Source organism: Staphylococcus sp. GW821-FHT11H10, from assembly GCF_058807855.1.
This window is the reverse complement of record NZ_JBXARC010000019.1, coordinates 1-42,621: the sequence shown is the minus strand read 5'-3', so window position 1 is coordinate 42,621 and position 42,621 is coordinate 1. Positions and strand designations below refer to the sequence as shown.

Sequence of the window (42,621 nt, the reverse complement as noted above, 5' to 3'; positions counted from 1 at the left end):
AGAAATTAAAAAAAGACGAAAAAAATAGTACCCCTTTAGGGGTGCTGGGAAAGTAGTGCAGTTGGCTGACCTGTCAGCGCCCTTTTAGGGCTGGCCAGTAAGGAAGGCTTATAGCCGTAGAACAAACCACCCGTTCACACGGGTGGTTTTGATTACAAAATAAAAAAACCTAACAACTAAATAGTTCCTTTTTAGTGTTAGGTTATTAGTGTGATGACTTTATGATTTAATGTGACACTTAGTGTTGATTTTATACAAATCAACTTGATACATTGGTTCACCATCTAAGAGTATAAAAGGTGTAGCAAATGCATCGTAATCAATCATCTCTGAACGATACTCATTATTCGAGATATTTTTTTCAATGTAATCTACCTTGTGTTCTGTAAGATAATTTTTTACAAATGTACAAGGCGGACAATCATTTTGAGTATAAATAACTAATTCCGTCAATTTAGTTCACTCCCAATATGGTTATTATCATGAAAATTACTATATAAAATTTTTGATTCAATTGCAAACTGTGAAAATTATGTGAATTACATATTAAAAATCTTTCTTAAATTTAAGCAAAAGGATTTAGTTAGAAATTAGAACATAATATAATTTAAATTAATTGCTTTTTAAAAATTAGATATAGAAAAGGTGATAAAATTATGGATTCCGTTGAAATTAGTCGTTTCCTAACAGGTATGACTCTAGCAGTACATATCATCTTTGCGACTGTCGGTGTTGGTATGCCTTTAATGTTCGCAATCGCAGAATTTTTAGGAATTAAAAACAAGGATCCTAAATATATAGCACTAGCTAAGCGTTGGTCGAAAGGTTATACCATTACTGTGGCTGTTGGTGTTGTAACTGGTACGATTATCGGTTTACAATTATCATTAATTTGGCCAACATTTATGAAAATGGGTGGGCATGTGATTGCTTTACCTTTATTTATGGAGACTTTTGCATTCTTCTTTGAAGCCATTTTCCTAAGTATTTATTTATACACATGGGATCGCTTTAAAAATAAATGGACACACTTCATTATTAGTATACCAGTCATCATTGGTGGTTCATTCTCCGCGTTCTTTATTACCTCTGTAAACTCATTTATGAATACACCAGCAGGTTTTGAAATGAAAGATGGCAAAATGGTTAATGTACAACCACTTGAAGCAATGTTCAATTCATCATTCCTAGTTAGGGCGTTTCATGTAGTAGCTACAGCAGGTATGACAATGGCGTTTATTCTTGCATCTATTGCAGCTTTTAAATTATTGAAAAATAAATACAACAAAGATGCAGAATATCATAAAAAGGCCTTAAAGATGACTATGATTGTTGGTTTCATATCAACATTATTGTCAATGTTAGCTGGAGACTTATCTGCTAAATTCTTACATCAAGTTCAACCAGAAAAACTTGCAGCTTACGAATGGCATTTTGATACACAATCTAAGGCTGATTTAGTATTTTTCGGAGTTCTAAATGAAAAGACTCAAGAAGTTGAAGGTGCAATCAAGATTCCAGGTATGCTTAGTTTCTTGGCGGATAACAATGTAAATACTAAAGTAGAGGGTCTTAATGACTTCCCTAAAAATGAATTACCTCCATTAATCGTTCATTATTTCTTTGACTTAATGGTAACGATGGGTGTGTTATGTTTTGTTATTTCAGGAGCCTTTATTTTAACTTTAATGATTAAAAAACTGCGTAAATACGTTACGCATAAAGGTATGTTATATGCTGTTCTTCTCACAGGACCAGCTGCAATGTTAGCAATTGAATTTGGATGGTTTTTAACTGAAGTAGGCCGTCAACCTTGGATTGTTAGAGGATATATGCGAGTAAGTGAAGCTGCTACACAGGCAGGAGGAATAACACTTGTAACAATTCTATTCGGGCTACTTTATCTAGTATTACTTTTTACATCTGCATATGTTTTAATTCGCATGTTCAAAGACAAGCCTGCTCAAGATGATGTAGATAAAGTCATTGAAAAAGGAGGTCATGCTTAATGGATTACACAACTATAGGTATTACCGTACTTTGGACTTTCTTATTCTTATATATCATTGTTGCTTCAATTGACTTTGGTGCAGGTTTCTTTACCTTACACACAAAATTAACTGGGGAAGAGAAAAAGATAAATCACTTAGTAGAGCGTTACTTAAATCCTGTTTGGGAAGTTACTAATGTTTTCTTTGTTTTTTTCTTTGTCGGATTCGTAGGATTTTTCCCTGATTCAGCGTTATACTTTGGTACTGTGCTATTAGTTCCTGGTTCAATTGCGTTGATTTTAATTTCTATTAGAGGAAGCTTTTACGCGTTTGAACATTATGGTCAGGATACTAAATTACCATGGATTATCATGTATGGACTTACAGGTTTGTTAATACCAGCTTCATTGGCAACGGTATTAACTATATCTGAAGGTGGCTATATTACTGAACGTGGTTCTCATTTTGATTTAGATTGGTTTCAATTATTACTAAGTCCATTTGCATGGTCAGTCGTCTTTCTAGCAATCATAAGTGTATTATATATTTCTTCTGGATTTTTAACATATTATGCTTCGAAAGCTAAAGACGAAGTAGCTTATAAATATATGCGACAATGGTTTATTTTCTGGGGACCTCCAATGATTATTATTTCTCTATTTGTGTTCTTATCTCTAAGAATTCAAAATGCAGATCATTTTAATAATGCAGTTCAAAATTATTGGTGGATGTTTGCATTAAGCTTCATTTGTTTTGTAGTAGCCGGAATTTTAAACTTCATCAAGAAATATCATGGTCTAGCATTTATCATGGTTATATTACAAATGGCATTCGCTTTTTATGGATACGGAATTAGCAAATTACCTTACTTGTTATATCCATATATCAAAGTGAGTGATTCAGGTGTTAATGCTTCAATGGGCTTAGCACTAGTGATTGTATTTATTTTAGGTTTACTTTTATTAGTTCCATCGTTAATATTATTATTAAGATTATTTGTATTCGATAAAGAATATGTTGAAGGAAAAAAATAATTATAATAATAAAAGGGGGCTGAAATAATTAACATCTATGTACATTAACTTGGTTAATAGTAATCTACATGATGTCGATTGTTTCAGCTTTTTCCTTATTTTTTATAGATAGGGGTAGCCATTAAATGGAGAAAGAATATGTTGTTATTGGGTTAGGCCGATTTGGTGGAAGTATTGTAAGAGAATTAAATGCATTAGATATGGATGTTATGGCAATTGATAGGGATGAGGCACGCGTCAATGAATATAGTGATATTGCAACCCATGCTGTAGTAGCTGATACTACTGATGAAGCAGTGATGAAAAGTTTAGGTATACGTAACTTTGATCATGTTATAGTAGCGATTGGTGAAAATATTCAATCTAGTACATTAACTACGCTAATTCTCAAAGAGTTAGGTGTTAAGAAAGTTACAGCTAAAGCTCAAAACGATTATCATGCTAAAATTTTAAATAAAATTGGTGCCGATACAGTTGTCCATCCTGAAAGAGATATGGGACGACGAATCGCTCATAATGTCGCAAGTGCTAGTGTTTTAGATTACCTTGAATTAGCAGATGAGCATTCACTAGTTGAATTAAAAGCAAGCGAAAAAATGACAGGACAATCGATTATTGATTTGGATATTCGTGCGCAATTTGGAATCAATATTATAGCAATTAAACGAGGCAAGGAGATTGTTGTATCACCAGACCCGTCTATGAATATAGAATTTGGAGATATATTGATTATGATCGGACACGATAATGATTTAAATCGTTTTGAAAAGAAAATTGTAAGATAAATGTTGCATCACAACTATTAAATGACTACTAAATAAAAAAGCTATTGATTTAATATTTAGTAACATTGATATTTGTGATGTTTTTATGAACAGTTAGAAGAATTTAAAAATCAGCAACAATTTTTTGAGAATAAGATGATGGAGTGATGATTCTACTACATGAGATATGTATTAATAGCATTAGGAATAGTATTTACTGTAATCGCATTTACAGGGGCAGTATTACCATTACTACCTACGACACCTTTTCTAATTTTAGCAGCGATTTGTTTTACTAATAGTTCCCGGAAATTCAAAATATGGCTTGAAAGCACTCAAATTTATAAAAATTATGTTGAAAATTTAAAAAAATACAAAGGGTATACTATGAAAGAAAAAATAAGAATACTTATAAGTTTATATATTGTAGTTGGTTTTTCTATTTTTATGATTTCAAACTTATATATTCGAATTGGATTAATGATAATGGTCGTGATTCAAACAATTGTATTATTTACATTTGTTAAAACGTTGCCAGCAAATTTTAATCAAGAAAAAGATTCATAGGTGAAATTCTAAAAAAATAAGACCTGAGAATACAGATTGTGTGTAGGCATATAGAATCACTTTTAACATCATTTTAGGATAGTACGAAGTTGCACCACGGTGATGTCTGGATACATCGAATTCATTGTCAGGAATTGTTTCAACAATATCATTTGTGGGGATAAGAACTGAAGTTTCCATTGGTAGAGTAATTTGAGCCATGCTATAATTTTTATAAAGGACCTCGTTAATTTAGTTTAGTGATGTTTATTAAATTATACGAAAGTCTTTATTTTTTAAAAGTATTACAATGTAAAATTACATATAAATACAAAGTATTTTGGCGAGACTCTTGAGGGAACAGGACAAGCTGAAGACTACAGGCTGAAGCTGTCCCCTAAGAAAGCGAGCCAACAATACGGAGTATTGTAAATAAAGAAGCCAGTAAATGAATTTGTTAAAACTCATTTACTGGCTATTTCTCTAGGAATTATGTCCCAGACTCTTTCTCTATGTGATTACATCATTATATTTAATCTTCGTTTACTTTCATAATTACAGGTAAAATCATTGGGCGACGAGCAGTTTTATCGTATAGATAAGGTTGTAATGTCTCAATGATTGAAGATTTAATTTGATGCCATTGAATATTTGGATTAGCATTTAATTTAGAAATTACGTCGGTTTTAATTTTGCGTTGAGCGTCATAAATTAATTGACCTGATTCACGCATGTACACAAAACCACGAGAAATGATATCTGGACCTGAAAGTAATTTATTAGTGTTGAAATCAATACTAACCACTACAATGACTAATCCTTCTTCAGATAATAATTTACGATCACGAATAACAACGTTACCTATATCACCAATTCCACTACCATCTACTAACACATTACCAGAAGGTATGCGACCGGCTTTACGAGCAGAGTCATGTGTCAATGCGAGTACATCACCGATATCAAAGATAAAGACGTTCTCTTCTTTAACACCACAGTCCACACCCGTTTGTCCATGCGCTTTAAGCATACGATATTCACCGTGAATTGGTAAGAAATATTTCGGTTGAATCAAGCGAAGCATAAGTTGTTGATCGCCTTGAGAACCGTGACCTGATGTATGGATATTTGAAATTTTACTATGGATAACATCAGCACCAGCTTTGTATAATGCATTAATCGTGCGATTGATACTTTTAGTGTTCCCTGGGATAGGTGATGAACTAAATACAACAGTATCATCAGGTATAATTTTAATTTGCTTATGAGTTCCATTTGCAATTCGTGATAAAGCCGCCATCGGTTCACCTTGAGATCCTGTACATAAAATTAGTAATTCATGTTTTGGAATGTTGTTAATCTTATTTGGTTCAACAAAAGTTTCTGGCGGTGCTTTAATATAGCCTAATTCCATACCGATTTTAATATTATTTTCCATGGAACGACCAAATGTTACTATTTTACGATTATATTTAATAGCAGCCTCAACCGCTTGTTGTACACGGTAAATGTTAGAAGCAAATGTAGCAAATATGATACGTCCTTTACAGTTACGGAAAATTTTATCTACGTTTTGACCTACTTCACGTTCACTTAATGTGAAATCAGGTACTAATGCATTTGTTGAGTCAGATAATAGACATAATACGCCTTCTTTACCCAATTCTGCCATTTTAGCAATATTCGCAGGTTCGCCTACAGGAGTGAAATCAAATTTAAAGTCACCTGTATGAACAATTTTACCTTCAGGTGTATCAATTATTACACCATAAGCTTCAGGAATACTATGTGTAGTTAAGTAAAATGATATTTCAAAGTGTTTAGACTTAATAACACTATCTTCTGTAATCTCATTTAGTGAAGCGTTACGTAATAAATTGTGTTCGTCTAACTTGTTGCGAATTAATCCTAATGCTAATGGACCGCCATAGATAGGTACATTAATTTGTTTTAATAGGTAGGGCACACCACCTATATGGTCTTCATGTCCATGTGTAATGAATAGACCGACAATTTTGTCTTGATTTTGTTCGAGGTAAGTGTAATCAGGAATAACATAATCAATCCCTAATAAATTATCATCAGGGAATTTTATTCCGGCATCAATGATAACAATTTCATTTTTATATTCGATAGCATAAGTGTTTTTACCGACTTCACCTAAGCCACCTAAAGCATATACACCTACTTCGTTAGCATGTAATTGCTTCATTATTGAGCATTCTCCACGTTAAAATGATCAGAATGTTCTTTTTCATATTCTAAATGTGCGCCCTCTAATTTAGTAATGAATTCGATATTGTAATTGCGGTCTTTTAAATAACGTCTTACTTGTTCTTCTGTTTCACCTTCAACATAAATCGTATTTGTGTTTTCACGAACGATTACTTCATCTTTATTATGTTGGAAAAATACTTTAAATACTGCCATATTGGATAGTTCCTCCTAAATTTAAACATCTAAATTGATTATATTAATCTGAACCCTAATATATTAACTTGATACATCAAATCTTGTTGATTACGACAATAGAAATTGCTTCATAAATCATAAATAAGAAGATAAATTAATCTGTATAAATGATGATTTTAAAATCATTTGATGATTATCGACCTAATTGATATTCATTCATACAAATATCTAGTAAATTTGACTCTCAAGTTTTCACTAAGGTAATTGTTAATGTCGTTCATTATTTGAAAATTAGCGTTACACTAAGATTTCAGTTACTACTCATTTTACATTATGTATATAAATAAATAAAGCAGTTTATATCTCTTCATTACTTCATTAACGATATATATTTTTTAAAATAATTAAAAGGAATAAATTCAATTTAACAACCATAATACAAATAAAAAAAACTCAAACTAGTTTCATCGTTGAAAGTAGTTTGAGCAAAATAAAATTGTTAAAAAGTTATACTTCAACAGAATCAGGTAATGGAGTTAATGGATTATCTTGATCTATATAATCATAGAACATAACACCATTTAAATGATCAATCTCATGTTGGAATATAATTGCTGGGTAACCTTTTAATCTCAATTTAACTTCGTTACCATCAATGTCTAACGCTTTAATAGTTACTCTGAAATGTCTATGAACTAAACCAGGGATATTTTCATCCACACTTAAGCAACCTTCTCCAGTAGGTAAATAAGCACGTTGAACACTGTGACTCATAATTTTAGGATTAACTAGCATATAGTCATAAGCTTTTCCATTTCCATCATCAGGTAAATAGACAGCAATCATTCGTTTTGAAACATTAATTTGTGGGGCGGCTAGACCTACACCAGAACGTAAACCATATTTTTTTGCAATGTCATCATCTTGACTATTAATTAAAAATTGACGCATTTCTTTTAATGTATTTTTATCTTCATCAGAAAGAGGCAAACTTACGTCTTCAGCTTTAGCACGTAACGTTGGATGACCATCTCTTATAATATCTTTCATTGTTAACATGTCATACACCTTCCTTACAATAAAATATAACAGAAAAATGAATAATAAGTACATTATCTTATTTCATTTGATTTATAAAGTATAATTCTATATTATTACAGTCGAATGACTACTAGGAGGTTTACACTCAATGAAACTACGTAAAACAGTTGCGATAGTAGCAGCATCAACTATTTTATTAGCAGGCTGTACAACAGATAAAAAAGAAGTTAAAGCTTATAATGAAAATATTCAAAAAGCTTTTGATAAAGAGCAATCAATTAATAGCATTAGCAAAAAATTAAACTCACTTGAGGAAAAGAAGCAAGGTTTATATAAAAAAGCTAATAGTGATAATGAGGATACTCGTAAGAAAGCTGCTGATGATATTCTTGAGAATATCAAACAGAGACAAGAAACATTCGATAAAGAAGTATCAACTCTAAATGATTCTGAAAAACAGTTTAAAAAAGGCAAGTCACATATTGATGAAATTAAAAGTGATGATAAGAAAAAAGAAGTTAAACAATTAGACGATGCTGTAAAAAATAAATATAAAGTACATGATGAATATGCAAGTGCGTATAAAAATGTATTGGAAAAAGAAAAAGACTTGTTCGAACTTATTAAACAAGATGGTGTAACTCAATCACAAGTTGATGAAAAAAATGATGCATTGAATAAAGCTCAGAAGAATTTCCAAAATAAATTTAAAGATTATTCAAAAGCTATGAATACAGTGAATAAAGAAAAACAAGATGTTGATAATCTTTAGCAATATAAGCATTAGTACAGATTAGTTGATTGGAATGATACAGTTGTAAAAAACTGTATCTTTTTTAGTAATACAGAACTTTACTAAAATATTTAACAGTATAAATAAATTGTGGTACACTATGAGAGGATAAAATGAATTTCTATTATATGGGAAAGGTATGGTGAATTGAATGGCTCCTAAGTTACAAGCCCAATTCGATGCAGTAAAAGTATTAAATGATACTCAGTCGAAATTTGAAATGGTTCAAATTTTGGATGTAGATGGTAATGTCGTAAATGAAGACTTAGTACCTGATTTAACTGATGAACAACTAGTAGAATTAATGGAAAGAATGGTATGGACACGTATTCTTGACCAACGTTCTATTTCATTAAACAGACAAGGACGTTTAGGTTTCTATGCGCCTACAGCTGGACAAGAAGCTTCTCAATTAGCTTCACAATATGCTTTAGAAAAAGAGGACTTCATCTTACCTGGTTACCGTGATGTGCCACAAATCATTTGGCATGGTTTACCATTAACTGAAGCTTTCTTATTCTCAAGAGGACACTTCAAAGGAAATCAATTCCCTGAAGGTGTTAATGCATTCAGTCCACAAATCATTATCGGTGCTCAATACATTCAAACTGCTGGTGTAGCATTCGGTATTAAAAAACGTGGTAAAAAAGCAGTTGCTATCACATACACTGGTGACGGCGGTTCTTCACAAGGTGACTTCTATGAAGGTATCAACTTTGCTTCTGCTTATAAAGCGCCAGCAATTTTTGTTATCCAAAACAATAACTATGCTATTTCTACACCACGTAGTAAACAAACAGCAGCAACTTCATTAGCTCAAAAAGCTATTGCAGTAGGTATCCCAGGTATCCAAGTTGATGGTATGGATGCATTAGCTGTATATCAAGCTACTAAAGAAGCTCGCGATCGTGCTATTAATGGTGAAGGTCCAACATTAATTGAAACTATGACTTACCGTTATGGTCCACATACAATGGCTGGAGATGACCCAACTCGTTATAGAACTTCAGATGAAGATGCAGATTGGGAGAAAAAAGACCCATTAGTTCGTTTCAGAAAATTCCTTGAAAACAAAGGATTATGGAACGAAGAAAAAGAAAATGAAGTTATTGAACGTGCTAAAGACGACATCAAGAAAGCTATCAAAGAGGCTGATAATACTCCAAAACAAACAGTTATTGACTTAATGGATATCATGTACGAAGATATGCCTCAAAACTTAGCTGAACAATATGAAATTTACAAAGAGAAGGAGTCGAAATAAGCCATGGCACAAATGACAATGGTTCAAGCGATTAATAATGCGCTTAAAACTGAATTGCAAAATGACGAAAACGTATTAGTTTTCGGTGAAGACGTTGGTGTTAACGGCGGTGTATTCCGTGTAACTGAAGGTTTACAAAAAGAATTCGGTGAAGACCGTGTATTCGATACACCATTAGCTGAATCAGGTATCGGTGGTTTAGCTCTTGGTTTAACTGTTGAAGGTTTCCGTCCTGTAATGGAAATCCAATTCCTTGGTTTCGTATTTGAAGTATTTGACGAAGTTGCTGGTCAAATTGCTCGTACACGTTTCCGTTCAGGTGGTTCAAAAGTAGCACCTGTTACAATCCGTGCGCCATTCGGTGGTGGTGTTCATACTCCTGAACTTCACGCTGATAACTTAGAAGGTATTTTAGCTCAATCACCTGGTATTAAAGTAGTTATTCCTTCAGGTCCATATGATGCTAAAGGTTTATTACTTTCATCAATCAGATCTAATGACCCAGTTGTATATTTAGAACATATGAAATTATATCGTTCATTCCGTGAAGAAGTTCCTGAAGAAGAATATACAATTGACATCGGTAAAGCTAATGTGAAAAAAGAAGGTAACGACATCACATTAATCGCTTACGGTGCAATGGTTCAAGAATCTGAAAAAGCTGCTGAAGAATTAGAAAAAGAAGGTTACTCAGTTGAAGTTATTGACTTACGTACTGTACAACCTATCGATATCGATACTTTAGTTGCATCAGTTGAAAAAACTGGCCGTGCTGTAGTAGTTCAAGAAGCTCAACGTCAAGCTGGTGTTGGTGCTACTGTAGCTGCTGAATTAGCTGAACGTGCTATTCTTTCATTAGAAGCACCAATCGCTCGTGTGGCTGCTGCTGATACAGTATATCCATTTACACAAGCTGAAAATGTTTGGTTACCAAACAAAAACGACATCATTGAAAAAGCTAAAGCAACTTTAGAATTTTAATATTTTAGCTTATCAATTAGCTAGCAATCAGACTTATAGGAAGTAAGTAACATGTTTACTTTTTACTCTATGTGTGAATAAGTAAGTGTAAACTAGAGGCGTAGGGCAAAGTAATTTGATGTATTGGTTCAAATTATTCTGTCCTTGCTCTATGTTATAAATTTATTAAATGATGAATAAGAAATCTAGGAGGACAAGAACGTGGCATTTGAATTTAGATTACCCGACATTGGTGAAGGTATCCACGAAGGTGAAATTGTAAAATGGTTTGTTAAAGCCGGAGATACAATTGAAGAAGATGATGTATTAGCAGAGGTTCAAAATGACAAATCTGTAGTTGAAATCCCATCTCCTGTTAGCGGTACTGTTGAAGAAGTTGTAGTTGACGAAGGTACTGTAGCAGTAGTAGGTGATGTTATTGTTAAAATCGACGCACCTGATGCAGAAGATATGCAATTTAAAGGTGGTCATGATGACGATGCTTCAACAGAAGAAGCACCAGCTCAAGAAGAAGCTAAAACAGAAGAAGCACCAGCAGCATCAGCTTCACAAGATGAAGAAGTAGATGAAAATAGACAAATCAAAGCTATGCCATCTGTTCGTAAATATGCTCGTGAAAAAGGCGTTAACATCAAAGCAGTAGCTGGTTCAGGTAAAAATGGTCGTATTACTAAAGAAGATATCGACAACCACTTAAATGGTGGCGGTGCGCAAGCAGCAACAGCTTCAAACGAAAGTGCAGCTGCTTCAACATCAGAAGATACTTCTGCAGTTCAAACACAATCTGTACCTGAAGGTGACTTCCCTGAAACTACAGAAAAAATCCCAGCAATGCGTAGAGCAATTGCGAAAGCAATGGTTAACTCTAAACACACTGCTCCTCACGTAACATTAATGGATGAAATTGATGTTCAAGATTTATGGGATCACCGTAAAAAATTCAAAGAAGTTGCAGCTGAACAAGGTATTAAATTAACTTTCTTACCATATGTTGTTAAAGCATTAGTTTCTGCACTTAAAAAATACCCAGCACTTAACACTTCATTCAACGAAGAAGCTGGCGAAATCGTACACAAACACTATTGGAACATTGGTATTGCTGCTGACACTGAAAGAGGTTTATTAGTACCTGTAGTTAAAAATGCAGACCGTAAATCAATCTTCCAAATTTCAGATGAAATCAACGAATTAGCTGTTAAAGCACGTGATGGTAAATTAACATCTGACGAAATGAAAGGTGCTACATGCACAATCAGTAATATCGGTTCAGCTGGTGGACAATGGTTCACTCCAGTTATCAACCACCCAGAAGTAGCTATCTTAGGTATTGGCCGTATTGCTCAAAAACCTATCGTTAAAGACGGTGAAATCGTAGCAGCTCCAGTATTAGCTTTATCATTAAGCTTTGACCACAGACAAATTGATGGTGCAACTGGACAAAACGCTATGAATCACATTAAACGCTTATTAAATAATCCAGAATTATTATTAATGGAGGGGTAAAACATGGTAGTTGGAGATTTCCCAATTGAAACAGATACTATTGTAATCGGAGCAGGTCCTGGTGGATACGTTGCAGCAATTCGTGCAGCACAATTAGGACAAAAAGTTACTATCGTTGAGAAAGGTAACTTAGGTGGTGTATGCTTAAACGTTGGTTGTATTCCTTCTAAAGCATTATTACACGCTTCACACCGCTTTGTAGAAGCACAACACTCTGAAAACTTAGGTGTTATCGCTGAAAGCGTATCACTTAAATTTGACAAAGTTCAAGAATTCAAAAAATCAGTTGTTAACAAATTAACTGGTGGTGTTGAAGGCTTATTAAAAGGTAATAAAGTTGAAATCGTTAAAGGTGAAGCATATTTCGTTGATAATAATAGCTTACGTGTTATGGACGAAAAAAGTGCTCAAACTTATAACTTCAAACACGCTATTATCGCAACAGGTTCTAGACCAATCGAAATTCCTAACTTTGAATTCGGTAAACGTGTTATCGATTCAACAGGTGCTTTAAACTTACAAGAAGTTCCAGGTAAATTAGTCGTTGTCGGCGGTGGTTACATTGGTTCAGAACTTGGTACTGCATTTGCTAACTTCGGTTCAGACGTTACTATTTTAGAAGGCGCTAAAGAAATTCTTGGCGGATTCGAAAAACAAATGGTTCAACCAGTTAAAAAAGGCATGAAAGCTAAAGGCGTTGAAATCATTACTGAAGCAATGGCTAAAAATGCTGAAGAAACTGAAAATGGCGTTAAAGTTACTTATGAAGCTAAAGGTGAAGAAAAAACTATCGAAGCTGATTATGTATTAGTAACTGTTGGTCGTCGTCCAAACACAGACGAATTAGGTTTAGAAGAATTAGGCCTTAAATTCGCTGATCGTGGATTATTAGAAGTAGACAAACAAAGCCGTACTTCTATCGACAATATTTATGCAATTGGTGATATCGTTCCTGGTTTACCACTTGCTCATAAAGCAAGTTATGAAGCTAAAGTAGCTGCTGAAGCTATTTCTGGCCAAGCATCAGAAGTAGACTACATCGGTATGCCAGCTGTATGTTTCACTGAGCCAGAATTAGCTCAAGTTGGTTACACTGAAGCACAAGCTAAAGAAGAAGGTTTAGACTATAAAGCTTCTAAATTCCCTTATGCTGGTAATGGCCGTGCATTATCATTAGATGATACTACTGGTTTCGTTAAACTTATCACATTAAAAGAAGACGGTACTGTTATCGGTGCACAAATTGCTGGTAACGGCGCTTCAGACATTATCTCTGAATTAGGTTTAGCTATTGAAGCTGGTATGAATGCTGAAGATATCGCATTAACTGTACACGCTCACCCAACATTAGGTGAAATGTCTATGGAAGCTGCTGAAAAAGCAATTGGATTACCAATCCACACTATGTAATAATTAATGATTAGTCGAATAGACTAATTTCATAAATTGAATAACTGTTTTATAGTTATTTAACAGTCAACAGGGGTGCAACTCAAGTTCATATTTGAACTTGGTTTCACCCCTTTTTTAATATTATCTAGCTGTAATGGGTATAAGATGAATAACGGCTAAAATAATAAAAAGGAGGGTTTAGATGGAGTATCAATATCCGCTAGATTTAGATTGGACTAACGAAGAAATGGTCGATGTGATTGCCTTTTTCAATAAAATTGAAAGCTATTATGAAAAATCGGTCAATGGTCAAGACTTAATGCAGCATTATAAACGTTTTAAAGAAATCGTTCCTGGTAAAGCAGAGGAAAAGCAATTATTTAAAGAATTTGAAGAAAAGAGTAGTTATAACAGCTACAAAGTCATACAAGAAGTGAAAAATAATCCTGATCAAACGTCGTTTAGCGCTAATTAACTTAGCATTGTTCTATGTGAACTATCAAAACTTATAAAGTCTATTAGATTAATTTATATTTAATTTCAAAAAACTATTGAAGTCAAAGCTATATTTTGATACTTTTATTAAGCATTAAACAAAATGTTTAATATTAGTAAACAAGGTATAGCTTTTTTTTTAAGGTGATTAACAATGCAAATTGGCAATAAATTACGTAATTTAAGACGTATAAAGAATTTAACACAAGAAGAGTTAGCAGAACGTACAGATTTGTCCAAAGGATACATCTCTCAAATTGAAAGTCAGCATGCTTCTCCTAGCATGGAAACCTTTTTAAATATTCTAGAGGTGTTAGGTACATCTCCAAGTGATTTTTTTAAAGAAAAATCAAAAGAAAAAGTGCTTTATACGAGAGATGAGCGCACAGTTTATGATGAATATGATAGAGGATATGTTCTTAATTGGTTGGTAATGAAATCAAATGAATTTGAAATGGAACCGCTCATATTATCATTGAAACCAGGTGCATCCTATAAACATTTCGATCCATCTGAATCAGACACATTTATATATTGTTTAAAAGGATGTGTAACGCTGACTTTAGGAAAGTCACGATACCAGGCTAATGAAGAGGATGTTTTATACTTTAGGGCTGATGAAATTCATCAATTACATAATGAAACATCAGAAGAAATAGAAATTTTGATTGTTGCGACAGCATCATATTTATAAGGGAGGAGAATAGTAATGGAGCCATTGTTATCATTTAAAGGTGTGACAAAAGGTTTTGACGATGTAACAATATTGAACAAAATGGATTTAGAGATAGAATCAGGTCATTTCTACACATTACTAGGTCCTTCAGGTTGCGGGAAAACAACGATATTGAAGCTCATAGCTGGATTTGAACAACCAGATGATGGAGATATTATCTATTTAAATAAATCAATAGGTGATTTGCCTGCGAATAAGAGAAAGGTAAATACCGTTTTCCAAGATTATGCTTTATTTCCACATTTAAATGTTTACGATAATATAGCTTTTGGATTAAAGTTAAAAAAACATTCTAAAAAAGATATCGATAAAAAAGTAAAAGATGCATTAAGACTTGTGAAGTTATCAGGATATGAACAACGTAACATCAATGAAATGAGTGGCGGTCAGAAACAGCGTGTGGCAATTGCAAGAGCCATTGTCAACGAACCTGAAATATTATTGTTGGATGAATCATTATCCGCTTTAGATTTAAAATTAAGAACAGAGATGCAATATGAATTACGTGAACTACAAAAACGCCTAGGAATAACATTCATATTTGTAACGCACGATCAAGAAGAGGCGTTGGCTTTAAGTGATTATATCTTTGTTATGAAAGATGGTAAAATCCAACAATTTGGTACACCAACAGATATTTATGATGAGCCGGTCAACCGTTTTGTTGCTGATTTTATAGGTGAATCTAATATCGTTGAAGGTAAAATGGTAGAGGATTTTGTAGTGAATATCTATGGTCAAGATTTTGAATGTGTAGACGCAGGCATACCCTCTGGGAAGAAAGTAGAAGTTGTCATCAGACCTGAGGATATTTCATTAATAGCATCGGACAAAGGGTTATTCAAAGCCACTGTAGACTCAATGTTATTCAGAGGCGTACATTATGAAATTTGCTGTATTGATCGAAAAGGGTATGAGTGGGTAATACAAACAACTAAAAAAGCTGAAGTCGGCAGCGAAGTTGGACTTTATTTTGACCCGGAAGCAATTCATATCATGGTTCCTGGTGAAACAGAAGAAGAGTTTGATAAACGTATTGAAAGTTACGAGGCGTTAGACAATGCGTAATATTAATAAAGTGCTCATCATTCCATATTTATTATGGATGCTATTATTCATTATCATACCAGTTATTTTACTCGTATATTTCTCATTTACCGATCTAAATGGTCATTTTAGTTTTACCAATTATGAACAAATATTATCATTGAAATATTTAAAGATGATGTGGGATTCAATTTTTTATGCAGCGCTTATTACAATAATTACTTTGTTAATTAGTTATCCGGCTGCTTACTTTATTCGTGCATCAAAAAATCAAAATATGTGGTTACTCATTTTAATTATTCCTACGTGGATAAACCTTTTACTAAAAACATATGCGTTTATTGGCATATTAAGTCATGAAGGTTTGATTAATAAATTTCTTAATTTTATTCATTTACCGGCAGCTAATCTTTTATTTACGCCAGGCGCATTTTTATTAGTAGCAAGTTATATTTATATACCATTTATGATTCTACCGATATTTAATAGTATGAAAGCAATTCCTAATAATTTGTTACAAGCTTCAAGTGATTTGGGAGCTAGTCCTTTTACAACTTTTAGAAAAGTAATCGTACCTTTGACTAAAGAAGGTGTCATGACAGGCATTCAAGTAACCTTTATTCCAGCATTATCATTATTCATGATTACACGATTGATTGCGGGTAATAAAGTAATTAATATTGGTACATCAATTGAAGAACAATTTCTAGTGATTCAAAATTATGGTATGGGTTCTACAATTGCTATTTTCTTAATTGTATTTATGGCGTTTATTTTAATTATTACTAAATCAAAATCAACGGACGAAAGAAGGTGAATTAAATGAAGTGGTATGGAAAATTATATATTGGCATTCTATTAGTTATATTATATGTTCCGATATTTTTCCTTATGTTTTATTCATTTAATTCAGCGGGAAATATGATTCATTTTGAACATTTCACTTTAGAGCATTATCAAAGTCTGTTTCAAAATGACCGTTTAATGTCTGTTATTTTTAATACAATAGCGGTTGCACTATTAGCGGCAGCAATTTCTACTATTATAGGAACATTTGGTGCTATTTCGTTATATTACTTAAGAAATAAAAAATTCAAAGTAACTTTGTTAACACTTAATAATGTACTAATGGTTTCCTCAGATGTAGTGATAGGCGCTTCATTTTTAATTATGTTTACAGCAGTTGGACATATAACTGGCTTAGGTTTAGGCTTTGGAACAGTACTTGCATCTCATATTGCATTCTGTATTCCAATTGTTGTTATCGTAGTGTTACCACAGCTTTATGAAATGAATAACAATATATTGAATGCTGCACGCGATTTAGGCGCATCAGAATCACAAATACTTGGACGTGTATTGATTCCAAACTTAATGCCTTCCATTATTGGTGGTTTTTTTATGGCTTTAACGTATTCATTAGATGATTTTACAGTAAGTTTCTTCGTGACTGGTAACGGATTTAGTGTACTGTCTGTCGAAGTCTATGCTATGGCACGTAAAGGAATTAGTATGGAAATTAATGCCATTTCAACAATTTTATTCGCTGCTATTGTATTAGGAATTGTTGGTTATTATGCAATACAACGTTCAGTGAAAAAACGACATTTAGCTAAGCGAGGTGTACAACAGTGAAGCAATTTTTACAACTTATATTGGGTGCCATTGTTGTCGGTTTAATTTGCTTAGGTATTAGTCACTGGTTTAAATCGCAGGATAATACGAGTACTGGTGAAAAGATTTATGTATATAATTGGGGCGAATATATTGACCCAGATTTAATTAAACAATTTGAGAAAGAAACGGGCATTCAAGTTGTATATGAAACGTTTGATTCGAACGAAGCGATGGAAGCTAAAATTCGAAATGGTGGAACGCATTATGATGTGGCTTTTCCAAGTGAATATACCTTTCAAAAATTGAAACGTGAAAATTTACTAGAACCACTTGACCATAGTAAGGTTCCCAATATTAAAAATTTAGATCCTAATTATATGAATATGCCATATGATAGAAATAATAAATATTCACTACCTTATTTCTTTGGAACAGTGGGTATTTTATATAATAAACAAGCCTATCCAAATGAAGACTTTAGTAGCTGGCGTACTTTATACCAACCCAAATATAAAAATGATGTCCTATTAGTGGATGGTGCACGTGAAATTATGGGATTAGCTTTAAATAAATTAGGCTATAGTTTAAATGATACTAATCCCAATCATTTAAAAGAAGCTGAGAAGGACTTACATCATCTGGCACCTCAAGTTCGTGGTGTTGTTGGAGACGAGGTTACAATGATGCTTGAACAAAATGAAGGGAATATCGCAGTCGTTTGGAGTGGTGTTGCAGCCCCACTAGTGCAAAATAGTGACAAATATAATTATGTGATTCCGAAAGAGGGGTCTAATCTATGGTTTGATAACATGGTTATTCCTAAGACAGCGCAAAACAAAGAAGGTGCTTATAAATTTATGAATTTCCTTCTTGACGCTAAAAATAACAAACAGAACACAGAGTGGGTAGGATACGCTACACCAAATAAAGCTGCACGTCAGTTATTACCTAAAGAAGTAAGAGATGATCATCGTTTCTATCCAACGCAAAAAGAGCAATCGCGATTAGAAGTTTATAAAGATTTAGGTCCTAAAACATTAGGAGAATATAACGAAAGTTTCTTAAACTTTAAAATGTCTTTAAAATAGACTATAAATAGTAGTTATTTTATAATGAATTAGATATAATTATTTGATAAGTTATATAAGGAGTTGTAATACATGTCAGGAGAACGTTACACGCAAATCAAACGGCCTGTGAGTCGTCTGACTGAAAAACTTTTAGGTTGGTTTAGTTGGATTTTCTTACTTATATTGACGGTTATTACAATGTTTATTGCACTCGTGTCATTTAGTAATGATACATCAATTCAAAATCTTGAAAACTCAATGAATAATAATGAACTAATTCAGCAGATTTTAACAAACAATAGTTTAAATACCACACAATTTGTGATTTGGTTACAAAATGGTGTATGGGCAATTATTGTTTATTTCATAGTATGTTTGCTTATTTCATTTTTAGCATTAATATCTATGAATATGAGAATACTTTCTGGATTCTTATTCTTAATTGCCTCAATTATTACATTGCCATTGGTATTATTATTCGTGACATTAATTATTCCTATTTTCTTCTTTATCATTGCAATCATGATGTTTGCACGGAAGAGTAAGGTTGAAACAGTACCTATGTACGGTCCATCACAAGGCTATGAACCGCATTACTATCCTAGAGATGAATATAATGATTATGATGATCGTTATTATGGATCAAATAGAAATATTAATGACGACTATGGTTACGATAATCATAACCAGTATGACGATTATGAACAAGACGATGTGGAACCACCACATAAAACTAAAAAATCAGACCGTCGTACACGTCGTAAAAAACCATATTACAATGATGATATCGATAATAATTATCGAGATAACAACTTTGATGACACAACACATCGTAATGATGCTGAGCAAGATTTAGCAACTGACACTGAGGAAGATAAATATAATCAATATCCAAAACGTGCAATCACTGATGAGTACCACACAGATGCTAATGAGAATGAAGCAACTGGCGTACTTTCTAGACAGGCTAAATACAATCAGAAATCGAATAAACAATCTCAGTACGATAACAACATTGATGAAGATTCAAATGATTTTGCTGAAAATGTGGTTGATTCAGAGCCGAAAATTGATAAAAAAGAAGAAAAAGCACAACGTAAAAGAGAAAAGGCTGAACTTAAAGCCAAGAAAAAAGAAAAACGTAAAGCTTATAATCAACGTATGAAAGAGCGTCGCAAAAATCAACCAAGTGCAGTTAGTCAACGACGTATGAATTATGAAGAGCGTAAACAAATATTGAATAAAGATGATATTGAATCAGATAAAGAATTAAATAACAGCGAAGATAATAAAGATTGATATCTCCTTAAAGCGGTTAAGTCATTTATGGCTTAACCGCTTTGTATAAATTATTAAGTTAGTCGCAAATAAATTATAATTTTAGTATGATTTAACTAAATACTTCAATATTGGAGGTGTAGTGTGTGAATAGAAAGGTAGAATTAATTCTTGGCTGGATTGCTTGTGGTTTAAGTATGATGTATTTGATTATGTCATTAATATCATATTTTACGGTAAGACAAAATAGTAATACGGAACAATACCAGCAAATGTTAAAACAAGTTGGTAATCAGGATGTGAAGGTTACGCCTGAAATGATAAACTTTGCAATGACTTTTTCTATGGGAACACTTATTTTCTCAACTCTTTTAGGCATTATTGGAATGTCTATCATTAAAGGACGACCTATATTAGCTGGTTCGCTACTTATTGTTGCAGCGTTAGTAGGTATATTCAATATGAGTTTAATTGCAGGCGTGCTATGGATTGTTGTAGCAATAATGCTATTTGTTAAAAAGGATCCAAATCAACCTAACAAAAAGCCAAAATCAGTCAAGCCATCAATGGATGACTGGCAATCTGAAAGGGCTTATAATGATCGTAAAAAAGATGATCCCTATATTTATTAAAATATAGAGTGAAAATAGATGTGCATAGGAAATATGCCTAGTTAAATAGAGGCTGGGACAAAAATAATATAATGAAGCTATTTAGCAAATTCGCAGTAGCTGACTGAACTGAGAAGGCGCTTAATTCAAGCTTCTCTCAGTTCTAGTCATCCTTGCGGGGGTGGGACAACGAATTTAAAAAGAATTCTGTCCCACTCCCTTATTCATTTTGCCGTTTAATTTTATAATTCTTTAAATGTTTCTATAATCAGATAAATATTAAGGAAGCTTAGTATAATGATTAAACTCCAAGCACATATATTTACCCATTTTTTATTTTGAAATGGTCCCATTAATGTTTTATTACTAGTGGCTAATTGTAACGGTATTAATGAGAAGGGTAATGCAATACTTAAGAAGACTTGAGAAAATACGAGCAATTGTTCCATTTTAGATTCGTTACCCCGAAAAATAATAAGACATACTAAAACAGGGATGACGGCTAAACTTCTTGTGATTAGTCGTCTCATCCAATTTGGAATGGATAATTTTAAGAAACCTTCCATCACTATTTGACCTGCAAGTGTACCAGTGATAGTTGAATTTTGACCAGAAGCTAACAATGCTACTGCGAATAAAGTGCTCATAATACTCCCCATCACAACACCTAAGACAGGTTGCGTTCTTAATGCGTGATATAAATCATAAAAGCCACCTAAATTATTCGAATTGACACCATAAAATAGGGCGGCGCCAAGAACGAGTAATAAACAGTTTACAATAAATGCGATACTTAATTGTATATTAGAATCAATCGTCGCGTATTTAATCGCTTGGGCTTTATCAGTAAGGCTGTGACGATTATATTTTCGTGATTGCACGATTGATGAATGCAAATATAAATTATGAGGCATAATCGTAGCGCCAATAATACCTAATGCAATATACAGAATATTATGATCAGTAATAATTTGATGATGAGGAATAAAGCCATTAAGTATTTCAATTGTATTCGGTGATGAGATGAAGACTTCAAATACAAAAATCATAAGTACAGTAAAAATTAATGTACCGACGATTGCTTCAATCTTACGAAAACCGAACTTCATTATAAAAAGTAACAAAAATACATCCAAAACTGTAATCAATGCGCCGATGATTAAAGGTATATCAAAAAGTAAATCTAAAGCGATAGCACTTCCAATTACTTCGGCAATATCAGTCGCAATGATTGCAAGCTCAGCGATAATCCAAAATATAATTGCAGTCGGTTTATTTAAATAATGACGTGTCATTTGTGCTAAATCTTTATCAGTTGCGATACCTAAGCGAACAGTCATACTTTGCAATAACATTGCTGACAAACTTGAAATCAAAATGATAAATAGTAAGGTATAACCAAATTGTGCGCCACCTTGCATTGATGTAATCCAATTTCCTGGATCCATATAGCCTACTGCTACAAGTAAGCCTGGACCTAGAAATGCTAAAAATTTTTGACTCGTACGTTGTGTACCATTAAATTCGATTGTGCTATTAATTTCATCTAAACTACGTTGTTCATTGTTGTCTTTTATACCCATGATAAAACTCCTCCAAACTATATGTTTTATAATAATACAACTTTATTTTTAGGTCAACCTAATAAATTTAAAGTAAAAAATTAAGGGAGTGGGTTAGAACGCTTATCACATTCGTCTTCCCACTCCCTAGTTACTTCGATTATTAAATTGCTTCATATAATGTTTTTTAGTTTCCGCCAGTACGGATGATGTATGTTGAGAAGAGCAATTATTTAAGCATCTTCTCAATTCAGTCAGCTACTGCGCCTGTACTACCTAGTTCACTTATTACATACGCTGATATCATAATGACAACAATTAAAATAGCGTTAAACTTTGAGTTTATTCATAGAATTTTAAAAATTCATCAAACGTTTCTTTTACGAAAGCTAAAAATGCCTTATCCGATTTTAATTCAGCATCATTAGGAGAGAGTGTACGTGCAACAAAAAATTCTCCCTTTTTAACATGTTTCACACGATCAATCGCTTGGTGTAATTCATCATCACTTAAATCTTTAATGTATGATTTTTCAGGTTTCATATGATCTAAACTTACTTGATAATCTTCAGGTAAATGTTTAAGCGTATCAAAGTGTTTATCAAATACTTTCACACGTTCAGCTTTATCTTTACCTTCATGCATAACGCCAAACATTAAAAATAAATGGTCTTTAAATAAACCAATTTGGAAATGAGGTAGCATTTTATATCCACGTTTATTAGGAGCAAAAGCAACCCACGTATCTACAGGTGGGTTTACACTTCTACGTGCATGTTTTGCAACATGAGCATAAAAAGTTTCTCCAGTTTGAGAGGTGAAATATTCACTAAAATAATCTCCTAATTGATGAAGTTGTGGGCGTACGTACTCATTTAATGCTTCCATTCGAGCATCTAAGCCTTCAACTTCAAACGCTTTGAAATCTTTAGGTTTAAATGTATATTGCGTCATTAGCGTTGCTCCTTTTCAGAAAATAATTTACCGTTATTGTAGCACAGAATGACTGAATCTATCCAAATGCTGAATTGAGATTATTTGCGTTTAAACTCATTATAATAAGGTATACAAAGATGTATAGATTATATTGACTAAAATTCTGTATAATAGGAAACAACAGGAGATGATGATATGTCACTATACGAATTTGCTCAAGGTTTGATATTAGAAGCGGGTAATAAAGTAAGATTTATGATGAAAGAAGAATTGAGTATTGAAACGAAGTCAAACCCAAATGATCTAGTTACGAATGTGGATAAAGCAACTGAGAATTATATTTATGATGCCATACTAAGAAATTATCCTGATCATCGTGTAATTGGTGAAGAAGGACATGGTCATAATATGGAAGACGTCAAAGGTGTAGTATGGGTTGTCGATCCAATTGACGGAACGCTCAATTTTGTTCACCAGCAAGAAGGCTTTGCGATATCAATAGGTATTTATCGTGATGGTAAGCCATATGCTGGATTAGTCTATGACGTGATGAAAGATGTCCTCTATCATGCGAAAGTGGGCGAAGGCGCATTTGAGAATAAACATGAATTAAAACCATTAAATGATACGCATTTAAAGCAAAGCTTAATAGGTATTAATCCCAATTGGATTACCAAACCTAAAATGGGGCCAATCTTTTCAGAAATTGTAAATCAAGCAAGAAGTTGTAGAGCATTTGGAAGTGCAGCTTTAGAAATTATAAGTGTTGCTAAGGGACAATTGGCTGCATATATTACACCGCGATTGCAACCATGGGATTTTGCAGGTGGTTTGATTATTTTAAATGAAGTTGGTGGAATTGGAAGTAATTTAATGGGGGAACCACTCACTATTGAAAGTGCTAATTCTATTTTAGTTGGAAATAAAGCAACGCATAATGAGATTCTAGAAAATTATTTAAATCCTCATAATGAAGTATTAACAGAGTTACATCAACGTTTTAGAAAATAAAAAATGTCTCGGTCAGTCAACTTTGAAAGGTGAATTTCTTCCAAATTTTACTACCGAGACATTTTTCTATATTAAAGCCAGTTATTTTCACGATATTTCTTTTTAAGCGTGAAACCAGCGCCAAAAGTTGCAATGAAAAGTATAAATGTTAAAATCATCATTGGAATACTACCAGCTCCAACGCTGAAACTAAAAAGCACTAAAAATATTACTGCTATAATAGATAGCACCCAAAATATACCTTTAGACTTAGGTTTTTCCATCCCATACCCCACCTTTTTGTTATCTTTTACTAATAATATGATATAATAAAAAAGTTGTAATTAAAAGTGGGAGTTTACTCGAGAAAGGAATAATAAAATGACTAATAGAAGAGAAGATGTACGTAATATTGCAATCATTGCGCACGTTGACCATGGTAAAACTACTTTAGTAGATGAATTACTAAAACAATCTGGAATTTTCAGAGAGAACGAACATGTTGACGAAAGAGCAATGGACTCTAATGACTTAGAAAGAGAACGTGGTATTACAATTCTTGCTAAAAATACTGCTATTGACTATAAAGGTACAAGAATTAACATCTTAGACACACCTGGACATGCTGACTTTGGTGGCGAAGTTGAACGTATTATGAAAATGGTTGACGGTGTTGTACTTGTTGTAGATGCTTACGAGGGAACAATGCCTCAAACACGTTTCGTACTAAAAAAAGCATTAGAACAAGATTTAAAACCCGTTGTAGTAGTAAATAAAATTGACAAACCATCAGCTAGACCTGAAGGGGTAGTAGATGAAGTTTTAGATTTATTTATCGAATTAGAAGCGAATGATGAACAATTAGACTTCCCAGTAGTATATGCATCAGCTGTCAATGGTACTGCTAGTCTTGATTCAGAGAAACAAGATGAAAACATGCAGTCTTTATATGAAACAATTATTGATTATGTACCTGCACCAATCGACAATCATGATGAACCGTTACAATTCCAAGTCGCATTATTGGATTATAATGACTACGTAGGACGTATTGGTATCGGACGTGTATTCAGAGGTAAAATGCGCGTAGGTGACAACGTATCGCTTATTAAATTAGATGGTACTGTTAAGAATTTCCGTGTAACTAAAATCTTTGGTTACTTTGGCTTGAAACGTGAAGAAATCGAAGAAGCACAAGCGGGTGATTTAATTGCCGTTTCAGGAATGGAAGATATTAACGTCGGAGAAACAGTGACACCAACTGATCATCAAGAAGCATTACCTGTGTTACGTATTGATGAACCAACACTTGAAATGACATTCAAAGTAAATAATTCACCATTTGCTGGCCGTGAAGGTGACTATGTTACTGCACGTCAAATCCAAGAACGTTTAGATCAACAACTTGAAACAGACGTTTCATTAAAAGTAACACCAACTGACTCTCCAGATACATGGGTAGTTGCAGGACGTGGTGAATTACATTTATCTATCTTAATTGAGAATATGAGACGTGAAGGATTTGAACTTCAAGTATCTAAACCACAAGTTATTTTACGTGAAATTGATGGTGTTCTAAGTGAACCATTTGAACGCGTTCAATGTGAAGTACCTTCTGAAAATGCAGGATCAGTCATTGAATCTCTAGGTGCACGTAAAGGTGAAATGTTAGATATGTCAACAACTGATAATGGGTTAACACGACTTATCTTTATGGTACCAGCACGTGGTATGATTGGTTATACAACTGAATTTATGTCTATGACACGTGGATATGGTATTATTAACCATACTTTCGAAGAATTTAGACCTCGTGTTAAAGCACAAATTGGTGGTCGTCGTAATGGTGCATTAATTTCTATGGACCAAGGCCAAGCCACAGCATATGCGATCATCAACTTAGAAGATCGTGGTGTAAACTTCATGGAACCAGGTACTGAAGTATATGAAGGTATGATTGTTGGTGAACATAACCGTGAAAATGATTTAACAGTAAACATTACTAAAGCAAAACATCAAACAAACGTACGTTCAGCTACTAAAGACCAAACACAAACAATGAACCGTCCAAGAATTCTTACACTTGAAGAAGCGTTAGAATATATTAATGATGATGAATTAGTTGAAGTAACGCCTCAAAGTATTCGTCTAAGAAAGAAAATTTTAAATAAATCATTACGTGAAAAAGAAGCTAAACGTGTGAAACAAATGATGCAAGAAGAATAAGCATCGTTGAAATCTAAAGTATAATTTAGAGTACTTTATGCAAAAACCAGTAAATGTGTGCTAAGCATCATTTACTGTTTTTTTAGTTTGTGTATTTTACAGGATGACTAGAACTGAGAAAAGCTTGATTTAAGCGCCTTCTCAGTTCAGTCAGCTACTGCGAATTTGCTAAGTAGCATGATTATATTATTTATGTCCCAGACTGATTTGTTTTGAGAAATAAAAGTTTTTTAATCAATTATAGATAATTACAATCCATCATTTGGATTAAAGTTTACTGTGTGGTGTGTATTCAGACGTTGCTTTGGTCTATCTAGGCGACTTTTACAATCATCACACATAAATGTTCTGATTGGATTATTGCGAAGTCGTTTGGCTTCAACCGTATGTTCATCAATTAAAACCTTCGTATCACAAATTATACATTGTACTTCACGCAAATTAGATCACCTCTATATGCGTAACATATTTAAATTCATACGTGTAATCTTTCTCATCTGGGTTATAAACAAAGCTATCTACAGCGTTATCATCATACATTCGTTTACCGTCTTTCGCAAATTGGAAGAACAGATAAGGTAACAAGTCAATTGGCACTTCAATGGCATCATTTTCATTAAATAATTTAATTGCAGTCGCATTGTCTTGTGGTTCTGCATTTTTGAAGAAAGGTGTCATATTGATAGCGAAAGAATCTTCTAATACAGAACGTTTACGATATTTTATCTCTGAATTTAAAGTTGGCGGATTCGTTTGTCCTTCAAGAATGGCTCTGTTCCATTCACGATTATCTTCAAATTTAATAGGTTTCGTTCCTTCAAACACACCGCTTTCAATATCTTCGATCTTTACTTTTCTATCATCGAATATCCAAGTTGTACTATCTAAAGTGATAGGGAACTTGACTAAGCCTTTGATTTGAATCATTTTTTGCCCACTCCCTAATTTCGTTCTAGTCATTATTTTATCACAATTAAATTCATGTATTCACTGAATAAACTTGCTTTTTAAAAAGTAGTAAGATAAACTTTTGATATGAAGATATTTAATGATAGGGGGAGTATGTGATGCCGAAGCAAACGAAAATGAGTAACGTGGCTTATGAGCAATTAAATCAAGATGCTGATAGAATCTTACATTTAATTAAAGTTCAAATGGATAATTTAACTTTACCTTCGTGCCCGTTATATGAAGAAGTTCTCGACACACAAATGTTTGGTTTACAAAAAGAAGTTGACTTTGCGGTTAAACTTGGTTTAGTCAATAAAGAAGACGGCAAAAATTTAATGCTACGTTTAGAAAAAGAATTATCTAAACTTCATGAAGCATTTACTAATGTAAAATAACTATCGATTAAATATATAAGTGAATTTTAATGATTTGCTTTTTCATTTATAAATTGAGTTAATTGTAATATTTACTACATATAAATTATCTCACCATAGTGACTGAAATATTATGTTTATAATATTTTCAGTCATTTTATGTTTTAAGCGCTTTTTCAAATTGAAGACTGAAATTGTAAGTTAATTAGATGCATCTCTAATCAGTTTATATTTGTTAAATAATGTGCACAAAGTATATAATAGTTTAGACAGAAATTATGTTTAAACGTAATAGTATTGACCATAGTTTTAAAAATCTAGAATTGGATGATCATTTTTATGAGTAATTTAAAAAATATATTTCGATACATAGGTAGAACTGCTAAGTTCATCGATTATCCATTATTAATTACATACGTTATTTTGTGTCTCTTTGGTTTGATTATGGTATATAGTGCAAGTATGGTTGCAGCAACTAAAGGGACGCTAACAGGTGGACTTGAAGTATCTGGTACGTATTTCTACAATAGACAGCTTATATACGTTATTATGAGTTTTATTGTCGTATTCTTTATCGCTTTTATGCTGAATATTAAAATATTACAAAAAGCGAAAACACAGAAGTGGATCATGATAATCATCTTCGTGTTACTATTTTTAACACTTATCGTAGGTAAAAATATTAACGGTTCTAAGAGTTGGATAAATCTTGGATTTATGAACTTACAAGCATCAGAATTGTTGAAAATTGCATTCATATTATATATTTCTTATGTGATCAGTCGAAAATTACCACAAGTAAGAGAGAAGATTAAAGTTATCGCTGCACCACTTGTGTTGATCGTTGTATGTCTATTTTTAGTATTGTTACAAGGTGATATTGGACAGACATTGCTCATCATGATAATCATTGTATCTATGTTTATTTTTGCTGGCATAGGTGTTCAGAAAATAGTCAAAGGACCCGTCTTACTTATCGTTGGTAGTTTCGTTGGTATTGCTTTACTCTTTGTAGCAAGCGGTATGATGCCACACTATTTGAAAGCCCGTTTTAGTACCCTAATGAACCCATTCAGTTCTGAAGCTGGTACAGGTTACCATTTGACCAATTCATTAATGGCAATAGGTAATGGTGGTTTATTTGGACGCGGATTAGGTAATGGTATTATGAAACTTGGCTATTTGCCAGAGGCACATACTGACTTTATTTTCGCAGTCATTTGTGAAGAACTTGGTTTAGTAGGTGGATTATTTGTAATTTGCTTATTATTCTTTATCGTTTATCGCGCTTTCGTATTAGCTACTAAAACGCCATCTTATTTTTATAAATTAATTTGTGTAGGTGTTGCAAGTTATATCGGAAGTCAGACGTTTGTTAATTTAGGTGGTATTTCAGCAACTATCCCATTAACAGGTGTTCCATTACCATTTATAAGTTTTGGAGGTTCATCAATGTTAAGTTTAAGTATCGCAATGGGTCTATTATTGCTAGTTGCCAAACAAATTAAAATGGACGAAAAACGATCACAAAAAGCTAAAAAACAAAAAATTGGTTTAACTAGATAAAGATAATAATATAAACGATACCTTTACATGAACATATAATTAGAGTTCATGTAAAGGTTTTTTACATTTTTATGAAAATTATTATAAAACGTCGATGTCGGTGGAGTATTATCTATTAAAGTGATAATATAAAGTTATGACTAATGATAATTTTTCCTGATGATACTCTGAGCATGCGTTTTAGAAAAGGGTATATATGCAATACTTATTTTCAAGCATTATTAGTACTTTACTATTTTTTTATAACTCACATTTCATAAATAAAGATAGCTTTATTATTTGAGTTAGTATAAAATTTTATTATCTAATTAGTTAGAATATTCGAACTTTAAAAGGGGAGTGCCTTTTTTGAAAAATATAAAAAAATTATTAGTAGCAAACCGTGGCGAAATTGCAATCAGAATATTTAGGGCAGCAACAGAATTAAATATTAAAACCGTGGCAATTTATTCGAACGAAGATAAAAATGCTTTACATAGATATAAAGCTGACGAATCTTATTTAGTGGGCAAAGATTTGGGCCCAGCTGAGAGTTATTTGAACATTGAACGTATCATCGATGTGGCGAAACGAGCTGGTGTGGATGCAATTCATCCTGGTTATGGCTTCTTAAGTGAGAATGAACAATTTGCACAACGTTGTGATGAAGAAGGAATTAAATTCATTGGTCCGCATATAGAACATTTAGATATGTTTGGAGATAAAGTCAAAGCTAGAACAACTGCAATAAATGCTAAATTGCCTGTTATTCCCGGTACAGATGGACCGATTGAAAACTTTGAAGCAGCAAAAGCCTTTGCTCAAGAAGCTGGCTTTCCTTTAATGATTAAAGCTACGAGTGGTGGTGGCGGTAAAGGGATGCGTATCGTACGTGAAGAAGGAGAATTAGAAGACGCATTCCATCGAGCTAAATCTGAAGCCGAAAAGTCATTTGGTAATAGTGAAGTATATATTGAAAGATACATAGATAATCCCAAACATATTGAAGTACAAATTATTGGGGATGAATATGGTAATATTGTTCACTTATATGAACGTGATTGTTCGGTGCAACGTCGTCATCAAAAGGTAGTGGAAGTAGCTCCTTCAGTTGGCTTATCAAAAGAATTACGAGAACGAATTTGTGATGCAGCATTACAATTAATGAATAATATCAGATATGTTAACGCAGGTACGGTAGAATTCTTAGTATCAGGGGATGAGTTCTTCTTTATTGAAGTTAATCCTCGGGTTCAAGTAGAACATACAATAACTGAAATGATTACTGGTATAGATATTGTTAAAACTCAAATTTTAGTTGCTGATGGTGCTAACTTATTTGATGAACGCGTTTCTATGCCACAACAAGAAGAAATTCAAACATTAGGTTATGCCATTCAATGTCGTATAACAACTGAAGATCCATCTAATGACTTTATGCCAGATTCAGGTACTATTATCGCTTATCGATCTAGTGGTGGTTTTGGTGTACGTTTAGATGCTGGTGACGGTTTCCAAGGTGCAGAAATATCTCCTTATTATGATTCACTATTGGTTAAGTTATCAACACATGCGGTTACATTTAAACAAGCTGAAGAAAAGATGGAACGCTCTCTTCGTGAAATGCGTATACGTGGTGTGAAAACTAATATTCCGTTTCTGATTAATGTGATGCGTAATGATCAATTCCGCAGTGGGGATTATACGACTAAATTTATAGAAGAAACACCCGAATTATTTAATATTGCACCGACTCTAGATCGTGGTACTAAAACGTTAGAATATATCGGTAATGTAACGATTAACGGTTTTCCTAATGTTGAAAAAAGACTCAAACCTGATTATGAATCGACAGCTATACCACAAGTGCCACATAGTAAAATTAATACCTTGAACGGAACGAAACAGCTGCTAGATAGTAAAGGACCTAAAGCAGTAGCCGATTGGGTACGAGAGCAAAACGACGTATTGGTTACTGATACTACTTTTCGTGATGCACACCAATCACTCTTAGCAACTCGCGTTCGTACTAAGGATATGATGAATATTGCTTCTAAAACTGCTGAAGTGTTTAAAGATAGTTTTTCTTTAGAAATGTGGGGGGGCGCAACATTTGATGTCGCTTACAACTTTTTAAAAGAAAATCCATGGGAACGACTTGAAAGATTACGTAAAGCAATTCCCAATATTTTATTCCAAATATTATTACGTGCTTCAAATGCAGTTGGCTATAAAAATTATGCTGATAATGTGATTGAAAAGTTCGTGAAAGAAAGTGCGAATGCAGGCGTAGATGTCTTTAGAATTTTCGACTCACTTAACTGGGTAGATCAAATGAAAGTTGCAAATGAAGCGGTTCAAAATGCAGGTAAGATTTCTGAAGGTGCAATCTGTTATACCGGTGATATATTAAATCCTGAACGTTCAAATGTATTTACACTTGAATACTATGTAAAATTAGCAAAAGAACTTGAACGTGAAGGGTTCCATATCTTAGCTATTAAAGACATGGCAGGATTGTTAAAACCTAAAGCAGCATATGAACTTATCGGAGAATTAAAATCTGCGATAAATTTACCGATACATTTACACACACACGATACAAGTGGAAATGGTCTACTTATCTATAAAGAAGCGATAGATGCAGGTGTAGATATCATTGATACAGCTGTTGCTTCAATGAGTGGTTTAACAAGTCAACCTAGCGCCAATTCGTTGTATTATGGATTAAATGGTTTTAATCGAAATCTAAGAGCAGATATTGAAGGATTAGAAGAACTCAGTCACTATTGGAGTACTGTACGTCCATACTACAGTGACTTTGAAAGTGACATTAAGTCTCCTAATACCGAAATTTATCATCATGAAATGCCTGGAGGACAATATTCAAATTTAGGACAACAAGCAAAAAGTTTAGGTTTAGGTGAACGTTTCCACGAGGTCAAAGATATGTATCGTCGTGTTAATTTCTTATTTGGCGATATCGTAAAAGTAACGCCATCATCTAAAGTTGTAGGAGATATGGCCCTTTATATGGTTCAAAATGACTTGGATGAGCAATCAGTCATCAAAGAGGGCCATAAGTTAGATTTCCCTGAATCGGTTGTATCTTATTTCAAAGGTGATATAGGTCAGCCAGTCAATGGCTTTAATAAGGAATTGCAAGATGTCATCCTCAAAGGTCAACAACCACTAACAGAACGTCCAGGTGAGTATTTAGATCCTGTGAATTTTGATGAAATCAGACAAGAACTTGAAGCAAAAGATTATGGTGAAGTGACTGAACAAGATGTAATCAGTTATGTATTATATCCAAAAGTATTTGATCAGTTTATGCAAACAAAACAACAATATGGTGACTTATCATTATTAGATACACCAACGTTCTTCTTCGGTATGCGTAATGGTGAAACAGTTGAAATAGAGATTGATACTGGTAAACGATTAATTATTAAACTTGAAACAATTAGTGAGCCGGATGAAAATGGTTATCGAACAATTTATTATGTTATGAATGGTCAAGCACGTCGTATTTCTATAAAAGATGAAAATATTAAAACAAATACGAACTTGAAACCTAAAGCTGACAAATCAAATCCTAGTCATATTGGTGCTCAAATGCCTGGTTCGGTAACTGAAGTTAAAGTTACAGTTGGTGAAGAAGTAAAAGTAAACCAACCTTTATTAATTACAGAAGCGATGAAGATGGAGACAACGATTCAAGCACCATTCAATGGAACTATAAAACAAGTAACGGTTGTAAATGGCGATGCGATTGCAACAGGGGACTTACTTATTGAAATTGAAAAAGCAGATTAAAATCAAAATTCATTTTAAAAAATAAGCTAATTAATAGATTTCATATTGAATTTTGAATAGATTGATTCAATGGAGTAATTAATATTTATAAACGTCATCGTTAATAAAATTTTTAATTAAAAAGGAGATGTGAATGAACCATTCACATCTCCTTTTATACTAATAGGTTATTTGATTTTTTCACTTCTAATCGTACGTAGCATTAACATAATAAAGTAAGCTATCATACCGAATAATATTGTGATAAATAAAGCGTGTAAAAGTGCGATGAATAAATTTACATTAGTCATTACAGATAGAGCCCCAGTAATTACTTGTAAGATGATAAGGATAAATGCAGTTGTATACCCATATCGAATTGTTCTATTCTCAGAGTAATTTTTAACTGCATGAATAAACGTTATCATTATCCAGAAGAACGTTATAAATGCCATACCACGATGCGCAAATTGTACCCAATCTTGCTCTGTATGTGGAATGATGTCATGGAAAGGTAAAGGCCAGCCTCCATATGCTAAACTTGCTTTTGCATGTCTAACTAAAGCGCCAGTATAAATCGTTAAATATACTATACCTGTCATTATCCATGTTAATCTTCTTAATGGCTTTCTGATATATAGTTCATCAGCTTCATATTTTTTATCGACTTCAAAAATGATAAGCATTAAAACAAACACTGAAGAGAAACTGATTAAAGATATACCGAAGTGCAGTGCTAATACGTATGAATTTTGTTGCCAAATGACAGCTGCTGCACCAATCAATGCTTGAACTAGTAAAAATGCAATACTGATAATTGCTAATGGCTTTACCTCTCTAATATAGCCAATATGTTTCCATGCTGTAATAGCTAACCACAGTACAACGATTAATGATAAACCAGAGACGGCACGATGACTTAATTCGATAATTGTATCGATAGGTAAATTTTGAGGGAGTAATGCACCGTGACATAAAGGCCAAGATGATCCACATCCATCTTCAGAGCCAGTTTTAGTAACTAATGCACCACCAAGTTGTACGAATGCCATTATGATAGTTGCTAATACAGATAACCATTTAAGGTTTCGTTTGTTAAACAATGTTATACACCCCATCATTAATCAAGAGTATTTTGACAGTGTAGATTAATTAGTACTGAATGCTCTTAATTAATGTCTATTTTTATTACAATTTTATTATTAAAATAATTATACAACAATAGGAACTAACAAAAAATTAGTGAAGTAGAATGTCGTTAAAGTGTCACAATTAAATTTGATATAAACTAGTCAATTTTTAGTAATTGCTATATCATAGTATTATATGAAAATTTTAAGGAGGGGGATCATGAGCAAAGAGCAAACTTTGTCACAACCATCGAGCCGTGTATCGTTTAAAGAGTTACAACAAATTATCAAGATGGGTTTAGTTCAAGGTAACTTAATTCCTGCATTTGCAGGTGCTTGGTTAGCTGTTGTGATGAGCAATCATTCCTTCCTATCGTCAATACCTCAAATTCTATTAATGTTGATTGGATCAACATTAATTATGGGTGGCGCTTGTGCATTAAATAATTATTATGATCAAGATATTGATCGAATAATGCCAAGTAAGCAAAATAGACCGACAGTTAATGATAGAATTTCAGATAAAAATTTATTAATTTTAAGTTTTGGTATGATGTTATTAGGAGAAGCTTGTTTATTCTTATTAAATGTACCATCAGGTGTACTAGGACTCATCGGCATTGTGGGTTATGTGTCTTATTATTCAATTTGGTCTAAAAGACATACAACTTGGAACACAGTAGTTGGGAGTTTTCCGGGTGCAGTACCACCATTAATTGGTTGGGTTGCTATTGATGGAAATATAAGTCTTATTGCAATTGCATTATTTTTAGTTGTTTTTTGTTGGCAACCAATTCATTTCTATGCTCTAGCAATTAAGCGAAGTGATGAATATTCATTAGCTAATATACCCATGTTACCATCTGTTAAAGGATTTAAACGTACTAGAATAAGTATGTTTATATGGTTAGTCTTTTTACTTCCACTACCATTTCTATTATCAAGTCTCGGGACAACATTTGTAGTATTAGCTACATTGCTTAATTTAGGTTGGCTATATGTTGGTTTAACTTCTTTTAAGAAAGCGACAGATCAAACTAAATGGGCAACAAAAATGTTTATTTACTCCCTAAATTATTTAGTAGTATTTTTCGTTTTAGTTGTTGTTATCTCACTGATAAAAATGATTTAAAATATACAAATTAAATAAGGATGAAACATATGAATTTACCAATTCTACCGACGATTAGTACAAGTTGTATTGTGATTAGTGCTATCTTTGTTGCCATTGGATGGTGGCAAATCTGGCATAGAGATATAGATAAGCACAAGAAAACAATGTTATGGGCAGCAATCTTTGCATTAACTTTCTTTATTATCTATGCATCAAGAACTATTTTTATAGGTAATACAGATTTCGGGGGACCAGACTCAGTTAGAACATATTATAAAATTTTCTTAATTTTCCACATTAATTTAGCTACAATTGGTGGCGTTCTAGGGTTAATTCAAATTATTACAGCATATAAAGATAAATTTAAATGGCATAGAAAAGCAGGTCCAATTGCATCAGTTATATGGTTCTTTACAGCTATCACTGGTGTAGCAGTTTACTTACTTTTATATGTATTTTACCCGGGTGGAGAAACGACTTCACTAATTAAAGCAACATTAGGATTATAATCGAATTTAGCGTAACAAATTAAATACAAATTGATTGAGACTAAGACATCATTGTCTTAGTCTTTTTTGTAACATTAATATCAATTTATTTGTAAAAGGATGACTTGGTAAAAGTAGTAATACTAAGTAGGATGTCTTGATTAATAAAATAGTTATTTTGTACAATAGATATAATTCAAAATAGGTGGGTGAAAGATGGCAAAATTAATAATTAAGGTTTTAGGTGTAATATTTTTAGTATTATTTCTTATATATTTATTTTACTCACCAAGACTTAAATTTGATGTATTAGAAAATCCAAATAAAACTGTTTCAACTAATCATTCAGAACAAGCGCCTAAGACTCATAACACCAGTGAAAATCCATCACCAAAAGAGGGCGTAGGTACTTGGATTGGTAAAGATATAGATGATTTAACTGATAAATACGGTCAAGCAAGTCGTACATATCCATTTAAAGGGCACTATATGAATTACGTATTTAAAAAAGATGAACAATATTATATTGTTTCAACTAAAGAGAATAAAATAAAATCAGTTTATGCAACGGGAAACAATGCTAATGTTGCACCTTTAAAAATTAATGAGAGTGCATCACATATTTTTGAAAATACAAGTATTAACCCGGATCCTTCTATTAAAGTGAATGGTCAAAGTTATAATTTCGAATTATCTGATGAAGATATAAAAACGCAAACATTGATTAAATATGGAAATGTTTATGCACAGGTTTATGTGGATCAGCAATCGAATCAAATTATGGGTATTCGCTTTCTTGATAAAGAGGCACTAGCATTTCTTAAGCCATATCCTTTAGCTAATGAATCTGATGATAACTATAATGAAGAAGATTTTGATAAAGCTAAGAAAGATAATCTTCCTTATGAACAAAATCCTAATCAATTAATGACGCTATATGAAATTACGAATGAGATGAGAAAGTTAAAAAATATTAAACCACTAAAAGTCAATTCAGATATAGCTCACATTGCATCAGTAAACTTATATGAAGCAACAGGTTCTAATGATGTTGAATTTACTGAGGATGCTTTGAAAAGCCAATTAAGCAATGAAAACATTTCATTTATTTCTACAAGCCAAAATGTCGGATATGATTTTGATGATGTGCCGACACTAATTCATAGTTGGATGAATTCTGATATGCACCGTTCTAGAATGTTGAATACTAAGTATGAGGAAATGGGTGGAGAAGTTACGAAAGACTATTATTCACTTATTTTCTTGGAAAAATAATCTACTTATGGAAGGGGGAACCATACATTGTATACAGAAGAAACAATGTCAATTCTTGATGATATAGAAGGACTATCGGATATGATTGTTCAATCTGAACTTTATCATGATTTTCGCGCAGCACAAGAGATGCTAAACAATGATGATGAAGCACATCTTATGTATCAGGCTTTTTTGAAATCTAAAGTTGCTTATGATGAAGTTATGCGTTTTGGGAAATATCATCCTGATTATCAAAAGGTTATGTTAGAAACAAGAAGACGTAAAAGAGCTTATGAAATGTTACCAGTCGTCATGGATTACAAATCTAAAGAGGTAGCGCTACAAAATTTAATTGATGAAGTAGTAAGTAAAATAGCATTTTCAGTTTCGAAAAATGTGAAAATTGAAGCGGGAAATCCATTCTTCAAAACAGGTCATGATGGATGTGCGACAGGTGGCACTTGTAATTGTAGTTTGTCATAAAATAAGGAGAAAGAAATCGTAATGCATTTGATTTCTTTCTCCTTTTACTTTATAGCGCGTTTATTTCTCAATATTGAGACTTGATTTGAATTGTTTACCCAAATCTGGGCGATCTGTTACTAATGTATGAACACCTTTATGATATAAATCAGTCATCAAGTCAGTGCTATTAATTCCGTAAAATCCAGGCACTATATTTAATAAGTTTAACCATTGAATAAAACGTTTAGAGGTTAATGGAATACCTTTGAATTGGGTCGGCATTTGAAATGTATCAGCAATAGGTTGATACTTATTCCCTAATCCTAAATTAAATTTGATAAACCCTTCAGCAACTTCTTTTTGGCTTGCTCCAATAGCAACTTGTCCTTTACTTATTTCTCTAAAGCGAACATTTTGTTCTTTGTAAAAGCTAGTTACAAGTACGCGATCTTGTGCCTGATTATTAATAATATCTTCATACATTTTTGTTGGCGCAACTGTTCCTTCATAACTATCTGGTGCATCTTTTAAATCAACATTAATATACATATTAGGATACATTTTTAAAAGCTCATCAAAAGTTAAAATTTTTGCTTTTTGATGACCACGATATGGAAATTGGCCATTAATATCTTTAAAGTGATAACCAGCATCTAAACGCTTTAATTCTGAAACTCTATGATCACTTACTTTGCCTGAACCATTTGTAGTACGATCTACAGTGGCGTCGTGAAATACAATTAGTTTTTCATCTTTAGTAAGTCGAACATCCGTTTCAAAACCATCTAAGTTGTTAGCGACGGCGTTATCGAATGCCAATTGTGTTTGCTCAGGTCTCACTGCCATGCCGCCTCTATGTGCAAAAATGTATGGTGCCTTACCATTAAAGAATTTAGGGATTTCTTTAGTTTGATCTGCTTTACTACTTTTATTTATAAAAAATAAGCTACCCAAAAAACTAACGCTCGCTAAACTTAAATTAAGAACCCATCGTTTTTTGATCGTCATTAATAATGCCTCCTTGTTATTATTGAATTAAGCGTACCAAAATTCACACTAACGCAAAAGTAAATAGATATTTAATACTCAAGTATGCAGTTCATGGGTTTAAAGGATTTTATAAAATTAATAGTCGTGGTATAGTTATTATGCATAATAAATGGAGTGTGTATATAGTATGGAATTAATTCCTAGAGTGAGTTTGATTGTCTATTTAAAACATATTAAGCATGAGCGTCAAATTAGAAAGTATGGGCATATTATTTATACGAATAAGCAACGTAAATATGTTGTATTATACGTTAATGAGAATGACGCAGATGCTATTGTTCATATATTAATGAAACTAAAATACGTTGTGGATATAGACGGATCACCTTATAAATATTTGAAAAAAACTTATGAAAAAGAAAAACATGAAATTCTATAATTTTATTGCATAGGTGGAATCCAATTTTGAAGTCGTAATACACTTATCAAATACTTGAAGTATTGGTCTAACGTGTGGAATGCTTCTGGTGGTTGTACATCTATTCCGAATATAGGTACATTATATTGATTTGCTTGATTATTAATGAGTTCAAATTTTTTATTACTGTTAGGAAATGGATATTTAAGCGCATCAAGCATGATGTACATAGCTTGGAAATGATTACCTGAAGTTGGATTCATAATCATTGCAACAGATGAAAGTTGTTTTGAAGATTGTGGTGTATGAAAGTATACAATTTTATTTATTCGGAGATGGTTGTATTCTATTAAGGTATTAAATTCAAATAAATCTGTTAATCCTTCTCCCAATACGATAAATGACTGTTTCATAATATAATCCTTCTCCTTTTTACAACAAATTATAATAAATTACCTAGAGAAATGGAAGTGTAAGTCAAGATGAGAGTTATTGCTGGAAAACATAAAAGTAAAGTCTTAGAAAGCTTAGAAGGTCGTAATACACGTCCAACTATGGATAAAGTGAAAGAAGGTATATTTAATAGCTTACAAGAAGTACATGGATTAGGTTTAGATTTATTCGCTGGAAGTGGCGCATTAGGTATAGAAGCATTATCACGTGGTATGGAAAAAGTGATTTTTGTAGACCAAAATTTTAAAGCTGTTAAAGTTATTCAGGCTAATTTAAAACAATTAGATTTACGTGATCAATCTGAAGTTTATAAAAATAACGCTGATCGTGCATTGAAAGCTCTAAATAAGAGAGAGATTCAATTTGACTATATTTTTCTTGACCCTCCATATAATAAAGGTTTGATTGATAAAGCTTTAGAGCAAATTGCAGAGTTTAATTTATTGAAAGAAAATGGTATCATCATTTGTGAGTTTAGCAACCATGAACAAATCAACACAAATGGATTCAAAGTGATTAAACAATATCACTATGGTCTTACTGATACTTTGTTATTAGAAAAAGGAGAGCAAAATGGCTAAAACGAAAGCAGTCATTCCAGGTAGTTTTGATCCTATTACATATGGACACATTGATATTATCGAGCGTAGTGCAGGGCGCTTTGATGAATTGCATATTTGTGTGCTAAAGAATAGTAATAAAACTGGAACGTTTAATATTGATGAGCGAATGGCATTAATAGAAGAATCTGTTAAACACTTATCTAATGTTCAAGTACATAATTATAACGGCTTGTTAGTAGATTTTTGTGATAAAATCGGTGCTCAAACAATCATTAGAGGACTAAGAGCAGTTAGTGATTTTGAGTACGAATTACGTTTAACATCAATGAATAAGAAATTAAATAGTAATGTAGAGACGATGTATATGATGACAAGTACGAACTACTCTTTTATAAGTTCAAGCGTTGTAAAAGAAGTGGCACAATATAAAGCTGATATTTCAGATTTTGTACCACCTAATGTAGAGAAAGCTTTGAAAGAAAAGTTTAAAAAATAATAGTTGAGGGAGTGAGACAGAATTCTTTTTTAGATTCATCGTCCCACCCCCGCAAAGATGACTAGAACTGAGAAGTTATTTTGATTAAGCTTTTCTCATTTCTAGTCATCTTTGTTAATTATAACAGGTGTATTAAAATCATTAGCTTCCTTACCAGATATTAAATTATAAATATGTGTCGCTTTAATTTCATTTTCAAATAAAGTGGCCGTCTTCTTATTTACATTTGTCACATAAGAACGATTTGGGAATTTCTTTTTTAAACACTTTAAATATTGTTGGCCTTGAGGTGTCATTCCTAAAATACGTACGGCCTCAATATCCTCTTTGAACGCATCTTTCTTTATGTTCAACAATAATTGCATCAATACACGTTGAATATGCGTATATGTGAAACGCTTGGTCTTAACTAATGACATCAATGTGTCAAAATCTGGTGCACTTTGAATATTTGCTTTAAGTCGGTGTTCAAAGCCTTCGGACATTGTATAAATTTGTGACAATTCTGTAGAAGAACGACTCAAAATATTATATTTAATAAAATTAAATGTCTGTTGCTTTAAAAGGTGTGGTTTCTCATATAGGCAAGTTATATTGGATGGTACAACATCCTTCCAAATATGATTGTTATTTATTAAGGCCCGTCTTATAGCTGAGCCACTTGCAAATGTGTCATGTTTAATGTCTTGATCATGATGCGTGGCAGATTGGCGTTGAATAGCAATTTTATTAATCGTCGGATCAATGGTATTGATTGCCTTTATGTATGCGACACCTAGTATATTATTCGGTGAGCGTAAGACATCGGGGTCTTCAACCAAGTCATCAATAATTTTGGCATAATGTTTGCCTTGCTTAATTAAATCTTGAAAAAGTGATGACTGCTCAAGTGCGTTGATGTTTGTTGCTACCTTTTCAAGGCGTGCAAGATTATCAATTTCACTGCCAAATGCGATCGTATCAATATCTAAATAGTGAGCGACTTTAATTGCAAATGTTGCAAAATAATCACTAGATGATAGGCTGGCAATGGTTGGGAGTTCAACGACTAAATCAACACCTGATAGAGCCATCTTAGTACGTAAAAATTTGTTGTAGATTGCGGGTTCGCCACGCATAACGAAATTGCCACTCATGATTGCAATAGCGATTTCAGCATTAGACTGTATCTTAGATTGTTGGGCATGATATAAGTGACCGTTATGGAATGGATTATATTCTGAAATCAGTCCAACACTTTTCATTTGCAATTCATCCTCTCAGTATTCATTATTAGTATTGTAACAGAAGAAAGTATGTTAAGAAAAAATCTTGACAACTTATACTTGTAAAGTTAAAATAAATTTTGTGTTTGTTAGAGGTGAAGCCATATGAAATGGTCAATAACGCAATTAAGAAAATATCAAGATAAACCATTTGAATTTAATCAAACGGCGAATTTTGAACATTTAATAGAACCCTTAGGCTTGATTGATTTATCAGAAATCAATGTTGAAGGTGAATTAACCGTTAAATCAAATGAAGTTATTGCAGATATGCATTTAACTGGAACGTATACAATGCCTTGTGCACGTACGCTTGTACCTGTAGAAGTTCCTTTAGACGTGCGTACATCTGAAATATTTGATTTAGAAGGTTATGATAGTTATACCGATGAAGAAGTTGAAGAAGATGAACATTATCATCTAGCGACTGATGGTATGATTAACATTCGAAACATTGCTAAAGAATTGGTTATCATTGAGAAACCGATGAGAGCATATTCTGAGAATAGCGATCAAATGCTTACAGAAGGTAATGGTTGGGAAGTTATTGACGAAGATCAAATGATCGAACTTGAAAAAGAAAAAGACAATAATAATTCCCAAACGCAACAAGTTGATCCTAGGCTTCAAAAATTACAACAATTATACGATAAAGAGTAATAGCAGGTTGTTTTAAATTATTGTATAATGATTTAATGACCTAACACTTAAGATATGTGTTTAATATTAAGGAGGATATATCATGGCAGTACCAAAAAGAAGAACGTCTAAAACTAGAAAAAACAAACGTCGTACTCACTTCAAAATTTCAGTACCTGGTATGACTGAATGCCCAAGCTGTGGCGAATACAAATTATCTCACCGCGTATGTAAAAACTGTGGTTCTTACAATGGTGAAGAAGTCGTTTCTAAATAATCGACGTATGAATTTGAAGGAAGCATGAACAATTGGCTCTATAATAAATTGGACTGATGACTAAAAATCATCAGTCCAATTTTTATGTTTGAATACAAAAATGGCGCAA

Annotated in this window: 44 protein-coding genes and 1 pseudogene; 31 read left to right on the top strand and 14 right to left on the bottom strand. The window is 32.9% G+C overall.

Translation table 11 applies throughout. The features are described 5' to 3' along the window. Positions 1-219: 219 nt before the first annotated feature. Positions 220-453: a glutaredoxin family protein gene (locus AC1RRU_RS09905; protein WP_016930741.1), complete on the bottom strand. Its 234-nt coding sequence runs from the start codon at positions 451-453 to the stop codon at positions 220-222. Positions 454-656: 203 nt separating this feature from the next. Here AC1RRU_RS09905 and AC1RRU_RS09900 point away from each other — a divergent pair, with 203 nt between their 5' ends. The 4 genes from AC1RRU_RS09900 (at position 657) to AC1RRU_RS09885 (ending at position 4,356) form a co-directional block, all read left to right on the top strand. Further along, a complete protein-coding gene (locus tag AC1RRU_RS09900) occupies positions 657-2,009 on the top strand; it encodes a cytochrome ubiquinol oxidase subunit I (protein WP_016930740.1) in 1,353 nt (450 codons plus the stop codon). After that, entirely contained in the window at positions 2,009-3,025 is a 1,017-nt protein-coding gene (locus AC1RRU_RS09895) for a cytochrome d ubiquinol oxidase subunit II (protein ID WP_011276143.1), read from the top strand. Before AC1RRU_RS09900 ends, AC1RRU_RS09895 begins: the two co-directional genes overlap by 1 nt. 125 nt (positions 3,026-3,150) lie before the next feature. Beyond that, complete coding sequence (locus tag AC1RRU_RS09890) at positions 3,151-3,810, top strand: potassium channel family protein (protein WP_011276142.1); 660 nt, start codon at positions 3,151-3,153, stop codon at positions 3,808-3,810. Between the two features lie 159 nt (positions 3,811-3,969). Beyond that, entirely contained in the window at positions 3,970-4,356 is a 387-nt protein-coding gene (locus tag AC1RRU_RS09885; RefSeq protein WP_011276141.1) for a YbaN family protein, read from the top strand. 21 nt (positions 4,357-4,377) lie between these two features. Here AC1RRU_RS09885 and AC1RRU_RS09880 read toward each other — a convergent pair. The 4 genes and pseudogenes from AC1RRU_RS09880 to def form a co-directional block, all read right to left on the bottom strand. Beyond that, a pseudogene (locus tag AC1RRU_RS09880) lies at positions 4,378-4,557 on the bottom strand (transposase); the annotation flags it as partial. A 310-nt stretch (positions 4,558-4,867) separates the two neighbouring features. Next, a complete protein-coding gene (gene rnjA / locus AC1RRU_RS09875) occupies positions 4,868-6,547 on the bottom strand; it encodes a ribonuclease J1 (RefSeq protein ID WP_011276138.1) in 1,680 nt (559 codons plus the stop codon). After that, positions 6,547-6,765 carry a DNA-dependent RNA polymerase subunit epsilon gene (locus tag AC1RRU_RS09870; protein WP_002448185.1) on the bottom strand — a complete coding sequence of 73 codons (219 nt, stop codon included), beginning with the start codon at positions 6,763-6,765 and terminating at the stop codon, positions 6,547-6,549. The genes rnjA and AC1RRU_RS09870 overlap by 1 nt, the downstream gene beginning before the upstream one ends. Positions 6,766-7,254: 489 nt before the next feature. After that, complete coding sequence (gene def / locus AC1RRU_RS09865) at positions 7,255-7,806, bottom strand: peptide deformylase (protein WP_011276137.1); 552 nt, start codon at positions 7,804-7,806, stop codon at positions 7,255-7,257. A gap of 130 nt (positions 7,807-7,936) precedes the next feature. Between def and AC1RRU_RS09860 the strand changes: the two genes are divergently transcribed. The 13 genes from AC1RRU_RS09860 (at position 7,937) to AC1RRU_RS09800 (ending at position 20,596) form a co-directional block, all read left to right on the top strand. Next, positions 7,937-8,560 carry a YkyA family protein gene (locus tag AC1RRU_RS09860; RefSeq protein WP_011276136.1) on the top strand — a complete coding sequence of 208 codons (624 nt, stop codon included), beginning with the start codon at positions 7,937-7,939 and terminating at the stop codon, positions 8,558-8,560. Between the two features lie 172 nt (positions 8,561-8,732). Then, positions 8,733-9,845: a pyruvate dehydrogenase (acetyl-transferring) E1 component subunit alpha gene (gene pdhA, locus AC1RRU_RS09855; RefSeq protein WP_011276135.1), complete on the top strand. Its 1,113-nt coding sequence runs from the start codon at positions 8,733-8,735 to the stop codon at positions 9,843-9,845. Between the two features lie 3 nt (positions 9,846-9,848). Then, positions 9,849-10,826, top strand: a complete 978-nt coding sequence (locus AC1RRU_RS09850; protein ID WP_011276134.1) for an alpha-ketoacid dehydrogenase subunit beta — start codon at positions 9,849-9,851, stop codon at positions 10,824-10,826. A gap of 201 nt (positions 10,827-11,027) precedes the next feature. After that, a complete protein-coding gene (locus AC1RRU_RS09845) occupies positions 11,028-12,329 on the top strand; it encodes a dihydrolipoamide acetyltransferase family protein (RefSeq protein WP_016930737.1) in 1,302 nt (433 codons plus the stop codon). 3 nt (positions 12,330-12,332) lie between these two features. Next, a complete protein-coding gene (gene lpdA, locus AC1RRU_RS09840; RefSeq protein WP_016930736.1) occupies positions 12,333-13,739 on the top strand; it encodes a dihydrolipoyl dehydrogenase in 1,407 nt (468 codons plus the stop codon). A gap of 184 nt (positions 13,740-13,923) precedes the next feature. After that, complete coding sequence (locus AC1RRU_RS09835; RefSeq protein WP_016930735.1) at positions 13,924-14,196, top strand: UPF0223 family protein; 273 nt, start codon at positions 13,924-13,926, stop codon at positions 14,194-14,196. 174 nt (positions 14,197-14,370) lie between these two features. Continuing rightward, positions 14,371-14,910 carry a helix-turn-helix domain-containing protein gene (locus AC1RRU_RS09830; RefSeq protein ID WP_016930734.1) on the top strand — a complete coding sequence of 180 codons (540 nt, stop codon included), beginning with the start codon at positions 14,371-14,373 and terminating at the stop codon, positions 14,908-14,910. A 15-nt stretch (positions 14,911-14,925) separates the two neighbouring features. Further along, the gene (locus AC1RRU_RS09825) at positions 14,926-16,020 is read left to right on the top strand and encodes an ABC transporter ATP-binding protein (RefSeq protein WP_016930733.1); all 1,095 of its coding nucleotides are present in this window, start codon (positions 14,926-14,928) and stop codon (positions 16,018-16,020) included. Then, positions 16,013-16,816: an ABC transporter permease gene (locus AC1RRU_RS09820; RefSeq protein ID WP_016930732.1), complete on the top strand. Its 804-nt coding sequence runs from the start codon at positions 16,013-16,015 to the stop codon at positions 16,814-16,816. Before AC1RRU_RS09825 ends, AC1RRU_RS09820 begins: the two co-directional genes overlap by 8 nt. 5 nt (positions 16,817-16,821) lie before the next feature. After that, on the top strand, positions 16,822-17,634 hold the full coding sequence (locus AC1RRU_RS09815; RefSeq protein ID WP_016930731.1) for an ABC transporter permease: 813 nt from the start codon (positions 16,822-16,824) through the stop codon (positions 17,632-17,634). After that, positions 17,631-18,704 carry an ABC transporter substrate-binding protein gene (locus AC1RRU_RS09810; RefSeq protein WP_493196582.1) on the top strand — a complete coding sequence of 358 codons (1,074 nt, stop codon included), beginning with the start codon at positions 17,631-17,633 and terminating at the stop codon, positions 18,702-18,704. The genes AC1RRU_RS09815 and AC1RRU_RS09810 overlap by 4 nt, the downstream gene beginning before the upstream one ends. A gap of 72 nt (positions 18,705-18,776) precedes the next feature. Continuing rightward, complete coding sequence (gene auxB / locus AC1RRU_RS09805; RefSeq protein WP_016930729.1) at positions 18,777-19,985, top strand: lipoteichoic acid stability factor AuxB; 1,209 nt, start codon at positions 18,777-18,779, stop codon at positions 19,983-19,985. 125 nt (positions 19,986-20,110) lie between these two features. Then, positions 20,111-20,596 carry a DUF4064 domain-containing protein gene (locus AC1RRU_RS09800; protein WP_016930728.1) on the top strand — a complete coding sequence of 162 codons (486 nt, stop codon included), beginning with the start codon at positions 20,111-20,113 and terminating at the stop codon, positions 20,594-20,596. A 221-nt stretch (positions 20,597-20,817) separates the two neighbouring features. Here the strand turns inward: AC1RRU_RS09800 and AC1RRU_RS09795 are convergent, their stop codons facing one another. Together AC1RRU_RS09795 and AC1RRU_RS09790 are read right to left on the bottom strand one after the other, a co-directional pair. Further along, a complete protein-coding gene (locus AC1RRU_RS09795) occupies positions 20,818-22,158 on the bottom strand; it encodes an Nramp family divalent metal transporter (RefSeq protein ID WP_016930727.1) in 1,341 nt (446 codons plus the stop codon). Between the two features lie 321 nt (positions 22,159-22,479). Continuing rightward, positions 22,480-23,091 (bottom strand): YktB family protein, encoded by a 612-nt coding sequence (locus tag AC1RRU_RS09790; protein ID WP_016930726.1) that lies wholly within the window; start codon positions 23,089-23,091, stop codon positions 22,480-22,482. 177 nt (positions 23,092-23,268) lie between these two features. On the opposite strand from AC1RRU_RS09790, the gene AC1RRU_RS09785 reads away from it, so the two are divergent. Next, positions 23,269-24,084 (top strand): inositol monophosphatase family protein, encoded by an 816-nt coding sequence (locus AC1RRU_RS09785; protein WP_016930725.1) that lies wholly within the window; start codon positions 23,269-23,271, stop codon positions 24,082-24,084. 71 nt (positions 24,085-24,155) lie between these two features. Here the strand turns inward: AC1RRU_RS09785 and AC1RRU_RS09780 are convergent, their stop codons facing one another. Beyond that, positions 24,156-24,347, bottom strand: a complete 192-nt coding sequence (locus tag AC1RRU_RS09780) for a DUF5325 family protein (RefSeq protein ID WP_011276120.1) — start codon at positions 24,345-24,347, stop codon at positions 24,156-24,158. 97 nt (positions 24,348-24,444) lie between these two features. Here AC1RRU_RS09780 and typA point away from each other — a divergent pair, with 97 nt between their 5' ends. After that, complete coding sequence (gene typA / locus AC1RRU_RS09775; protein ID WP_016930724.1) at positions 24,445-26,289, top strand: translational GTPase TypA; 1,845 nt, start codon at positions 24,445-24,447, stop codon at positions 26,287-26,289. A 248-nt stretch (positions 26,290-26,537) separates the two neighbouring features. Here the strand turns inward: typA and AC1RRU_RS09770 are convergent, their stop codons facing one another. Together AC1RRU_RS09770 and AC1RRU_RS09765 are read right to left on the bottom strand one after the other, a co-directional pair. After that, the gene (locus AC1RRU_RS09770) at positions 26,538-26,729 is read right to left on the bottom strand and encodes a YlaI family protein (RefSeq protein WP_016930723.1); all 192 of its coding nucleotides are present in this window, start codon (positions 26,727-26,729) and stop codon (positions 26,538-26,540) included. 1 nt (position 26,730) lies between these two features. Next, positions 26,731-27,216 carry a hypothetical protein gene (locus AC1RRU_RS09765; protein WP_016930722.1) on the bottom strand — a complete coding sequence of 162 codons (486 nt, stop codon included), beginning with the start codon at positions 27,214-27,216 and terminating at the stop codon, positions 26,731-26,733. Positions 27,217-27,356: 140 nt separating this feature from the next. Here AC1RRU_RS09765 and AC1RRU_RS09760 point away from each other — a divergent pair, with 140 nt between their 5' ends. The 3 genes from AC1RRU_RS09760 to AC1RRU_RS09750 all read left to right on the top strand — a co-directional run bounded on the left by AC1RRU_RS09760 (position 27,357) and on the right by AC1RRU_RS09750 (position 32,978). Next, positions 27,357-27,635, top strand: coding sequence for an Fpa/YlaN family protein (locus tag AC1RRU_RS09760; protein ID WP_016930721.1), 279 nt, complete (start codon positions 27,357-27,359; stop codon positions 27,633-27,635). 318 nt (positions 27,636-27,953) lie between these two features. Then, positions 27,954-29,180, top strand: coding sequence for a cell division peptidoglycan polymerase FtsW (ftsW, locus tag AC1RRU_RS09755; RefSeq protein ID WP_016930720.1), 1,227 nt, complete (start codon positions 27,954-27,956; stop codon positions 29,178-29,180). A 348-nt stretch (positions 29,181-29,528) separates the two neighbouring features. Further along, positions 29,529-32,978 (top strand): pyruvate carboxylase, encoded by a 3,450-nt coding sequence (locus tag AC1RRU_RS09750; RefSeq protein ID WP_016930719.1) that lies wholly within the window; start codon positions 29,529-29,531, stop codon positions 32,976-32,978. Between the two features lie 167 nt (positions 32,979-33,145). Here the strand turns inward: AC1RRU_RS09750 and AC1RRU_RS09745 are convergent, their stop codons facing one another. Continuing rightward, a complete protein-coding gene (locus AC1RRU_RS09745) occupies positions 33,146-34,060 on the bottom strand; it encodes a COX15/CtaA family protein (RefSeq protein ID WP_011276113.1) in 915 nt (304 codons plus the stop codon). Positions 34,061-34,307: 247 nt separating this feature from the next. On the opposite strand from AC1RRU_RS09745, the gene cyoE reads away from it, so the two are divergent. The 4 genes from cyoE (at position 34,308) to AC1RRU_RS09725 (ending at position 37,429) form a co-directional block, all read left to right on the top strand. Continuing rightward, positions 34,308-35,219, top strand: coding sequence for a heme o synthase (gene cyoE / locus AC1RRU_RS09740; RefSeq protein WP_011276112.1), 912 nt, complete (start codon positions 34,308-34,310; stop codon positions 35,217-35,219). Positions 35,220-35,248: 29 nt separating this feature from the next. Continuing rightward, positions 35,249-35,710 carry a DUF420 domain-containing protein gene (locus tag AC1RRU_RS09735; RefSeq protein ID WP_011276111.1) on the top strand — a complete coding sequence of 154 codons (462 nt, stop codon included), beginning with the start codon at positions 35,249-35,251 and terminating at the stop codon, positions 35,708-35,710. Positions 35,711-35,905: 195 nt separating this feature from the next. Next, positions 35,906-36,964 (top strand): CAP-associated domain-containing protein, encoded by a 1,059-nt coding sequence (locus AC1RRU_RS09730; protein WP_493196581.1) that lies wholly within the window; start codon positions 35,906-35,908, stop codon positions 36,962-36,964. A gap of 27 nt (positions 36,965-36,991) precedes the next feature. Next, positions 36,992-37,429: a YlbF/YmcA family competence regulator gene (locus AC1RRU_RS09725; RefSeq protein WP_011276109.1), complete on the top strand. Its 438-nt coding sequence runs from the start codon at positions 36,992-36,994 to the stop codon at positions 37,427-37,429. 60 nt (positions 37,430-37,489) lie between these two features. Here the strand turns inward: AC1RRU_RS09725 and AC1RRU_RS09720 are convergent, their stop codons facing one another. Next, on the bottom strand, positions 37,490-38,419 hold the full coding sequence (locus AC1RRU_RS09720) for a lysophosphatidylglycerol phospholipase D (RefSeq protein WP_011276108.1): 930 nt from the start codon (positions 38,417-38,419) through the stop codon (positions 37,490-37,492). 169 nt (positions 38,420-38,588) lie between these two features. Between AC1RRU_RS09720 and AC1RRU_RS09715 the strand changes: the two genes are divergently transcribed. Further along, on the top strand, positions 38,589-38,840 hold the full coding sequence (locus AC1RRU_RS09715; RefSeq protein WP_011276107.1) for a DUF2129 domain-containing protein: 252 nt from the start codon (positions 38,589-38,591) through the stop codon (positions 38,838-38,840). Positions 38,841-38,842: 2 nt separating this feature from the next. Here the strand turns inward: AC1RRU_RS09715 and AC1RRU_RS09710 are convergent, their stop codons facing one another. Then, positions 38,843-39,232 carry a DUF7147 family protein gene (locus AC1RRU_RS09710; RefSeq protein ID WP_011276106.1) on the bottom strand — a complete coding sequence of 130 codons (390 nt, stop codon included), beginning with the start codon at positions 39,230-39,232 and terminating at the stop codon, positions 38,843-38,845. Between the two features lie 69 nt (positions 39,233-39,301). On the opposite strand from AC1RRU_RS09710, the gene rsmD reads away from it, so the two are divergent. Together rsmD and coaD are read left to right on the top strand one after the other, a co-directional pair. After that, positions 39,302-39,853, top strand: a complete 552-nt coding sequence (rsmD, locus tag AC1RRU_RS09705) for a 16S rRNA (guanine(966)-N(2))-methyltransferase RsmD (protein WP_011276105.1) — start codon at positions 39,302-39,304, stop codon at positions 39,851-39,853. Then, complete coding sequence (gene coaD, locus AC1RRU_RS09700; protein ID WP_016930718.1) at positions 39,846-40,331, top strand: pantetheine-phosphate adenylyltransferase; 486 nt, start codon at positions 39,846-39,848, stop codon at positions 40,329-40,331. Before rsmD ends, coaD begins: the two co-directional genes overlap by 8 nt. A 101-nt stretch (positions 40,332-40,432) precedes the next feature. On the opposite strand, the gene AC1RRU_RS09695 is transcribed toward coaD, so the two are convergent. Then, entirely contained in the window at positions 40,433-41,575 is a 1,143-nt protein-coding gene (locus AC1RRU_RS09695) for a nucleotidyltransferase (RefSeq protein WP_016930717.1), read from the bottom strand. 126 nt (positions 41,576-41,701) lie between these two features. On the opposite strand from AC1RRU_RS09695, the gene AC1RRU_RS09690 reads away from it, so the two are divergent. Together AC1RRU_RS09690 and rpmF are read left to right on the top strand one after the other, a co-directional pair. Beyond that, a complete protein-coding gene (locus tag AC1RRU_RS09690) occupies positions 41,702-42,256 on the top strand; it encodes a YceD family protein (protein WP_016930716.1) in 555 nt (184 codons plus the stop codon). A gap of 82 nt (positions 42,257-42,338) precedes the next feature. Then, a complete protein-coding gene (rpmF, locus tag AC1RRU_RS09685; protein WP_002435373.1) occupies positions 42,339-42,512 on the top strand; it encodes a 50S ribosomal protein L32 in 174 nt (57 codons plus the stop codon). The last annotated feature ends 109 nt before the right edge of the window (positions 42,513-42,621 follow it).

Excerpts from the sequence above, each read along its gene's own strand:
- AC1RRU_RS09900 (WP_016930740.1), top strand. The coding sequence starts at position 657 with ATGGATTCCGTTGAAATTAGTCGTTTCCTAACAGGTATGACTCTAGCA.
- AC1RRU_RS09895 (WP_011276143.1), top strand. The coding sequence starts at position 2,009 with ATGGATTACACAACTATAGGTATTACCGTACTTTGGACTTTCTTATTC.
- AC1RRU_RS09890 (WP_011276142.1), top strand. The coding sequence starts at position 3,151 with ATGGAGAAAGAATATGTTGTTATTGGGTTAGGCCGATTTGGTGGAAGT.
- AC1RRU_RS09885 (WP_011276141.1), top strand. The coding sequence starts at position 3,970 with ATGAGATATGTATTAATAGCATTAGGAATAGTATTTACTGTAATCGCA.
- rnjA (WP_011276138.1), bottom strand. The coding sequence starts at position 6,547 with ATGAAGCAATTACATGCTAACGAAGTAGGTGTATATGCTTTAGGTGGC.
- AC1RRU_RS09870 (WP_002448185.1), bottom strand. The coding sequence starts at position 6,765 with ATGGCAGTATTTAAAGTATTTTTCCAACATAATAAAGATGAAGTAATC.
- def (WP_011276137.1), bottom strand. The coding sequence starts at position 7,806 with ATGTTAACAATGAAAGATATTATAAGAGATGGTCATCCAACGTTACGT.
- AC1RRU_RS09860 (WP_011276136.1), top strand. The coding sequence starts at position 7,937 with ATGAAACTACGTAAAACAGTTGCGATAGTAGCAGCATCAACTATTTTA.
- pdhA (WP_011276135.1), top strand. The coding sequence starts at position 8,733 with ATGGCTCCTAAGTTACAAGCCCAATTCGATGCAGTAAAAGTATTAAAT.
- AC1RRU_RS09850 (WP_011276134.1), top strand. The coding sequence starts at position 9,849 with ATGGCACAAATGACAATGGTTCAAGCGATTAATAATGCGCTTAAAACT.
- lpdA (WP_016930736.1), top strand. The coding sequence starts at position 12,333 with ATGGTAGTTGGAGATTTCCCAATTGAAACAGATACTATTGTAATCGGA.
- AC1RRU_RS09835 (WP_016930735.1), top strand. The coding sequence starts at position 13,924 with ATGGAGTATCAATATCCGCTAGATTTAGATTGGACTAACGAAGAAATG.
- AC1RRU_RS09830 (WP_016930734.1), top strand. The coding sequence starts at position 14,371 with ATGCAAATTGGCAATAAATTACGTAATTTAAGACGTATAAAGAATTTA.
- AC1RRU_RS09825 (WP_016930733.1), top strand. The coding sequence starts at position 14,926 with ATGGAGCCATTGTTATCATTTAAAGGTGTGACAAAAGGTTTTGACGAT.
- AC1RRU_RS09820 (WP_016930732.1), top strand. The coding sequence starts at position 16,013 with ATGCGTAATATTAATAAAGTGCTCATCATTCCATATTTATTATGGATG.
- AC1RRU_RS09815 (WP_016930731.1), top strand. The coding sequence starts at position 16,822 with ATGAAGTGGTATGGAAAATTATATATTGGCATTCTATTAGTTATATTA.
- auxB (WP_016930729.1), top strand. The coding sequence starts at position 18,777 with ATGTCAGGAGAACGTTACACGCAAATCAAACGGCCTGTGAGTCGTCTG.
- AC1RRU_RS09795 (WP_016930727.1), bottom strand. The coding sequence starts at position 22,158 with ATGGGTATAAAAGACAACAATGAACAACGTAGTTTAGATGAAATTAAT.
- AC1RRU_RS09790 (WP_016930726.1), bottom strand. The coding sequence starts at position 23,091 with ATGACGCAATATACATTTAAACCTAAAGATTTCAAAGCGTTTGAAGTT.
- AC1RRU_RS09785 (WP_016930725.1), top strand. The coding sequence starts at position 23,269 with ATGTCACTATACGAATTTGCTCAAGGTTTGATATTAGAAGCGGGTAAT.
- AC1RRU_RS09780 (WP_011276120.1), bottom strand. The coding sequence starts at position 24,347 with ATGGAAAAACCTAAGTCTAAAGGTATATTTTGGGTGCTATCTATTATA.
- typA (WP_016930724.1), top strand. The coding sequence starts at position 24,445 with ATGACTAATAGAAGAGAAGATGTACGTAATATTGCAATCATTGCGCAC.
- AC1RRU_RS09765 (WP_016930722.1), bottom strand. The coding sequence starts at position 27,216 with ATGATTCAAATCAAAGGCTTAGTCAAGTTCCCTATCACTTTAGATAGT.
- AC1RRU_RS09760 (WP_016930721.1), top strand. The coding sequence starts at position 27,357 with ATGCCGAAGCAAACGAAAATGAGTAACGTGGCTTATGAGCAATTAAAT.
- ftsW (WP_016930720.1), top strand. The coding sequence starts at position 27,954 with ATGAGTAATTTAAAAAATATATTTCGATACATAGGTAGAACTGCTAAG.
- cyoE (WP_011276112.1), top strand. The coding sequence starts at position 34,308 with ATGAGCAAAGAGCAAACTTTGTCACAACCATCGAGCCGTGTATCGTTT.
- AC1RRU_RS09735 (WP_011276111.1), top strand. The coding sequence starts at position 35,249 with ATGAATTTACCAATTCTACCGACGATTAGTACAAGTTGTATTGTGATT.
- AC1RRU_RS09730 (WP_493196581.1), top strand. The coding sequence starts at position 35,906 with ATGGCAAAATTAATAATTAAGGTTTTAGGTGTAATATTTTTAGTATTA.
- AC1RRU_RS09720 (WP_011276108.1), bottom strand. The coding sequence starts at position 38,419 with ATGACGATCAAAAAACGATGGGTTCTTAATTTAAGTTTAGCGAGCGTT.
- AC1RRU_RS09715 (WP_011276107.1), top strand. The coding sequence starts at position 38,589 with ATGGAATTAATTCCTAGAGTGAGTTTGATTGTCTATTTAAAACATATT.
- AC1RRU_RS09710 (WP_011276106.1), bottom strand. The coding sequence starts at position 39,232 with ATGAAACAGTCATTTATCGTATTGGGAGAAGGATTAACAGATTTATTT.
- rsmD (WP_011276105.1), top strand. The coding sequence starts at position 39,302 with ATGAGAGTTATTGCTGGAAAACATAAAAGTAAAGTCTTAGAAAGCTTA.
- coaD (WP_016930718.1), top strand. The coding sequence starts at position 39,846 with ATGGCTAAAACGAAAGCAGTCATTCCAGGTAGTTTTGATCCTATTACA.
- AC1RRU_RS09695 (WP_016930717.1), bottom strand. The coding sequence starts at position 41,575 with ATGAAAAGTGTTGGACTGATTTCAGAATATAATCCATTCCATAACGGT.
- AC1RRU_RS09690 (WP_016930716.1), top strand. The coding sequence starts at position 41,702 with ATGAAATGGTCAATAACGCAATTAAGAAAATATCAAGATAAACCATTT.
- rpmF (WP_002435373.1), top strand. The coding sequence starts at position 42,339 with ATGGCAGTACCAAAAAGAAGAACGTCTAAAACTAGAAAAAACAAACGT.